Origin of the sequence: Paenibacillus sp. 79R4 (assembly GCF_013393165.1) — a bacterium.
Classification (GTDB): domain Bacteria; phylum Bacillota; class Bacilli; order Paenibacillales; family Paenibacillaceae; genus Fontibacillus.
Map to the genome: position 1 here is coordinate 1 of NZ_QJOT01000013.1, position 57,671 is coordinate 57,671.

Here is a 57,671-nt window from a genome sequence, read left to right on the forward strand (position 1 = left end):
CAGTTTCGTTACAATTTTCAGGAGCTCTTTTTAGCTCGAATAGCGATACTACGTTTCGTTAGAGAACGGCGGGGTACGAAGGGGAGCAGGAAAATAGCTAAGCGAGTTGAATTCCCGGAAATTACTGGGGAAAGCCCAATGTCAGAAATACTAGCAGGAACAGAAGGACCGGGGATATCAGCAAGGTCGGCAGTAACGGCAACAACGGCACATCAGCAGAACAGTAATATCGTCAAATCGGCAGTATCGGCAAGATCAGCAAACCCCCAATATCAGCGATCGGAATTTCGGCAACATCAGTAATATCAGGTAGACCCGGAATATCAGCAGAACGGCTCATCAGCAGAACAGTAATATCGTCAAATCGGCAGTATCGGCAAGATCAGCAAACCCCCAATATCAGCGACCGGAACTTCGGCAACATCAGTAATATCAGCTAGTCTCGGAATATCGACAATACAGCAGTAACGGCAAAGTCCAGCAATACCAGCAACATAAGCAACATGGGCCAGCCCAACTGAACTGCACAAAACAATTGTTAAACCGATACAGAATAATGTACCGGATAATGTTTTTATATACATACAGTATCTTTTAAAATTGGCGACAAGCTGTTGTCACCAATGGTTTGATATATTTGGATGGAACGGGGGACAGGATCAGCGATGAAACGGATGGATCGAATGATGGCTATTGTGCTGGCGCTGCAGCATCAGACGGAAACGGCGCAATCGCTTGCCGATAAGCTGGAGGTGTCAAAGCGGACGATTCTGCGCGATGTACAGGCCTTGTCTGAGATCGGGGTCCCGATCTGCGCGGTCAGCGGTCCTGGCGGTGGATACCGCTTGATGGAAGGGTACAGACTGCCCCCGCTGCAGCTGGATACGGAGGAAGCGCTGGTCCTGCTGCTTGCTTTGAACGGGGTGACGAAGTACAGCGACAGCCCGTTTCAACAAGCCAGATGGACAGTGAGGGACAAGATCCGTTCCGTATTGCCGGAGCATACTTTAGGACAAATTACTCCTTTGCTGGGGCATGTAGAAATGGAGGTGCCGGATCGGCGTTATAAAACGCCATATTTAAGCGAGCTGATGAAGTATGCGGCGGAAGGGCGATGGTTATTAACGCTGTATCGTTCGCAGAATCACAGTCGGCAACTGAATATTCGTCCGCTGCGAGTGTATGCAGCTCACGGGTTCTGGTACTGTGAAGCGTACTCTTCCCAGCATGGGGAAGTGCGTACCTTTCGGGTGGACCGCTTCGTAGAAGTGGAGGCCTCCAACATGCCGGAGTCTGAAGTGGAACAAGAGCTTGATTCGCTGAGTTCGTCTAAGGGGGCGGCAGTGCTTGAGCAGTCTGTACATATGTATGCGAAGCTCACCTATCGCGGGGCGTTGTTGGCAGAGCAAGATCCTCATATGGGGCATCTGGTCAAGCAGACTGGGGATGAGGAATGGGAGGTTGCCTTTGATTGCCCGGCATCGGAATGGAACTGGGCGGTGGATTTTTTCTATTATATCGGGCTTGATGCCGAAGTGTTGGAGCCTATACGGCTTCAGGAAGAGCTCCGTGTGAGAGCGGAGCAGCTGGTACGAAAATATTCAGGCAATGACTGACTGCCCGGAAATCTCAAAGGAATAAAAGAAATAGAGGAGGCTGGTAATTTGAAAAATGAAAGCAGATCTGTATTGGAGCGCAGCAAGGATTTTATCTATAAAAATGCAAGATTGCTGGATCGGGTGCGGTTCGCGTATCATTTCGAAAATGGCTCCAAGGCGGATATATTGTGTGCTTTACAGGCTTATCAGAACGAGGATGGCGGCTTTGGGAACGCCCTGGAGCCGGATATGCGCTGTCCGCATAGTCAGCCTGTGACCACGGAGACAGCTCTGCTAATCATCCAGGAGGTCGACGGGTTTGACAGCAATGTAATGCTGGACGGTATCCTGTCCTATTTGCAGGAAATAAGCCTATCTGGAGGCGGTCTGCCGCGGGCTACAATGGCTGTGAACGATTATCCGCATGCTCCTTGGTGGACAACAGAACAAGACGATATTCCGTCGCTAAATCCTACAGGAAGCATTATGGGCCTCCTGCTCGGACAATCCGCGCGCACTGCATTTCAAACAGAACGATGGTTCCAGGAGCATGTGAGCTTTATATGGCGCTGTCTGGAGGAATCTTCGGCAGGCCCCGGTGATTATCATGATGCAATGCAATGGATTTCCTTCCTGGAGACGGTACAAGGAGAGCCGGAGCGGACGGCAAAATACAAAGGAATCCTTGATGAGTGGTTAACCGGATCGAAAGGTATAGAGAAGAACGTCGATGCCGAAGGATACGTCCATAAGATTCTCGATTACGCGAAAACGCCGGACAGTTATGCTTACCGGCTTCTCCAGCCCGCTGATATCGAGCGGCATCTGGATTGGTTAATGGCCGATCAGCAAGCTGACGGGGGCTGGAATATCAACTTTCCGGCAGTCAGTCCGGCCGGCGAGCAGGAATGGCGCGGTTCGATAACCGTAGACCGATTAATCACGTTAAAGTCGTATGGGCGATTGGTGTAAAGCAATAAGATAAGGCAAGCTATCTAATAATTGTGCTGGACCGAGCATCGGTATCGAGTATCGAGCTAAGCTGTGCTGAGGAGTAAGTAGGGAATCGACAGTTTTACATTCAGTTTTAAGCGGAAACGCTCGGTGCTTTCGTAGCCCGATGTCTGCGGTTACGGATTTTTGGGTGTCATCGGAACCGAACACCGGAGAGTGTAATCTCGGTAAACCGTGGATTATTTACGAATCACATCGATATTAGCCCGGGTGAACCAAGCGTATTTTCCCCCTATGCCCGGCTCATCTCCCTCAGGAAGATCTATAAAGTACGGATGATCTATCCCTTCAACAATCATGAATTCTAAAAAGCAGTCTGTTCCCCCACAGGGAGCGCAGGCTGCTTTTTTCAATGTAAAAGAGTTAACCCTTCTTTGAAGAGCCGATAGACTGATTTGCACGAATGGCGGCCGGATCGCGGTGAAGATAGCGGGTTGCAAATCCGACGCAAGCGATGAGAGCAAATGTCATGGCAATCAGGTAGAAGCGCTGGCGGCCGAACTGCTCAAATACGATTCCGCCCAAGGTGCCGCTGAGCAGACCGGAAGCGCTGGACCATGCAATTGTGAACAAGGCCATCCCGGTCGCCCGGTATTCATCGGGAATCAGGCGGGTAAGCATCCGAATCGCTGTAACATAGAAAATGCCAAAGGAGAAGCTATGCATGAATTGGATCGCGATAATCGCATAGGCCGATCCCGTTAGGCTGACGAGCAGGAATCGGGTTGCAAATACTAGACTGGCAAAAATAAGCAGCGGCAGCTCCTTAAATCGGTCACCATAAATGCTTAGAAACAGAAAGATCGGTATTTCCGAGCAGGATGAAGCGAGCTGAGCCCAGCCGATTAAATTTTCTCCGGCTCCCAGATCTTTCAGCGTAATAGTTAGGAAGGCATCGTTCATACGTGCCGAGATAGCCAGGCAGAAGACGCAGCCAAAGAACCATAGCAGCTCCTTCTGGCGCAGGATAGACCAGATTCCGGACATGTTCATTTTTGCCACCGGGCTGCTCTGATCCTGAATGAACAACGTAATAAGTAGTGCAATGCCAGCTATAGCCATAGTAACCCACATCGTCCTGGAGGCGCCGATTACCGATAGCACATACCCGATGACGAGAGCAAAGCAGGCGTAGCCGATAGAGCCGAAGATGCGAACGGTAATAAAGCTCTTGCCATGCTGCTTGGCAGCATTAATCGCAATCGTATCGGACAGTGGGAAGACAGGATAGAAGAAGAAATAGAACATCGTAATCATCAGCATAATCATAGAAAAAGAGGTTGAAATCGAAAGGATGTAAGACATGATGATTTGACCTATTAACAGAATGCACATGATTTTTTTGACGGTTCTATATTTATCGCTGGCGATACTCCATAGGAGATTGGCTATGAGAGAAATCATGGGTCCCAGTGCGTACAAGACCCCGATTTGGCTGTTCGAAAATCCGAGCTTGGCATAGAAGAGCGGAAAATAGGTGCTGACCAGCACCATCGTTCCATATATGGTAAAGGAGAAAGCGCGCATCGATGACAGATTGGGCCGAGATAATGAAGACGGTTCCATATAGTGATGACGACCTCGTTTCGGTGGTGTTGTACAGCAGCCTGATGATGCCAGCCAAGTCTGCAATATAGTCAACGCTAGTATATCATAACCCGTCGGAAAAAGAGGGGAGATTATTATCTCCGTTCATTTTTAAAATAAATCGTTAACATGTAATATTAAGCAGGATATTCGGTTGGTCGGTTGGGTGCTGTCGGCTCTAAGACTGACTGAACAGAACATCGGCATATTAAGCAGAGACTGTGAAGGAGGATTGCTGCCGCTCAGGAAAGCCACGCACGTGGAAACAGCGGTCATACTCTACAGACTTATACAGCAGCCGCAACCTCATCCCGAACGAAATCACTGAATAGATAATAGGGTTCAACAGGAATAGACGGCTTGGAGCGATCCAGCTGTCTTTTTTATGATATGTATTTTTTGAGCTTAGCTAAGAGAATGCTCAGGGGGAGCAGCTTGTACCCGCAACCGAAGTACAGGATTGACAAACCCAAATCATTGGTTAAATTTGATATTTGGATGTAAACGCTGTCTTTTGGCGCAAAAAAAACACATTCAGGTGTTGTCACCAGTCAGTGTCAAAAAGCACCGAGGCTTATGCGGCGCGGAATGAGAAGGCTCATAAACCACATATTTACGTCTGCCCCCCTCCTCGTTATCGTTAAATACGTAAGCGCTAGCAATCCTGCAGGATTCGCAAACGACATCATGATGAGCAGCACTCGAAACGCATCTAAGAAATCATACTGAAAGGGGTGATCCTATGCAAAACACCAAAGCTGCTGTTTCAGGAGAGATTATGTTAAAGCCCGGGAAGAACGGCGCCGGCAAGAGCCTTTGGAAGAGAATCATCCAGAACTGGGAGCTGTACATCTTTATTGCGCCCGCATTTTTATATTTTCTTATTTTTTCATACGGGCCGATGTATGGCATTCAGATTGCGTTTAAAAACTTCATTCCTACCAAAGGCATTACGGGAAGTCCGTGGGTTGGATTCGATCATTTTGAACGATTCTTCCATTCATACTATTTTTGGGATTTGCTGTGGAACACACTGAGTATCAGCTTGTATGAACTGGCCGTCGGATTTCCAATCCCGATCATTTTGGCTTTAGCCTTTAATGAGATCAGAAACGGCTTTTTCAAAAAGCTGGCCCAGACGGTGACTTATGCGCCGCACTTCATTTCTGTCGTGGTAATGGCCGGGATGATTATTGCATTTCTGTCTCCGTCCACGGGGATTATCATCCATCTGATCGAAGGGCTCGGGCTGCAAGCGCCAGCTTTTCTGACGGATCCACGATGGTTCAAGACGATATATGTCCTGTCGGGCGTATGGCAGAGTACGGGCTGGGGAACAATCATTTACTTGGCAGCGCTGTCCGGCGTGGACCCCGGGCTCCATGAAGCAGCGATTATCGACGGAGCTTCGCGGTTTCAACGCATCCGTCACATTAATATACCAACATTGCTCCCAACGATGACCATTTTGCTTATTTTGAACATGGGAAGCTTGCTGGGGGTAGGCTTCGAGAAGATCCTGCTGCTGCAAAATCCGTTGAATATGACATCTTCGGATGTAATTTCCACCTTCGTGTACCGCTCCGGGCTCGTGGATGCGCAGTACAGCTTCTCAACAGCGATCGGCTTATTCAACTCGGTGATCAACTGCATACTGCTGATTACTGTGAATCAGATTGTACGCCGTACCAGCGAGAACAGTTTGTGGTAGGAGGAGGGGCATGAATGCTATCAGGTGTAAGAGAGACGAAAAGAGACAAAATATTTGTGGTCTGCAACTACTTATTTGTAATCTTTGCTTTTTTAATTGTGCTGTATCCTTTGGTCTATATGCTCAGCGCCTCAATCAGCGATCCGAAATTTGTTGCTTCCGGGGAGATGTGGCTGTGGCCTAGAGGAATTACTTTTGACGGTTATAAACGCGTATTCCAGAATTCGAGCATCTGGATCGGCTATAAAAATACCATCTTATATACTCTAGTGGGCACGACGATTAATCTGATTGTTACGCTGCCCGCCGCATACGCCTTAAGCCGCAAGGATTTTATCGGACGCAACTTCTTTATGGGGATGTTCATGGTCACCATGTTCTTCAGTGGAGGTTTGGTGCCTTCATACCTGCTGGTTAAACAGCTTGGCATGATCAATTCGATGTGGGCCATCCTTATCCCGGCATCCGCATCGATCTGGAATATTATTGTCTCACGGACCTTCTTCCAGAGCTCTATTCCCAAAGAGCTGCAGGATGCGGCTCAAGTTGACGGGTGTACGAATATGCGGCTGTTTCTGAAAATTATCCTGCCGTTATCGATGCCGATCGTAGCTGTTATGGCTCTGTTCTACGGTGTTGGTCACTGGAACAGCTATTTCTCGGCGATGATCTATCTGAATGATTCAGCGAAATATCCGCTTCAGCTTGTCTTGCGGCAGATCCTGGTGCTCCAGGAGATGTCTGCACAGGGCGGCGGAGTGATCGACTCTTCCACAGCTACAGCGATGAATACCAAGGCGGAGATTGCCGCTCTGGTTAAATATGCAGTCATCATTGTAGCTACGCTGCCCGTAATTGTTGTCTATCCATTCTTACAGCGTTATTTCGTTCAGGGGGTTATGATTGGCTCCGTCAAGGGCTGATCTTGGTAAATGAAATAATATTATAGAAGGAGCAATGACATAATGAAAAAAAATGCAAGGTTATCATCCATCATTCTTTGCCTCGCTTTATTTGCTGGTTTACTGGCGGCCTGTGGCGGTTCATCCAAAGATCCATCCAATGGCGCGTCCAATAATAAAACGGATTCGGCTAATCAAAATGCAACTGCTGCTAATGGAGTCAAAAAAGAGGGGTTCCCGATCGTGGATGAACCGCTCACGCTCTCATTGATGTCGCAGGATGCAGGGGTGGCCGATTGGAATAACATGCCTGTCCTGCAAGAGATGGAAAAGCTGACCGGAATCAAACTAACCTATCAGCTTGCGCCGATCGATAGCTTTGCGACCAAGAAGAATCTTGTGTTTGCCAGCGCAGACCTGCCGGATGTATTCTACGCTGCGGACCTTAAGCCAGCGGAGCAAGTCACCTATGGATCGCAAGGGGTACTTATTCCTCTGGAAAAATATATCGATGAAGGGTACGCGCCTAACATCAAGGCGATATTTGATGAGCATCCCGAGATTCGCAGATCGTTCACCACACCGGACGGGCATATCTACGCACTCCCTTATGTTGATTTGGCCGCAGTGTGGTACCGCAGCCCGATGTGGTATAACGGTAAATTTCTGGAAGCTCTCAATGTAACCGAGTTGCCGAAGACTACGGAAGAACTATATAACTACTTGAAGCGCGTTAAGGAAGAAGATCCTAACGGCAATGGGAAGAAGGATGAAATTCCGCTGACCTCTGTTAAACTGGATGATTTGCGCATGTATTTCCTCGGTTTCTGGGGGATGTATGATGAGAAAATCTATAACGATGATAACGGCAAGGTTCACTATTCACCGCAGGAAGAAGGCTACAAGGGCTATTTAACGTTCCTGAACCGTCTCTGGAATGAAGAACTGCTGGATCATGAGACATTCTCCCAAACGCCGGATCAGAAGAAAGCCAAGGGAGTGAACAATCAGATAGCGGTGTTCAATGATTATTTCCCTTACTTTACGCTCGGCGGAGAGCCTAGCGGCGATAACCCGTTGATGACTCCGGTGAAGAGCGAGATCGAAGGTTCGCCGGTATACGGCAAGCACCCGGGGATTTCTACCAACGGTACGTTTGCAATTACGAGCAAGAACCCGAATCCGGAAGCCACGATGCGCTGGATCGATTACCAATACAGCTATGAAGGTGCTACCTTGTTCTCTCAAGGCCCTGAGGATCTGCTGTGGAAATATACAAACAAGGATACACATGAGAAAGAATGGCTGCCTGTTCCAGGAGGCAAGGATCGCGAGGAATACCGCGGCACGCTGACTCCAAACTTTGGCATTCTGACGCCGGGGATGAACTCAAGTGAGTTGACAAAAGGATTAAAGAGCGATTTTGATACCTGGATTGATAATGAAAATGCCGAGAAGCTGGTTCCGATCGGCAGAGCCCCGTTCCCTAACGTATATTTGACGAATGAGGAGCAGAGCGAAGCGACCGCCTTGTTCTCTGATCTGGATACGTACGTACAGCAGATGGAGGCGAAGTTCGTAACGGGGCAGGAGCCGCTGTCCAACTGGGATAAGTATGTGCAACAAATCAAGAAGATGGGCGCAGACCGCATCGTTGAATTGTATCAGGCTGCCTATGACCGTTAATCGGTGCGAAAAACCGCTTAATCAATAACAAAGAGTATATGGAGCAGGACGGAATTGGCAGCTAAAAAACATGAAAGCCAACATATCCCGGTGTAATAACCGGATGTTGGCTTTCACCATTATTTGGCGTCTAATTCGGGCTCCGGCGGAAGATCCTCAAGATCTGAAAACAGTTTGCGGTATTGGCCCGGTGTGTAGCCTGTCTCTTTTTTAAACTTGCGGATGAAGTTCGGCGAATCAAGGTAACCGACCCTTTGAATTATACTTTTGATCGGATCATTGGTCATCTTGAGCTGATATTTTACTTCTTCAATCCTTTTTTGCCACACATATTGGATAAAGTTGAGTCCGACCTTCTCTTTGAAGGTGCGGCTGGCATGCGAAGGTGAAATGCCGAATTCAAAGGCGACCGTCTCCAGGCTCAGGGTATTGTCCATATAATGCTGATCAATATAGGCAACGATGCGGTCCATGATCGACTGCTCTTCCTTATGATGCTTCTGCTCGACCTGTTGGCAGATCTCTGAAGCGAGTTCCAGCAGACCGTCCTCGAGCTCGCCCAAGGAGTTGCTGTACAGCAGATTAGGTGCAAGCTCCTGCATCAGGTTGTAGTGATAACCCGGTTCAGTAGCTGTTCTAAGGATTGTATTCAGCAGATCAAAGCAGATGCAGCGGATATACAATGCCGAGAGCCCGGATGATTGCAGGCTGGCGAAGGAAGAGCGGATGATTTGCGACGCAACATCATAGCTGCCTTGCTTGAGGCTCTGCGATAGCTTGAGCAGATTGTTGCTCGGAATCCAGAACGTATGATCTGGCGTATCGGATAGTTTATCGAAATAGTTAACCGAGCCGCGATCGGTGGACACCCGCATTTCAAAGGCCGAGCAAGCTTCAATATAGGACTGATTCAGCTGGTCCGGACCGGAATAAGAGGTGCCGACCCCGATTGTTGGAACGATATCGAAGCTGTCCAGCAGGTTGCTGCGTACCGCCTCGCTGATCAGTCGTATATGGGCGAACTCGGCGGACTCATCGTCAAGATCGAAATTGATGATCAGACCGATCTGATCCATCCGTGACAGTTCAACGCCATATCCGTGGGCAGCCAGTTCCGGGAATTCAATTTGTGTCAGCAGTCCGATCATTTCCTGATGCTCCTGTATGCCGTTTTGCTCGTCTTCATCCCAGCCGATCACCATTACGAAGAAATGGGAGCGGTTGAATTCAAGATCAAAAGCCTCGCGCAGCTCTGGGGTAAGGCTTTGAGCGCTTCCATATTTGAGCAGCATCGACAGAAAATGATGGCGGGCGAAAGGTTCCTGCAGATCAACTCTAGAACTGTATTCCTGCAAGGCCGTGCGGATTCGATCCAGCTCGTTGCCAAAGCTGCTGTTGCCCAAGGTGGAACTGGAATTGGCGGCGGCAAAATGGGCCAGCACTGAGATGGGCTGATACTGCATTCTGGCCAGGACGAGTGCGATCGCTATGCCAACGATAACAACGATGGAGAAGAGCATGCCCATGAAGCTGCGCACATGCAGGACACTGCTGAAGAATTGGGAGCTTGGCATGATCGTTACATAGGTCCATCCGTTGGCTTCGGATTTGACGGATACAATCGAATGGGCTTGGCCGTTGACGATGCGGTCCTCAATCCCAGGTGTCAGATCGCTAAGCAGCGCCCTTGTATCAGAGTTGGTCAGGTCTTCTCCTTGACGGTTATTGACGAGAATATTTCCTTCATTATCAAGAATGTATGTTTGGCCTTTGTAGCTTCCCAGGATCGAGTCTACCAGGCTGGTCAGTTCGGATTCATTGATTAAATACATGACTGTGGCATGCGGAGTAGGACTGTTAGGCGTAATTGGGATTAAATAAGCCAGCATCGATTTCTCCATCCCGTTGGGATTGCTGACGATGTCGGCCGGCCGGATCGTTGGATATTTAGTCATATTCAGGTCATAAAAGAGGGTCGTCTCATCCCAGCTTGTGAAACGGAGGTTGTCGGTGAACACATTCAGGTCATTCAAGCCTTTGCTGGAGTATATTTTATCATCCTTGTGAAAATACAAATATATTTCTCCGATGATAGAGCTCGTTGCTTTGTATTGATCAAGGGCCTGAATGGATTCACGGCTGGTGACCGGATCATGAACCTGATAGTTGGTAAGTCTTCTGTCATAAGAGATGCGGGTAGCAATTTCGCCCAGTTCTTTCATCCGGCCATCGATAACTACATTGGCTTGAGTTAATTGGGCAAGGCGGGATTGTTCGATTTCCATGCGCAGACTGGTGACCGCATTTCTATAAATCAGTACGGTCATAAATATTAAGGGAATCAGCAGTATGAACAAATAAGACCAGATGTACTTCAGAAATAGCTTGGATTTAAAATAGTTGACTCTCAAGGATTCCGCCCCCTAATAGCTGATCACTCACTATGTCTCTGTATTGATAACAATGATACCAACAAATTCTTTATTTGGACATAGAGGAGGTTACAAAAACAACAGCCTTAGCGGCGGCGGACCTGGATGGCATAGCACTAAAAGTAGAAGGACGGAGGAATAACATGAGTGATAACAAAGGGTCAGCAGATGAATTCGAATCCGTTGTAGAACAAGGAGTTCATAACTACAGCAGCGAAGCAAGCTGGGTGAAGCCTGAGGACCCGCTGCTGCTTGAACGTCTGGAGTGGTTCAAGGATCAGAAGCTTGGCCTGATGATGCATTGGGGTCCTTATTCCCAGCTTGGTCTGGTAGAATCCTGGGCGCTGAGCGATGAGGATCAGGAATGGTCGCGCAATGAGATTGACTGGGATATTGATGCAGAAGAGCTTAAGCGGGAGTATTTCGCCTTGAACAAGACGTTTAATCCGCTGCGATTTCAGCCTGAACAGTGGGCGAGCCTCGCTGCTGATAACGGATTCAAATATTTGAATTTTACGACGAAGCATCATGACGGGTTCTGTATGTGGGATACGCGTACGACCGGATACCGTATTACAGGTCCGGATTGTCCGTTCCATACTCATAAGTATGCCGATATTACGAAGCAACTGTTTAATGCCTTCCGCGCTAGAGGGCTAGGCATCTCCGCTTATTTCTCCAAAGCGGATTGGCATACGCCGTATTACTGGGCGCCGGGTATGCGCCCGGGAACGACCACATCGCGCGGTCCAACCTACGATCCGAAGGAATATCCGTGGTTGTGGGAACAGTTTGTCCGGTTCACGCATGAGCAAATTATGGAGCTGGTGACGAATTACGGTCGAATAGACGTGTTATGGCTTGATGCCGGATGGGTGAATGATTACCGCGATCAGAATATCCGTTTGGGCGAGGTCGTGGAGAAGGCGCGGCAGATTCAACCGTGGCTGCTATCCGCGGATCGCACGGTGGGAGGTCCTTATGAGAATCTGATTACACCGGAGCAGACCCTGCCGGAACAAGCGCTTCATGTACCTTGGGAGAGCTGCATCACGATGGGGTCGGCCTTCTCATTCCGCTATGAAGATCAGTATAAATCGATGCGAGAGTTGATCCATCTGCTGGTAGAGATCGTGGCCAAAGGCGGCAATTTGGCTCTAAATGTCGGCCCTCAGCCGGATGGAAGGATATCGAAAACGGCGATTTCCCGTATTCGGGGAATGGGGGACTGGCTGAAGGTATACGGTGAAGCGATTTATGGAACGCGCATTTGTGAGCCTTATTCGATCGGGAACCTTCAGTTTACGCAAAAGGCAGATCAAGTGTATGCCTTCCACCTGTACAAGGATGAAGCGGCGGCGGTACCGCAGGAGATTGTGCTTCCGCTGCGTAAAGAGGTCAACCGGATCGACTTGCTGGGCAGCTGTGACAAGCTGGAGTTCCGCCATACTGAGCAGGGTGTCGCGGTCCGTCTGCCGGATGCGGAGGCAGGCGGCAAGGCCCCGATCGCCCATGTTTTTCGGATTCAATAATAGAAACCGGATGGATGTTCATAAATTTGATAATGGAATGAATCGGAAGGGTGATGACCTAATGCAGCAATGGTTTGAGGATGCTAAGCTGGGCATTTTTATCCACTATGGCATTTACGCGGTAGAGGGTGTAGCGGAATCATGGTCTTTTTATAACGGGAGAATATCGTATGAGCAATATATGAAGCAGTTGGAGGGCTTCACCGCCTCGCGTTTTAATGCTGAGGAGTGGGTGGATCTGATTGAGAAGTCCGGCGCTAAATATGCCGTATTAACGACCAAGCATCATGACGGGGTAGCGCTGTTCAATACGCAGTATAGCGATCTGAATGTGGTGAAGCGCACACCGGCGGGGCGCGACTTGATCAAGGAGTATGCGGAGGCGATGCATAAGAAGGGGCTGCGGGTCGGAATGTACTATTCGCTGATCGACTGGTCGCATCCGGATTATCCAAGCGTATATGAAGGCGGCAAGATGCCGGAGGATTTGAGCAAGGTCAATCGCTTCTCCAGCCCGCTGGACGGTGTGCAGGATGCAGAGAAATGGCAGAAGTTCCTCGAATTTAATAAAAATCAGCTCAAAGAAATATTAACGAATTATGGAAAGGTGGATTTGCTCTGGTTCGATGGGGACTGGGAACGTAGCGCCGCGCAGTGGAACCTGCCGGAATTCAAGCATTATCTGAAGTCCTTTAACCCGGATTTGATCATCAATTCACGGCTTCAAGGCCACGGCGATTATAAGACACCGGAGCAGGGACTGCCGATCACGAGACCCGAAGGGCCATGGGAGTTTTGCACGACGATCAACAGCTCCTGGGGGTATGTGCCGACAGACAATAACTATAAGACATTGAGCCAGATTATTCGCATGTTCTGCGATTGCATCTCCATGGGCGGAAATATGCTGCTGGATATTGGTCCTCGAGAGGATGGGACGATCGACCAGAGACAGGTGGATGTATTGCTTGGCCTTGGCGAATGGATACGCACGCATGAAGAGGCGGTCTATGGTACCGTAGAAGGCATTATGACGCGATATTACCTGGGAGGAAGCACGTTGTCCAAGGACAGGAAGACGTTGTACCTGTTTGTGTACGATGAGCCGAGGGAAAATGTATGCTTGAAGGGGCTGTGCAACAAGATCAGGAAAATTACGGTGCTCCATTCGGGAAAAGAGCTGACGCATGACATTCATGGCGGTGTGCCTTGGTTCAACATCCCGGGAACGACCTGGATTCATCTGACGCCGGAGGATACCCATGAGCAGGTAACTGTGCTGAAGCTGGAATTTGATGAGGCAATTGAAATGTACGGGGGCTCCGGAGCTGTCGTTACACATAACTGAGGAGGGAACAGGTATGAATCTTAGTGGAGTACCGGAGCCGAGGATCGAATATGCGCCGAAGCATTATATTTGTCAGCGGGCTGAGGGGGCGCTCAGTCTGGATGGAAGGCTCGACAAGCCGTTCTGGCAGAAAGCGGAGTGGACCGAGGATTTTGTAGATATTGAAGGCGACCTCCGTCCGAGACCGGCCAAGCAGACCCGCGTAAAAATGCTGTGGGACGATGACTATTTCTATTTTGGGGCGGAGCTGATCGAGGACCAGATTTGGGCCACGCTGACGGAACGTGATTCGGTCATCTTCTATGATAATGACTTCGAAATTTTCATTGATCCCGATGGGGATACACATCAGTATTATGAATTCGAGATCAATGCTTTAAATACGGTATGGGATTTGCTGCTGGTCAAGCCTTATCGGGATGGAGGGCCGCCAGTGAATGGCTGGGATATCGCTGGGCTGAAAACAGCGGTTTATATCGATGGGGGGCTTAATCGTCCGGATGCCGAGAACCGGAAGTGGAGTGTGGAGGTAGCGATTCCGTGGAAAATCCTGAAGGAATGCGCACCGGAGACTCGTGCGCCGATCGCAGGCGAATTCTGGCGCGTCAACTTCTCCCGCGTAGAATGGCAGACGGAAGTGAAGAACGGGGAGTACAGCAAGGTGCTCCAGCCGGAGACAGGCAAGCCGTTTCCTGAGGATAACTGGGTGTGGTCCCCGATGGGAATTATCAATATGCATTATCCTGAGCTTTGGGGATATGTTGTATTTGCCGATATCAATGGACCAAGTGCATTTGTTCTGCCGCAGGATGAGCGGATCAAATGGGAACTGCGCAGGTTGTATTATCGCCAGCGAAATTATTACGAACAGCATGGTGAATTTACGAAGGAGCTTGGCTTGCTGCTTGGTGAGGATGCATGGAGCATCTCTCCAATGATAGAAACGACGCGGAGCCTGTTCCAGCTAACGGCCCCATCAACGGATGGCAAGGCGATGTACTGTATTCGCGAAGATGGAAAAGCGTGGAAGGAGTGAACGGGAGAAATGACGAACCAGACTTCTGTATTTTCATTGGATTCTAAGACGATGGAGCTAATAGAACGCAAGCTGCGCGTGAAGCGGGAAATGGCCCGTGCCAAGGAGCATGAGCTGTTCGATGTTTTTGAACAGGACTTGACTGAGGAAGAAGCGTGGGCACTTAAGTATTTATACGCTTATATGCCTGTGAATGATATGGCGGATTATAATAGCGATTTATTCCTGAGCTATGTTCGGCAGTCGCTGGAAATCCGCAAGACAATGCCTTGGGGGAGCCGGGTGCCGGACCATCTATTCTTGCATTTTGTATTGCCTTATCGGGTGAATACGGAGAATATCGAGGATTCCCGGGGCATCTTGCATCAAGAATTGAAGGAGCGCACGAGCTCGCTGTCCATGACCGATGCGATCCTGGAGACGAACTATTGGTGCCATGAGAAGGCGACCTATATCGGCAGCGATTTGCGCACAATCGCGCCGCTGTCGCTGATTCGAAATGCGCGCGGACGCTGCGGCGAGGAGTCGACGCTTGCGGTAGCTGCTCTCCGCAGCATCGGTATCCCGGCTCGCCAGGTATATACGCCGCGCTGGGCGCATTGCGACAGCAACCATGCTTGGGTGGAAGCGTGGGCCGATGGGACCTGGTACTATATCGGAGCTTGCGAGCCCGAGGCCCGCTTGAACCAGGGCTGGTTCAGCCCGCCTGCCCGGAGGGCGATGCTGATCAATACGCGGATTTATGCCGATTATCCCGGACCCGAAGACATTACGCTGGCCAACGAATGGTTCACGGAAATCAATTTGCTTGAAAATTATGCTCCAACGCGTACGATTACTGTCTCTGTTAAAGACGAGGAAGGTCGGCCTGTGAACGAAGCGCAGGTGCGCTTTGAGCTATATAATACCGCTGAATTTTACCCGATTGCTACGATCCCGACCAATGAACTAGGAGAAACCGTCTTTAAGACGGGCCTTGGCGATCTGTTCATTCGGGCAGTTAAGAACGGGATATGGGGCGAGCAAAAGATAACGGTTGCCGATAGCGACTGTATCGAGATGGTTCTGGATCAGACGGAACAGCCATCCGGAACGCATGACCTGGATATGGTGCCCCCGCCAGAGCGGGAAGGTGAGGCCGTCCAGGCATTAAGCGAGGAACGCATTCAGCAGCATAACCGCCGTCTGGAAGCAGGAACGAAGATTCGCACATCGTTTGAGGATACGTTTATGACCGAAGCGGCCGCATCAGAACTGGCTGCAGAGGCAGGACTGCCTGCGGATCGGGTATGGGATGTTTTGTGTAAAGCGCGCGGCAACAGCCATGAGATCGCTGCTTTTCTGCGTGAGCAATCGAGAGAGTTTGGGGAGTGGCCGCTGCGTCTGCTTGAGAGCCTGAATGAGAAGGATCTGGTGGATACCTTCCGAAATACGCTGACGGATCATTTACAGGCATCTTTGGCGGTACGCGGGGGGCTTGCGGAGGATATGTTTACGCAGTATGTATTATGTCCGCGAGTGCTGCATGAAATGATCGTTCCATATAAGCGTTTCTTCCGGGAAACATTCACGCGCGAAGAAGCAGCAGCGTTCAAGGCTGATCCAGCCGTGCTGGCCCGCCGTCTTGACGGGCCATACAGTCGGCGCGAGGATCTGCCGAACCTGAAGGGCAAAGGTAATCCCGTGGGTACCTTCAAGCTCATGGCTGGCGACCCAATCTCACTGGATATATTATTCGTCGCCATTTGCCGCAGCTTGGGGATTCCGGCGCGGCTGCATCCAAGCGAGCTGAAGCCACAATATTGGGTCGACGGGGTTTGGGTAGATGCTGTTCTGGATGCAGCGGCTCCACGAGCTGAAACGGCTAAATCCTGGGGTTGGATCAGATTGCTTAAGGATGCTTTAGCTTCTGCGGATACTCCGGAGGCTGCGTATTTTGGGAATTTCTCATTTGCACGGCTGGAGCAGGGGGTATATAAGACGCTTCTCTTCGCCGAGGGGAAGAAGGATGTATACGATCAGCCTTTTGAGGTGGAACCGGGCGCATACCGAATGACAACGGGGGTACGCTTGAAGGATGGAGCGGTGCAGGTACGCTTCACTTATTTCCAGGTGCGTGCCGAAGAGGAGACGGATGTGGTGTTAACATTCCGACACGCGGAGCATGAAATTCCGGTACTGGGGACGATGGATCGCCAAGCGGTGCTGACGAAGCTGGATGGTGCCAGCTGTCAGCTCGCCGAGCTGATCGGTGATCGCGGGGCGCTGGTTGCCTGGATCGAACCGGAACGCGAACCAACCAAGCACCTGTTCCGTGAAATCGGAGAATTGACTGCCGCCTTCACAGAGCTTGATGCTCCTATCGTATTGATCATCGGCGATGCCGAGTGGAGCGCCTCCTTTGATCCGGCAGATTATCCACAGCTGCCGAAATCGACTCTGTATATCCGCGATGCTTCTTATGCTGCTTTGTCGGACATCATCTCGCAGTCCCCGGCACATGAAGCGGGCTTCCCGCATTTGTTCGTGCTGGATGGAGCAGATCAGATCCGTTACACGGCCTCGGGATACAAGATTGGTACCGGGAAGGAAGCCTTGCAAGTGCTATCAGCGATTCGGCAATAAATTTTGTGAATGGAGTGAAGAAAAGATGACCAAGCGCAGCTACATCGTCGCCGGTTATGCCGTCGATGCTCATCTCCCCGATATTACTCAAGAAGATCTGGCAAAGCTGACTCACCTTAACATCGCTTTTGGTCAGGTAGTGGATCAGCGGATTTCGACCGCTCATCTACGCAATCTGGGAATGCTGCCGAAGATCAAAAGCCAATATCCTCATTTAAGCATTTTGTTATCGGTCGGTGGCTGGAGTGCTGGCGGGTTTTCGGAAGCCGCTGCGACTGAGGCTGGGAGATTACAGATGGCCGATTCGGCGGTACGTATCTTGACGGAGTACCCGTTGGACGGGATAGATCTGGATTGGGAATATCCTTGTTATAGTGAAGCCGGAATTGCTTCCAGCCCGGCGGATAAGACGAATTTTACATTGCTGCTTAAGACAATGCGGGAAGCGCTTGACGCCAAAGGGGCAGAGGATGGTCGCCATTATATGCTAACTATCGCTGCCGGGGCTGACCAATATTATGTGGACGGCACCGAGATGGATCAGGTACAGCAATACCTTGATTTTGTACAGTTAATGACCTATGATATGCGCGGCGGTTTTCAGGTATTGACCGGACATCATACGAATTTGTATACGTCGACAGGGGATTTATTCCGTATTAGTACGGATGCCTCGGTAAACCTGTTCCTGCGCGCTGGCGTGCCGAGGGAGAAGATTGTAATCGGGGCTGCTTTTTATTCTCGTTTGTGGAATCAGGTGCCAGGCCGCAACCAGGGTCTTCATCAAATGGCCGGCACGACGGGCGGGTACGGTCCGGATTATACAGCCTTGATCAAGGACTACATCAACAAGAACGGTTACACTCGTTATTGGGATGAAGAAGCATTGGCGCCCTATCTATTCAATGGATCGAGCTTCATATCCTATGAGGATGAACAGTCGATCGGGCATAAATGCACCTATGTGAAGGAAAACGGACTTGCAGGCGTCATGTTCTGGGAATATAGCTGCGACAACACGCATCGTTTGCTGGATGCGATGTATCGCGGGCTCTAATACTTATCTTACAGTAGGAGAAGGGGCCGCAGTGGCGGCCCTTTATTGGCAATGCTCGCTCTTTCAAGTTCAGCTTACGGTATAAGAGGGGTCGCTGTAGTGGCTTTCTATCGGGAATTGCTCGCTCTTTCATGTCGAGCTTACGGTATAAGAGGGGCCGCTGTAGTGGCTCTCTATTGGCAATGCTCGCTCTTTCAAGTTCAGATACAGTAAGAGAAATGGCCGCAGTGGCGGCCATTTAACGGTATTACTCGTTACTCATGCTCATCTGATAACTGAGAAGGCTGGGGGTTAACGGCATGATCTGCATGTTGGGGATATATCCTGATTACAGGTATGCCTGCTGCCCGCCGCCTTCTTTTTTGTGCGGGGGTTTTATTCATAACACATCAATTTGTTCATCTCAGGCATCCCGTCTTGGGACCTCGACGCTTGATCAGCAGCTCTAACGAAACTTGGTATCGCTATTTAGGGGAAAAAGCCTTCTTTTGAAATTTAACGAAACAGTGTATCGCTATTAGAGTAAACTAGCAGCCAGAAGCCAAGATTTCTCTTAAATAACGATATGGTGTTTCGTTAGATTTAATTGACTACTGGTTTTGAGAAAATAACGATCGGTAGTTTCATTAGAAATTTTTTGGAAGGGAGCTTGCCTATGTGATTGTAATGAAAACTATCGATAAACCCTCCGGAGTTGTGTTACCCTATAGCTATAGCAAATCACGTGGCAGAATTTAGGTGAATGGGACGCTGAGTTGATTGTGGATAGCATTTGGTATTTTTCAATGAAAGTGTGGTAACCGGAGGCAATGAAGGATATTAAAATTATCGATGTGGCCAAGCGGGCGAATGTATCGCCGGCCACAGTGTCACGCGTATTGAACGGGAGCAAGCTGGTGAATGCCAAGACAGAACAGCGGGTCATGCAGGTCATCCGCGAGATGGAGTATATCCCTAACAATATGGGCAAGCAGCTGCGCAGCCGCAAGACGATGACACTAGCGGTTGTAGTCTCGGATGTACTCGTCTCTTACTATGCGGAGATTATTAAAGGGATCGAGAACATGGCGAATTCTCTCCATTATCGAGTGCTGATTTGCGATGCTCAGAACCAGAGGGCGAAGGAGCTGGAGTTCCTTTCTTTTCTGGTCAATCATACGGTAGACGCTCTAATTATGGTCACTCCCAGTCTCTCCGATGAGGAGCTAAGCTCTTATGCAGAGGAGGGCTACCGCCTTGCTGTAATCGGGCGGGAGGTAGGACATCCGTTGATTCCTTGCTCTTTTACAGACAACATTACGTTGGCCAGGGATGTTATACTCCATTTGACCGAACAAGGACATCGTAAGATTGCCTTTTTGAGTGGTTACTCTGAAGCTACCGACAGCATTAAACGGTTGGAAGGATTCATCCAGGCTCTTGGAGAGGCAGGTATTCCATTTGAACAGGGTTTGGTCGAGAACGGCGATTTCTCGGAGGATGGCGGATATGAGGCGTTCAAAAGACTAAGGAGTCAGCGTGAGGATTTCACCGCTGTATTTGCCGCTAATGATGAGATGGCGCTTGGCGTGTATAAAGCCTGTGCCGAGCTGAGGCTATCAATCCCTGAGCAATTGGCCGTTGTAGGTGTAGACAATATTCGTCTGACGAACTATGTTGTGCCCAGAATCAGCTCGATGGAGCAGCCTCTATATATGATGGGTTCGGTGCTGGCTGAGAAACTAATTGATCAGATTAATGACAACAGGTTAGCCGATCAGAGGCTTTTTGTCTTGAATGCAGAGCTGATTGTTAAGGAATCATCGCTTTGGAAGATATCGGATTCATATTAAGACGTCATATTTCAAAATAAGTACATAAAGATGGAGCTATCTCAATTTAGGGATAGCTTTATTTTTTGCGCGATAAAGTCTATAAGTAAAACATGCCTATATTTTTATATATGACATACTATTTATTGATTATTCGATTAATGTTGTGTATTATATATTTATCTCTTAGGGATACATATCCAAATAGCTGTTATTTAGGATATATATACTTCGATAAGAGTGTCATATTTAGTAAAGTTAGCATTCGGAAATGGAGGGAACCTGTGATTGAACTGACATCTCGTCAATTGGAAATAATCGATATCGTGAAGAAGAGGGCTCCGATCACCGGTGAACAAATAGCGGAGAGCCTGAATCTGAGCAGGCCGACGATTCGAAGCGACCTCTCCATTCTGGTCATGCTTGAATATATCGATGCGAAACCGAAGGTAGGTTATTTCCCCGGTAAGAAGGCTGCGGCCCGGTTATCAGGAGGATATTTACTGAAGGAGACCAAGGTCAAGGATATCCAGAGCAATCCGATTATTATCCGTGAGGCTACGACAATTCAAGATGCTGTTGTGACCCTTTTCCTGCAGGATGTGGGCACTCTTATGATCTGTGATGCTGACGGCAAGCTAGCCGGAGTTGCGTCACGCAAGGATTTTCTTAAGGTAACGTTAGGGAATCCTGCTGCAGTATCGATGCCAGTAAGTATGGTCATGACCAGGCAGTCCAAGGTAGTCACTGTGTCTCCTGAAGACTCGGTGCTCGATGCAGCACATAAGATGATTTTCTATGAAGTAGATAGCTTACCTGTTGTCGTTCAGAGTGAGATGGGGCAGGAAGGTACGGGACCTGACTTGGTGGGTAGATTGACCAAAGCCTCAATCATTAAATTTATATTAGAAGTAGAAGCCAATGGATAATGGGTGAAACCGGGGGGAAGAAGGAGAATGGAGCAAGCTTCGCATTATGTTACGATTGTCTCTGATTCGATCGGGGATACGGCGGATGCCGTCGTGCAGGCTGTCATACATCAGTTTCAGAATCAGCGCGTTACAATTCGCCGTTACGGCAATGTAAGAAGCGAGGATGAACTGCGAAAGCTGATGGAGGAGACGGCCCCGCTCAACGGATTCGTCGCCTATACTCTTGTTCAACCCGAGCTGCGGGAGATGATTCGGGAAGAAGCTGTCCGCCTGGATCTGAGGATTGTCGATATTATGGGGCCGATGATGCAGGCATTTATCGATACCTTCGATGATTCGCCGCAGGAGCGGCCGGGTCTGTTGCATCAGCTTGACGATAAGTATTTTCGCAGAATGGAGGCGATTGAATTTACGGTCGCCTGCGATGATGGACGCGATCTTGGAGCGATGCTGAAGGCGGATATCGTGCTGCTCGGGATGTCGCGGACCTCGAAGACACCGCTTAGTATTTTTCTGGCGCACCGGGGCAAGAAGGTGGTTAATTATGCGGTTGTTCCGGAGGTTGGACCGCCGCAGGAACTGCTTAGTCTTCCTTCTAACCGGGTGATTGGATTGACGATGAAGCCGGAGTATATGTTGAAGATTCGCTCCGAGCGGCTCAAGATGCTAGGGTTGCCTGAGGGCTCCCAATACGCCAGTCTGGAGCGGATTCGCGAAGAGACGGAATATGCGATGGCACTGTATGCCAAGCTGGGCTGCCCGGTCATTGACATTACGAACAAAGCAATTGAGGAGACCGCCGGGATTATTATGGGGCATATTTCAGATTCACCGGAAGATGAATTAGGGAATTAATCAAAGGGTTTATATTGAGCTAATCGTTATTAACTGGGGGGAAATCAAATGGAACGGGAATTAGCTTTGGAGATCGTACGTGTAACTGAAATGGGGGCTTTATCCTCCGCGTGCTTCATTGGCAGAGGTGATAAGAATGCTGCTGACCAAGCTGCTACCACAGCTATTCGTTCCATGTTCGATTCCGTATCGATTGACGGGACGGTGGTCATCGGTGAAGGGGAGATGGATGATGCACCGATGCTCTATATCGGCGAGAAGGTCGGGAACAAGCAAGGACCTTCCGTAGATGTAGCGGTAGATCCGTTGGAGGGGACCGAGGTAGTTGCCCGCGGTCTGGAGAATGCGCAATCTGTTATCGCAATTGCGGATAGAGGGAGCCTTTTGCACGCGCCTGACATTTATATGGAGAAGCTGGCTTGTGGTCCGCAGTTGGCCGGCAAGCTTAGCCTTGAAGATCCGGTAGATGTTACTTTACAGAAAGCCAGTCAGATTACGGGCAAGGCGATATCCGAGCTTAAGATTATGGTGCTTGACCGGGAACGTCATCAAGGCTTGATCAACAGTCTGCGTCAGGCTGGCGTGCGTGTGAAGCTGCTCGATCATGGCGATATAGCGGGAGCGATAGCTACTGCATTGCCTGACAATGAAGTGGATCTATACATGGGCTCCGGTGGAGCGCCCGAAGGGGTGCTGGCCGCAGCCGCTCTCAAATGTCTTGGCGGGGGGATGCAGGGCCGACTCCTGCCTCAGGGGCCGTTCGAGCTGCAGCGTTGTCATATGATGGGGCTGGACGATCCGCTGCGGGTCCTGCACATGGAGGATATGGTCGGTACCGGCGATGTGATCTTCGCAGCAACCGGCGTAAGTACCGGTGAATTTCTGACCGGGGTACGATTTATCGGCAATGACCGGGCCGAGACCCATTCGGTCATTATGCGGGCACAAAGCCGCACGATCCGGTATATCCGCAGCATTCATTATCTGCCAAGCAAGGGGATTGATTTGGATGCGGGCTTCAGACATGCCGAGGCCATGTAGCAACAAGCGGCCGATTCCGGTCGGAGTATCTTTTCCAACTTTTCCAATGTAGTTGTTATTTTGTTATAACTCCGTTTATTTGCGGAGGAGCTTGACTATCCTAGTCAGGTTCCTCCGATTTTTTTTGCTCTAACGAAACAGGGTATCGTTATTCGTGGTCAAAAGGGTCGTTCCTAAATCTAACGAAACAGGGTAACGCTATTGGAGGCAATTGAAGGCTGAAAGTCAGAATATTGTTGAAATAACGCTATGGTGTTTCGTTAAAATATTTTTGTTGGTGTTTTTGTGGAAATAACGATCTGTAGTTTCGTTAGAATAAAAGCAAAAGTCCGAACCGCGGCAAGATTCCGGTGAGCAGTGTAAGATCGCAGGTAGTCCAAGGCCCACGGTGAATTGCTGTAACGCCGCAGGTAGTCCAGGCTCCTTGGTGAACTGTGCAACATCGCAGGTAGTCCAAGGCCCACGGTGAATTGCTGTAACGCCGCAGGTAGTTTAGGCTTCGGGTGAACTGTGCAACATCGCAAGTAGTCTAGGCTCCTGGTGAACTACGCAACGTCGAGGTAGCCCAAATTCCCTGTTAAGCTGCTGTAATCGTAGGGTAGTGGCTTTTTGGGCCGACATTGGGCCGACATAAGTAGGCAAATCGAGTCTGTGAATGCTGGTTTCTTCGTATAGCACGAAATTTATCTAAAAGTTAAAGCATGTGATTTAGTTTATTTGTACATTAAGATGGAACATATTATAATTAGAATGGTTTTTAGTATGCAGATGGACCGTGTTAGATCTATCAACGTTGTGGAGGCAGGCCATTGATTGAACTTGAGCAGGACCGTAACCAGTTCCCGCGCGAGCCGCTAAGGCTAATGAGCCGGGTGTATAAGTTTATACTTCCCGATGTGCGCAAGGAATTGGAAGGTTGGAGGAAGGTCGCAGGGGAGATTCCTGATCCAGAGCTGAGAAAGCAGGCGCTGGCCAGCATTCAGACAAAGGAATTTCATTGTCAGGGTGGGGCAGTATATGCAGCGGCGAATTTGCCGAAACGACATATTTTAATTCCATTGATTGTTGCTTTTCAAACGATCAGCGATTATTTAGATAATTTATGTGATCGAAGTACTTCAATGAATGCTGATGATTTTCGTTTATTGCATCAAAGCATGCTGGACGCAGTGAATCCGGGGACTGAGCTTGAAGATTATTATGCTTTGCGTGAAGAAAAGGATGATGGAGGGTATTTGCACCAGCTTGTCCAGACTTGCCGGGACAATATTGCTTTACTGCCGGGATATCTTGCGGCAAAGCCCTATATTCAGGATCTCGTCGGGTTGTACACTGATCTTCAGGTTTACAAGCATATTAAGCCGAGTCTTCGTGAAGATGCCCTCATCCAGTGGTGGGATCAACACAAGGAACGTACCCCTCATTTACAGTGGAATGAATTTGCTGCCGCCACTGGCTCGACATTAGGGGTATTTATGCTTTTTCTGGCAGCGAGTAACAAGGAGTTGGATCAAGGCAGCGCCGAGACGATTCGCGATGCTTACTTCCCGCATGTTTGTGGTCTACATATTATGCTTGATTATTTGATTGATCAGGAGGAAGATGAGATTGGCGGGGATCTGAATTTCTGCAGTTACTATGACAGCAAGGAAATAATGCTGCAGCGGATAGCCTACATTGTGGAAGGTGCTCGCCATGACATTAAGAAGCTTCCTGCATCGTCATTTCACCGAATGATTATCGAAGGATTGCTGGCCCTTTATTTATCAGATCCTAAGGTGAGCCAGCAGCAGGAAATCTATGATGTTTCTAAGCGTTTGATGAAAAGGAGCCCGCTGATGAGGCTGTTCTTCTTCGCCAATAGCAAGTGGATCCGCAAACGCCTGTAATTTACGCATTTAAAAGTTGTTTAAAGTTTTATTAATTATTAGGAGGAAATCATCATGTCAGCAGTTAAAAAAATCGCAGTCCTTACCAGTGGTGGAGATTCCCAGGGCATGAACGCGGCTGTACGCGCCGTTGTACGCAGTGGATTGTATTATGGCTTGGAAGTATTCGGAGTTCAAAGAGGGTATCAAGGTCTCTTGAATAATGATATTTTCTCCATGGATATTCGCAGCGTCGGTGATATTATTCAACGCGGTGGCACGATTCTTCAATCGGCTCGCTGTCTGGAATTCAGAACGCCTGAGGGTCAGCAGAAGGGTGCGCAAATTTTACGCGATCGCGGCATCGACGGCCTGGTCGTTATCGGCGGCGACGGCTCCTATCAAGGCGCAGAGAAACTAAGCAAGCTGGGCATTAAGACGATGGGCTTGCCAGGTACGATCGATAATGATATTTCTTTCACCGACTATACCATCGGCTTTGATACTGCGGTAGGGATTGTCGTTGATGCTGTCAACAAACTGCGTGACACGATGTCTTCCCATGAACGGGCTTCTGTCGTTGAAGTGATGGGTCGTCATTCTGGCGACATTGCTCTTTATTCCGGCCTGGCTTCTGGGGCTGAGACGATCCTTGTTCCTGAAGTACCATTCGACCTGAACGAAGTAGCAGACCGGATGCGACAGAACTTTGACAACGGCAAGAGACATAGTATCGTCATCGTTGCTGAAGGTGTGGGCAAAGGCGAAGAAGTGGTTGAAGCAATCAAGAAGCGCCAGCCATCCTTGGAGCCGCGTGCAACGGTGCTTGGACATATCCAACGTGGCGGATGCCCGACTCCATTCGACCGCAACCTGGCGAGCAGACTTGGTGATTTCGCTGTACGCAGCCTGATTGCTGGTGAATCGAACAAAGCCTGCGGTATGATCGGCGGAGAGATGGTACTGACTGACATCGAGAAAGTGGTAGCGACCAAAAAGCCGTTCGATATGAAAATGTACGAACTGGCTTCCCGTTTGTCTCAATAAGGGAGCATAGAGCTACTACTTAATTAAAAAACACGAGGTTCCTTATACGGAATCTCGTGTTTTTTTGCTTATCCCACTTCTAACGAAACAGACAATCGTTATTCGGAGCAAAATGGACCATAAAAAAAACTAACGAAACAGGATATCGTAATTTAGCTAAATTTGCAGAGTTAGACCCTTGTTTCGCCTAAATAACGATATGGAGTTTCGTTAGAGTAAAAAGGGCCTCATATTCGATCTAATAGCGTATCACAGTTTCGTTAGAGCAAGCGGCCCCGTTTTCGATCTATAGCGTGTCACAGTTTCGTTAGAGCAAGCGGCCCCGTTTTCGATCTATAGCGTGTCACAGTTTCGTTAGAGCAAAGAGCCTCATATTCGGTCTAATAGCGTGTCACAGTTTCGTTAGAGCAAACGGCCCCGTTTTCGATCTAATAGCGTGTCACAGTTTCGTTAGAGCAAAGAGCCTCATTTTCGTTCTATAGCGCATCACAGTTTCGTTAGAGCAAGCGGCCCCGTTTTCGATCTATAGCATGTCACAGTTTCGTTAGAGCAAGCGGCCCCGTTTTCGAGCCCATAGCGCATCACAGTTTCGTTAGAGCAAAGGGCCAAATTTTTGGGCCAATAGCTCATTACAGTTTCATTTGCCCCTTGCCGAAGAGGGTGATGCCGGTTAGAGCGGGCAAAGGGAAATCGACCTGCCGCAATCGCATCGTTTCAACTGGTTTACCACAAGTGTCAAAAAAATCGGCTGCTACTTGCGCAATAGAAGTACCGCACCTATTTACTCAGGTTTCTTTTGGAGAAGTGAATCGATGGCGGCGAGGATGGCCTCGGTGGAGGGAAGCCCCTTCTCCGCAAAGGCGATCCGGCCTTCCAGATCGATAACGAATACGGTTCGCTGCTGGGTCAGGAAGCCGAGCGATTTGCCCACTCCATAGAGACGGCGGATGGATCCGCCTTCATCTACAACGAGCGGGAAGCGGTAGCCTTGCTTGGCCGCAAATTTCTCATGGCTGTCCTTGGAGGCGGAATTTACCCCTAGTACTGCGGCCCCTCTCTCGGCATATTCCGACTCGGCATCGCGTACGGCACAGAGCTGCTTCGTACATCCCGGTGTCTCGTCCATCGGATAAAAAATAAGTACAATCGGTTTCTGTCCAAGCAGATTTGTAAGATCGATGGTGCCTTGTGTGCTGTCCGCCCGGAAGAGGGGGGCTTGTTCACCCGGTTTCAGCATAGAGAACACTCCTTCATGATCAATGTGATTGTTCAACTTGCATTACTTGTTGGGCAATTCTTCGCTGTACGACATAGAGACGATGAAGCAAAAGCACAGCTGCGGCAGCCAGTCCGGAGATCAGACCGATCCAGTAGCCGTAAGGACCGAGAGTTGTATACTGGGCCAGAACGATTCCAAGCGGCAAACCGATGACCCAATAGGCTAGCAGACTGATCCAGAAGGCCGGATTCACATCCTTATATCCGCGCAATGCCCCTTGAGTAGGCGTGGCGATAGCGTCGGAGATCTGGAAGAATACAGCGTAGACCAAAAAATGAGTAATCAGGGCAATAACAGCCTTATCACTGGAGTACAGCCCTGCGACACCGTTGCGGAACAGCATCAGCAGCATAGCGGTAATAAGCGATAATCCGATCGCCGTGCCGATCCCGATGACAGCGTATTGCTTCGCATCCTTGAGCCGGGCTGCTCCCGTCTCGAAGCCGACCAGAATGGTAAGCGCCAGACAGATGCTCAACGGAAGCATATACAGGGTAGAAGCAAAGTTGTTGGCCGCTTGATGGGCGGCGATTGTCAGCGTGTCGAAGCGGCTCATTAATAATGTAACCGCCGCAAAAACCGCTGTCTCGAAGAACATCGAGAAACCAATCGGCACGCCGAGCTTCATCAGTTCCTTCCACTTCTCCAGCGAAATATGATGCAGCTTGCCGAATACCCGGTATGAAGCGAAGGGCTGTGCCTTATGTGCGATCCAAAGAGCGATCAGAAAGATGCACCAATACGTAAAGGCCGAGGCTATTCCCGAACCGATCCCGCCCAACCGCGGAAAACCGAGCCGTCCAAAGATAAGCAAATATCCAGCACCGATATTCAAGGGCAGGGAGATCAGGGATATAACCATGGACACACGGGTTTGTCCCAAAGCATCGATAAATGAACGGATGACTATGTAGCCAAATAAGGGCAGAATACCCGTTGATATCGATACGAGATAATAAAATGCGACATGATGCACCTTGGGCTCTAATCCCATTTTATTCAATATAGGAGAAATTAGAAATCCCCCAATAATAAGCACCACGATGCCGACCGCGGCTGCAAGCCACAGAGCTTGCATGACATTGTAGCCAACCTTGTCCGGTTTGCCTCCTCCGATAAGCTGGGATACGATCGGAGTGATCCCCATCAGCACGCCGCTTAAGCCAGTCTGGACTGGAATCCAGAGGCTTGCGCCGATGGCGGTTCCCGCCAGGTCGGCTGGACTGGCGTGACCGGACATGATCGTATCGAAGAAAGTCATCAATGACATCGTAATTTGCGTAACCAGAATCGGGACCAGAATATGCAGGAACTGCATATATTTTTGCTTTAATGTAAAAGTTTCCTTCATGCTCAAGACTCCATTTCATGACAGCAAGCGCTAAGTAAGGTAGTGATGATAGCTCTTATGGATTGTTGAAAGCGCAAAAAACCGTTTCCTCTGCTATCAAGCAAAAGAAACGGCTTGGTGGTGCAGTTACATTCATTTTAATGAAGAAATGCCGAATTTTGATGCTCACAGATGCTGTACTGGATAATTTCCATCGCATCTTCCGGTTCCAAAATGGTCAGACCATCGCGGAGGATGATCATGGAGTTAAGCTCCTTTTGATCCAAGAAAGGCAGCATATCCGGAAACCATTTTCTAACAATTTGTGCCAGTTTTACCGTTTCCATTTCCACTTCAATCACCCTTTCCTCCTAGAATCATTCTGGTTACGAATCATTCGAAATCGGAAAAGCACGAGCTTGTGAAATCAGGTAAAGCGAAGGCAAAAAGATTTATAAAATTATCTAAGGAACCGTTTGACATTATTATAGCACATTGCTGAAAAATTGGAACGGCGTGAGCCGTAGACCTGTGTCTGTTCAGCGTCTGCGGAAGGAGCCCATAACGCCTGTCGTTTCCACAATATTGACGAAGGCGGAAGGATCGGTCTGTTTAATAATTTCTTTTAATTCGGTAAGCTCGTACATGGTCGTAACGGTCATCAGCATATCTTTCTCTTTATGGGAGAAGGCCCCTTCGGTCTTAATTTTCGTAACTCCCCGCGGACGAGCCAGAAGCTGCTTCAATAACTCTTCAGTCTTATCGGTTACAATGAACAGCGTAACTTTATTATGGCTAACATGAATCATATCTAGTACTTTGCCGGTTAAATAAATGGACACCATCGAAGCGAGGGCCAAATTCCAGTTGCCGTTGAGGTAACCCATCGCCAAGATGACGAGGCCGTTCAAGAAGACAAGGATCGCCCCGATGGGGAAATCTCGGTAGCGCGTAATGGCCGAGCCGATAATGTCGAAGCCTCCGGAGGACCCGCCAACCCGGAAGGATATCCCGCTGCCGAACCCGACGAGCACACCGCCGAAAACGGCCGAAAGCAGCGTATCAGAAGCCAGCGGTTTCTCCGGAATAAGCGCCATCATCAGCGTAACTCCGGCAACGGACAGGATGCTAAGTCCAATAAACCGTCTACCCAGCAGAAATAGCCCGAGGATCAACAGCGGGACATTGTAGGCCAGGTACATTGTGCTTATGCTAAATGGCGTGAAGTACCCTGTCAGCATAGCCAGACCGGATACCCCTCCGCTCAGAAGATGTTGGGGAACGAGGAACAAATTGAAGCCTGAGGCAATGAATGCCGCCCCGATCAAGATGATGACACAGTTCCTGATTTCCTTTAACACAAAAAATCCTCCTTAAATTGTAAGTTCAAAAAAGTCCGGTTTTCAGCACCAAGAAAAATGAAGCTTGGGACCGAGGGGCGGAGCATTGGGTAGCCGGGTGCTTGGAGTACCTGGGATATTCCCGTAGGAAGCCTGATTTCGTTGGCCTCTGCTTAGGTCCGGCCGAATTCAAGATTCAATATCGAATAGCTTTCCGATTTGCTTCGTAATCCCAATTGGGCTTTTTGAACAACCTCCTAAAATAATAAGCAGTATACCCACCTGCATTCTACTGGTATTTTTGAAATGATTTATGCTATAATATTTGAGATATTCTTGAGTAGGGATCTCTTTCCACTTTGATGGTCCATATATTTTGGTGAAATGGCCAGTAGAATTCAGGTTGATTTGTCGTCAGATGCTTATTTAGATCCAGAGCTTATGTAAATTTTTCGGGCTGACTGGACAGTCTATAAACAGATTAAACGCTACTTAAGAATACAGTTAAGAAGGTGGAATGTCCACTATATAGAAGGAGTTTGAGGACAATTTGAACACATTTTCAGAATTTGGCCTAGAGCCTAAAGTATTACAAGCTATAACGGAGCTTGGATTTGAGGAAGCGACCCCGATTCAAGTTAAATCGATCCCGATTGCGATGACCGGCAGAGACATGATTGGACAAGCGCAAACAGGGACAGGAAAGACTGCAGCTTTTGGTTTGCCGCTGATCAATAAAATCTCGAAAGATGAAGAGCATATCGTAGCTCTCATTATGACGCCTACCCGTGAATTAGCTATCCAGGTTGCAGAGGAAATTGGCAAGCTGGCCCGCTTCAAGGGAACTCGTTCCTTGGCGATTTATGGCGGACAGGATATCGTTCGTCAGATCCGCGCGTTGAAGAAGAAGCCGCAGATCATTATCGGTACTCCAGGACGTTTGCTGGACCATATCAATCGCAAGACGATTAAGCTTGACGATGTACAGACGGTTGTACTGGATGAGGCCGATGAAATGCTGGATATGGGCTTCATGGAGGATATCCAATCGATCCTGAAGCTTGTCCCCGAAGAACGTCAGACGATGTTATTTTCCGCGACTATGCCTTCAAATATCCAAAAACTGGCGCAGCAATTTTTGAAAAATCCTGAGCATGTATCTGTTATTCCTAAACAGGTAAGCGCCCCGCTTATTGATCAAGCCTATATTGAGGTTAATGAACGTCAGAAGTTTGATGCCCTTTCCCGTTTACTTGATATGGAATCCCCTGAGCTTGCGATCGTATTCGGACGTACGAAACGTCGTGTTGACGAGTTGTCTGAAGCGTTGCAAAAACGGGGTTACTCTGCAGACGGCCTGCATGGCGACTTGTCGCAGAATCAACGTGACAATGTTATGCGTAAATTCCGCGACGGAAGCATCGACGTGCTCGTGGCTACCGACGTGGCGGCTCGTGGTCTGGACGTATCCGGCGTAACGCATGTTGTTAACTTTGACTTGCCGCAGGATCCGGAAAGCTATGTGCACCGTATTGGCCGGACTGGCCGTGCGGGTAAAGAAGGGACTGCTTGGTCCTTCGTAACTCCACGGGAAATCGATCATCTGCATTTCATCGAGCGGATTACCCGCCATAAGATTACCCGCAAACCATTGCCTACGCTGGCTGAAGCGATTGAAGGCAAGCAACGGATTGCCGCTGAGCGAATCCTTGAAATCGTTGAAGAAGGCGAGCTTAGAGAATACAAAGGCATTGCCATCCAATTGCTGGAGCAATTTGATTCTGTCAATTTGCTTGCTGCGGCATTCAAGTTGATTACCGGCGAGAAGAACGATAAGACGTCCATCGAGTTGACTCCGGAAGAGCCAATCCGTGTGAAGCGTCGTAACCCGGACATCCGTTCCAGCGGACGTAAGCCGTCCGGATATGGTAATCGTGGCGGTGGCTATCGCCGCGACAATCGTGAGGGCGGTAACCGCAGTGGCAGCGGCAGCGGCTACAAAGGGGGTTACAACAAGGAAGGCGGACGCGATTCGTATCGCGGCGGTTCATCCGATCGCAAGCCGCGTTCCGGTTACAATAACGGCGAACGCAGACCTAAAAATGGCGGCAGCTTCTCCGACAAGTAATTTGCGTTTTAGTTAACGAAAATCGTTTGGAATAGCAAAGAAGACGAAGGCAAGCTTCGTCTTCTTTTGCTGTTATGATTAATACAAAAAGGTCCGGCTTACAATCACGAGCAGAATGAACAATACCAAGATTGTGCCTGTAGATGTCCATCCACCACCGCAACTACCACAACTTCCACAACTTCCGAATCCACCAACAACACCAGACATTTGATAACCTCCTTTTTTATTAGAAGATGTTCTCGCCTAAGTTTTGAAGTTACGGTATATCTTATGCTGGGTGGATGAACTAGTCTAGACTCTTACCCAGGTGCACGCAAAATAGGCGCTGGATAGTCGGCCATGAATCATGTATAGTTATAAATATAGACAGATTCTGTTACTGATGGAGGGAGATTTTTTGGAAACCAAAGGCTTAATGGGTGGATTATACAAAATAACAGAATGGATTATGCGAATTGCAGGCAGCAATTTATATTGGGTATTATGCTCTTCGCCGATTCTATTGCTCCTAGTTCTAGGGCTTAACTATGTTGCTTCGACCAACATGCCTATCCCCTTTGAAATTTACATGCCTATGGCGGTTTTGGCACCGTTTACACTCTTTCCCGCGACCGCGGCTTTATTCTCGGTGACACGGAAATGGGTGATGGGTGAGACCGATCTTGGCATTACCAAGCTGTTTTTCAGAAGTTACAAGGATAATTACAAGCAAAGTATGCTGGGAGGCATCTTCTACACGCTTCTGATCGTTATCATGTATGTCGATTACGAAGTGTACATGAAGCAATTTAAGAACATGCAGATCCTCGGCATCGTGATGCTTGTATTACTATTTTTCATCTTGTTGTCCTTATTTAATTTCTTCTCCTTAGTAGCTCATTTTCATATGAAAGTTAAAATGTTAATTAAGAATGCTATTTTGCTCACGGTTCTCAGACCTTTCCGCACCCTGTCCACGTTCCTCACTGCAGTGGTGATTGGGCTCATTACCCTGAAGTTCACCTGGTTGATTCCTTTTGGCTTTGCCACGCTGATCGCTTGGATGGCCTACTTCAACTTTAATATCGCCTATACAAAAGTGCAGGAGAAGGTGGAGAGACTCCGTCAGGTGGAGGAGGAAGGCACGCAAGCCGATGGCGAAACGGGTGAAGATGCGGAATCGATGGCTGCTGAATTGACTGAAGGAGAGGACAAAGAGAAGAACTGATTTTTTACCTCGGACAAGCGGGTCAATCGATTTGCTAACAACACCAAGTTTACAATTGAATTAAGAAGTTTTATAATAGGAATACGTCCTGCGATGTACGTTTCGGTTAATTGTTGTTTTGAACCAATGACAAAGTCTCGGGAGACTCACATTACGCCGCAGCTGAAAGGCCCTATCCAGCGGATTAGGGGACTTCAAAAGCGTCGTTGCGGTCACCCACCTGCTAAGAGCAGGTTCGAGGCACGATAATCGGACGGCATAGGCGGGTCTTGCATATTTGCATGCGGCACTTTGAAGGATTTTTTGTGAAAAAGAGTCCTCGAGGTGCCTTTTTTATTTGTCTTCTTCCCGGATTTGACTTTGTTTGTTCTTCAATCAATGTTACACTATAATATAAATTATACTTACTATTTCTTGCCGTTATGATGAAGGAGGAAGAGCAGGTTGTCGCTAAAAAGAACATTAGTTGGGATTTTTCGCAGCTACGAAGGTACAAGTGATCGTGCGAAGACACCTGAATTAAAGACGAGATATTATCAATTATCCAGGGAAAAAGCCTGGGAGGAAATAAGCTCAACTCTGAAGAAAATTCCCGGATATAAAGTCCTGCATGAGGTCCCTAACGTAGGGGAAATTACGTTGGAGAAGCGTACCAAATTCGGACGGGTTATGGATATCACCGTATCGATTGTTTCCACGGGTCCTGTCCGTACAGCTGTCGACGTCTATTCTGCTACCCGAGGTTCGATGGGGGATCTGGGGGCGAACTACCGCAACGTCCTTCATTTGTTCGCCGTACTGGATAAGAAGCTGTCTACCTATAAAGTAACAGCGTAATTAGCGGAACGAGGACAAAAAAGCGAGCAGGGAGGTTTTCCTCCTTACTCGCTTTTCTTGTCATAACATGTATGGGCTGAAAGTTAAGCAAGCAGCTTCTTCACGGCTGCGATCGGCTCTTCATAGTTCGGATGCTCGCCCATTTCGTTAAGGACTTCAATATAACGAATCGTGTTGTCCTTGTCGAGAACGAAGACAGCGCGGTGGTCGAGTGCGAATTCCTTAATCAGGACGCCGTATGCTTTCCCGAAGGAATTCTCTTTGTAGTCAGACAGGGTTACGACGCGATCCACCCCGGCAGCTCCGCACCAGCGGGCCTGTGCAAACGGGAGATCAGCGCTGACGGTAAGAATGATTACATCTTCGCCAAGCTCAGCAGCTTCTTGATTGAACCGCCTTGTTTGGGCGTCACATACGCCTGTATCCAGGGAGGGTACGACACTGATCAGCTTGATTTTGCCGTCATAGTCGGCAAGGGTGGCTTCTTCAAGCAGGTTTTTATTTAACCGGAAATCGGGAGCCTTATCCCCGACCTTCAATTCAGGTCCAATCAAAGTAATGGGATTGCCTTTAAATGTAGCAGCGTTAGTACGTTCTTGAGTCATTTGTCTTCTCCTCCTATTAATTAGATAAAGTTTCTAATTTTAATTATAATCGTTTTAAAAAGAGATTGTCCAACTTATAAAAATAAAGGATGGAGTACAAGGAGGAAACGATATGATCTTTATACGATATGAAGATTGGAGAAGTTACCTGCGTTATTATCCGGTTACGAGTTTGCTTCTGGCCGCTAATATCGTGATGTTTATCATCGAAGTGTTTACCGGAGGTTCAACGGATAACATGAACTTGTTGCGACTAGGGGCTGTTACGGAGCACCCCCAATTATCCAGCGAGTGGTGGAGGCTGTTCGCGGCGATGTTTCTGCACGCCGGGGTGATGCATTTGGTGTCGAACTGCTTCGCTCTTCTTGTCTTTGCGCCGCCTCTAGAGCGATTGATGGGGCATATTAAATACTTCGTGCTGTATATATTCAGTGGAGTGATCGGTAATATCATTACCTTGGCTGTATACCAGTCTCAACATTCTCTGCAATATCATGTTGCAGTAGGAGCTTCCGGGGCTATCTATGGAATTTATGGGGCATTCCTGTTCATTGCCCTGCTGCAGCGCAACCTGATGGATGAGAACTCCCGCAAGACGCTGTACAGCTTGCTTATGATCGGGGTTGTCTATTCCTTTGTCGTGACGCAGATTAACTGGATAGCTCACTTCGGCGGCTTGCTTGGCGGCTTTGTATTATACGCTATTCTCAGCAGATTCATAAAGAATCATTGAACCAATAGAAAGTACATGGTAAATTAAAGAAGTACTGATCTATAGGTGACTTAGTTAACAGATTAAGCGTTAACATTTTGCTCTCACATCCCATAGAACTATAGTCCGGTACGCCAAGGGTCCTGATTTCAAAGGATATCGAACAGATGTGAAATGGAGCGATCAGATTCTGTGGAATTAAGACAACTGCAGTATTTTGTAAAAGTGGCGAAAAAAGAGCATGTCACGCAAGCGGCTGAGGAGCTACATGTGGCGCAGTCGGCGGTAAGCAGACAGATTCACCAGCTGGAGCAAGAGCTGGGCGTCAACTTGTTCATGCAGAAGGGCAGGAACCTGCATCTCACGGCGGTAGGACAATTGTTCTGCAGCAGGGTAGAGACGATTCTGAAGGATTTAGAGCGGGCGGTCATGGAAGTCCATGAGCTGCTTGATCCGGAGCTGGGCGAGATCCGCCTTGGATTTCCGAACAGTCTCGGAATTCATTTCATACCTAGCATCGTCTCGGAATTTCGTAAATTGTATCCTAATGTTAAATTCCGCTTCAGACAAGGAACTTATCCTACATTAATCCGCGATGTGGTCTCCGGAGAGGTTGACCTGGCCTTCATCTCTCCATTTCCGGAGAATCATGATCAGGTGGTTGGAAATATTGTATTGACCGAGGAATTGGTGGCGATTCTCCCGCCCGGACATCTTTTGGCCGGGGAACAGAGCATCACGTTGAATCAGCTGAAGGATGATAACTTTATTCTTTTTGGGAGCGGTTACTCTCTACGTCCTATTGTATGGCATGCTTGTCTGGAAGCGGGCTTCACGCCGAAGGTAGCGTTCGAGGGAGAAGAGACAGATACGATCCGCGGTCTCGTTGCGGCAGGGATGGGAGTAAGCTTGCTGCCGGAAATGGCATTGTATCAGAGCTTCTTGTTGCAGCCAAGCCGCGTACGCATCTCTCATCCGAAAGTGACGAGGACGATTGGCTTGATTCATCGGACAGATGAGAAGCTGCCGCTGGTCGCGCAATCATTCAGAGCGTTCCTGCTGGAATACTTTGGGCTTCAAATTGATACTCCACCGAGTCAATGACCCGGAAGGTACTAACTTAACGATCAATGAAAAATGCACCTCCTTTATCAGGGGGTGCATTTTGGCTTATATGGAGCTATTGCCGCTGGGTCCAACTCGGACAGCGTTAGTCACGATTGCTTGTGAAGATCAAAATATAGCGGAGCAATTCAAGCACAGAGATTAGGGCGGCTGCGACATAAGTCAGTGCAGCGGCGTTCAGGACGTTAGCGACTCCGCGCTCTTCTTCGTTAGTAACGAAGCCCTGTGTCAGCATGATCTTGCGTGCCCGACTGCTGGCATTGAATTCGACTGGCAAGGTAACCAGCTGGAACAATACCGCTGCCGAGAAGAAGATGATACCTAGGCCGATCAGATTAAAGGCTCCGAATAGGAATCCGGCCAAGAGCAGGAACGGCGCTACCCCGGATGCGAAGTTCACAAACGGGAACATGCGATGGCGCAACACGAGCATAGGGTAAGCTTCTTTATGCTGAATGGCATGACCGACTTCGTGGCAGGCAACCGATACCGCTGAGATTGAACTCTCGTAGTAAACCGGCTCCGACAGACGTACGACCTTATGAATCGGGTCATAGTGGTCAGTCAACGCTCCGCGTACTGGCTCAATCGGAATATCATACAGCCCGTTAGCATCCAGCATGCGTCTTGCCGCATCGTGACCGGTTAATCCGTACATATTCGGCACCTGTGAGTATTTATTGAACGTACCCTTTACCCGGAATTGGGCCCATAAGGAGAGACCGAAGGCGAGTAAAATAGGAATTAGCATGACGTTAGAATACATTAATCATTCCTCCAAAGTTTGTAGATATTAGATTGTGTCCGATTAAAGGAAAGGATTCTGTTAGTTCTAAATTAAAAAGGGTTGTGATTCATCAGAATCTGGATCGCTTCAATGCAAGCAAGACTTTGCGGCATCAGGTTCGTGAAGGCTCGTCGGGCTTGGTTCGGTTTGAGATTGGAAATCAACGGCTCAAGCTCTTTAACTTCCCGTTCAAGCTGCTGCATGCGTATTTCCAGGGAGCTCAGCTTTTCGTTAACCTGTTCCTCACCGCTAACCGTGCTCCATTGATTGAGCTTTTCGCGAATTTCCTCTAACGTATATTTTTCTTGCTTCATCTGATTAATACGTTCGAGTCTGTTTAAGGTTTCAGAACTGTACAAGCGGTAATTTTTTTGCGTGCGCGTCTCCGGCCAGATCAGACCAAGTTTGGTGTAATAATCTATTGTTCTTTCGCTAATATTTGCAGCTTTGGCCAGTTCTCCAATACGATACAACTTCATATCCCCAATAGATTCACCCTCTCTCCAATTAATATCAGTATGTGATCTCTATATATAGATTTATGATACTCGATATGCAACTATACAGTCAAACGTTACGCTTTATAAATGATAGTAGCCAAAGAGGGTTGTGTAGATGTAAATTAACACTTGATGTTAAGTATTCTTGCAAGTATTCGAAAGCTTGCCGATTTGGCATTGTTTTATGCATAATTCAGATCATATAATCAGCTTAATCATTATACTTGTGTTAGGAAATATGACATTTAGGGAGCTGGTTGTTTATGAGAAGAAAATGGATCTATGGTCTGTCGGGAATCATCGCCGTCTTGGCGTTCCCGGTTTCTGCATATGCTGCAGAGGGGGAGATTAGTGGTGAGGTTTTACAGGTTGGATTAAATTCGGTTTTCGTATTTTTGGCGGCGATGCTCGTCTTTTTCATGCAAGCAGGATTTGCACTGTTGGAGGCTGGATCGTTAAGAATGAAAAATGCCGGGCATGTAGCGGGCAAGACGGTGCTGACATTAGGAATCGCTGTCCTCACCTGGTGGTTTCTTGGCTTTGGCTTTGCCTTTGGAGACGGTAACGGCTTTCTTGGAACGACCGGCTTTCTGTTCGGCGGCGAGGGAGATATCGGTTCATTTAGCGTCTTCTCCGACATTGGGGTCCCGCTGAACTTGATGTTTCTGTTCCAAATGGCATTCGCAGCGGTATCGTTGGCGATTGCCTGCGGAGGTATGGCGGAGAGAGCAAAACTGAGCGTATATATGGTCTTCGGAACGATATTCATGGTTGTCATCTACCCGATTGTGGCCCATTGGGTATGGGGCGGCGGCTGGCTGGGACAATTGGGAATGCAGGATTATGCCGGTTCAACAGTGGTTCATCTTACCGGTGCGACAGCGGCCCTGGCGGCGATCATACTGCTGAAGCCGCGCCTTGGTAAGTACAATCAGGATGGCAAGCCCAACAGCATTTCAGGGCATAACCAAGTGTTGACGGTGCTCGGCGTGATTATACTCTGGATCGGCTGGTTTGGCTTCAACCCGGGCAGTGCGTTAACGCCCCTGGGGGACGGATTCTTTGGCTTCGTATTAATGACTACGAATCTGGCCGCGGCAGCAGGTGCTATAGCTGCACTGCTTGCTTCCTGGGCTGTGCTCGGCAAGGCGGATATTCCAAGCATGCTAAATGGTGTATTAGCTGCGTTGGTGGCAATTACCGGCTCTTGTGCTTTTGTGGAAGCTTGGGCAGCGATCGTCATTGGTGCGGTTGCCGGGACAGTCACCTTCTTCACCTCCAGATGGTTCGAACGCGCCGGCTTTGACGATCCGATCTGCGCTTTCTCTGTTCACGGGATCGCCGGCATTTGGGGCGCCGTTTCAACCGGATTGTTTGCTACGCCCGAGCTTGCGGAGAGGACCGGGGTAGGATCGCCTGGCCTGTTCTATGGCGGCGGTTTAGGGCAGTTGGGTGTGCAGTTGCTTGGTGTGATCGGCACATTTGTATTTGTGCTCGTGCTTTCTTTTCTCGTGCTCGGTGGAATGAAGCTGCTGATGGGGCTTCGAGTAACGGAAGAAGAAGAGATGATGGGACTGGATATTAGCGAGCATGGCACATACGGATATCCGGAGCAAATGAGCCTGCTGAACCAAACGGTCGATAGCGGAGTTCAAACAGGCAATAATGCTTCTACTTCTCCGGCAGGGTCATAAATACAGATTAGGATATATCGCATGGGATGCGCTTTATGGCGAACTTTAGGGTCCGGGCAAATCGGTATTAAGGCTGGGTGGAAAGGAGGTGGGCGATGCCGAAGGAATTAAAGGATCAGGATTTCGCCGATTGGCTAGGCGAGATTCGAGGAGCAACTTCCTCCCGGGAACTTCTGGCAGCGAGAAACAAACGGCAGAAAATTGTGAACAAAAGCCTGGTGAGTATGGCTGTTGAAGAAGGGAATCGCCAAATCGCACAGATTCATAGGGAAGTGATGTGCAGGGCGCTCACATTGTGTGAGGCAACATGTATTCAGGAGGGCCTGGGCCCTCCTCCTGTTCCATATGCGTTTATTGCCCTCGGCAGTGCCGGGCGGGAGGAACAAACGCTGTGGAGCGACCAGGATCATGCGCTAGTCATCGGAGCAGGAGATGGACAGCAGGTTGATTTCTATTACGAAAGATTTGCTGCCATACTGGTCCGGATTCTTGAGGAGGCCGGCTATCCGCCTTGCCCGGGCAAAGTGATGATATCGAACCCGCTATGGCGCAGGACATTGGCAAGCTGGCAGCAGATGCTTAGTGATTGGAGAGAGGAGCTTGGCTGGGAGCAGGTCCGTTATTTGATGATCGCTGCCGATATGCGCCTGATTACCGGGGATGCCGGACTATTTGCCCAGCTTCGTGCTAATATCGATGAAGTGCTGGGATCTTCCGCAGAGCATGAGCAGGATCTTGTCCTTGCTGTTCTGCGCGGAACAGTTCGCCATAAAGCAGCGTTAAATGTGCTTGGGCAGGTGATTACAGAAAGAAACGGTGAGCATGCCGGTGATTTTGATGTAAAATACGGCCTCTATTTGCCAATTGTTAATGCGGTGAGGTTTTTGGCAGTAGAACACGGCGTTGTCTCCAGTAATTCAACATTGGATAGGCTAAGGCGGTTATATGAATTGGAGGCCCTGCCTTTCCGTTGGATTGAAATGTGCCGCGAGGCATTTATAATCGCCCTTAAATTCAGGTCCCTGGCGGCAGGTTATGAGGGCGAGAACGGTCTGTTGACCGGCAGCAATTATTTGCCGCAAGCGATGCTCAAGCAGCGGGAGATCAGGAGGGAGCTGCAGGAGGCCCTCGGAACTGTCAAGCTGATATATCGATCGCTGGAGCGCCAGCGCCGCTATGCGGAGAGGATCTGGTCATGAAGGACTCAATGAAGAGAAATGGAATTTTCTGGGATATTATGAAGGAGGGAGTGCTGCCGTCCAGGATCGCTTCTATGCTCAGCGCACCCAGCGCCCAGCAAATCGCTTTTGTCCGGTCATTAACGCGGGGGCAGCGGAGAACGGAGACACTGCACGTGCCTTTGACCGAATTAGGGACGGCGGTACTCGATCTGGAGACGACGGGATTCCATTATAACCATGGGGACGAAATTCTGTCCTTTGGCGCGGTTAGGGTGGATGGGATGGAGGTCGACAGGGAAGCATTCTATTCTCTAGCCCGACCGGGAACGGCCATTCCAGAGCGAATTATAGAACTGACCGGCATTACCCTGCAGGCTGCGGAAGAGGCACCTGCTTTGCTGCAGGTGCTTCAGGATTTTATGAGCTTCGTGGATGATCGGGTACTGATTGCCCACGGCAGTGCGCATGACAAGGCTTTTTTGGATGCGGCCCTCTGGAAGACAACGAGGGTGCATTTAGGCCATCGGGTATTGGACACGATGATGATTGCGCGGAAGCTGGTGCCAAATCGTCCAATATCTGCTCTGGATGACTGGCTGCGTATATACGATATCCCGATTGGACGGCGACATCACGCGTTAGAGGATGCTAAAATGACCGCGCAATTATGGGTGAAGCTGATCGACCACTTAGCGCATACGGGGGTTGTTACTCTGGGGGATCTGTATCATTTTCTTGGAAAATCGTGAATGGGCTTAGAGCTGCGAATAATTGCATTTATTTACTTTCAAGCTGTAACAAATCCCTGAATCAGGGTACAATATACTAATAAGACATTAAATTTTAAAGGAACGGATTTCTCATGAGACGACATAAATGGATCCTGGCAGGATTGATTATCTTATTAGCAGCAGTATTGTACGTTAATTTGGGTCAAGGCTCATTCGGCTTATGGGGGAAGGGCGAAAAGGAAGCCGCGGCCTCCAGCCAGTCGTTAACCGAGCTGATTGCGGCGGGAGCGCCTAAGCCTGGGACGCCGGCCCCCTCATTCACTCTGGAAGGCCTGAACGGTCAGACATATACAGTAGGTGGAGAACGTGACAAAGCCCTGCTATTGAACTTCTGGGCATCCTGGTGTGATCCTTGCAAAGAAGAGGCGCCGGATTTGGTTGCCCTGGCGAAGAAATACGGGGATTCACTGGATGTGTACGCCGTGAACGTCACCTTATATGATCAACTCGATAAAGTTAAGAAGTTTGTCGAGGACTATGATTATACCTTCCCAGTATTGCTCGATAAGAAGGAAGAGGTTTACCGCAAATTTAACGGGATGGCCTTTCCGACAAATGTACTGATCGGGAAAGATGGCGTCATCCAAGAGGTGATCATAGGCTCACTTTCCGCCAAGGATTTGGAAGCCAAATTGAAGAAGCTGACGAATTCGTAGTAATCCGTATTTGCTGCGAATACCTGTATATAGGCTTCTTTTTTGCCCCAACGCGATCCTGAACCGCCCAGCAATGCGTTAATTCTAACGATACCCGGTTTCGTTAGAATTAACGTTATTTGATTTTGGGGAGGAAAAGAGCTTTGGACTTGACCCGGTGTTATTTCAAACGAAGGGCAGGCGAAGGGGCAAGATCAATATGTTATATCAAATTTTTAATTAACCACGGCTTTATCAATGACAGAACCACTTCTGGCTGCATCGCTTTGGTATGATCCATGCCGCTTCCTTTTAGAACCTCTACATCCCATCCAAGGTGTTCTAATTCTTGTTTGTTTTTCTGGAGTATCCCGGCAATATCAACGGTTACACTGCCGAAGTTTTCTCCATAAATAATAGTGTCTTGCTCCCCGGCAAAGGTTAATCTCGGAATTGTGAATGGTTGCTGGATTTTTCGATCATCAAAGGTTATCAAGTTTTGGTACATAGTAACAAACTGTTTGGTTTGATCCGCGTCGATCTTTACCTTAATATTGTCCCAATCTATTTCTTCTGGGCTAATCGGGACGGGTTCATCATCAGCGGCTGAATTTTGGTGATTTAGAGCCTGCTCATAAGTTTTATTGGTCACTACCATCATTTCTTTATACGGGCCGTCTATTGGAGGAAAGCCGCCCATCATTAAACTTTCCAGTCGGTCTGTCCGAATGGCTAATTGCAACCCGGCCAGAGCTAACCAGGAATAACCGTAATAGCTGAATTTCTTAACGTTCATTTCGTCGGCGATGGTTAAAAAATCGTTTGTAATATTTTCAGGTGTGAGATTGTCAGGGCTGGGATGCTGAAACCGGTGTCCCTCGTAATCGAAAGATAGGATCTGAAACTTGTCCATGAGTCCCTCGATAAAATGTTTTCCTGATTCGGGGTCTACTCCCCACAACTTTAAGTTTTCCGCCTCTTGCCCATATACGGATTCTTTAGCACCCGGAAGCATAATCGTTACAGAGCCGGGATTGCCAGTTAGACCAACCTTTAATTCTGATCCATCCGCAAGCGTTATGTTTTTCTCCATATTTAATCCCTCCTAACTGATTTACATCTATCGTATAACATTCATGCAATCTTTCGGATTCGCTCTGTTTTCTACTTAATACATGGGGGTCTTCTTCAAAATATGTTATCGTAGCACTTGAAGGTTTTACTTTAAGTTTGTGGTTTAAAGCTGACTTTTGAACCACTTCTTTAAAAAGGAGTTATAAATGGAGACATATAGCCCTAAACAAATTGCGGATGCCTTAAAGGTCAGCACCACCACCTTGAGAAGATATGAAGAACAAGAGCTTATTCCTGCTGTACCAAGAACCAAAGGCAGCCATCGTATGTATACTTCGATACACTTACAAGCTTTTACTGCTATCAGAGCGATGCTAAAAGGGTATGACATCCCTGTTGTTTACGATGTTATGAGAAGGTGTAAGCAGGCAAGATTTGAGGAAGCCCTGTGGTTCGTTAATGAACAGCAATATCATATTCAGGTGGAAAGGCGGCGAGTCGAAGAAATCCTCACGATGATTCAAAATACTGATTTTACTAGATATCAAAATGTAAAACTAACAGAATATATGAGCATTGGAGAGGCTGCAAAAATAGCGGGGGTAAATCCTTCAGCGATTCGTCATTGGGAATACGAAGGTTTGGTTCACTCGGAAAGAAATGAGGAAAACGGCTATAGAATGTTCTCAGTAGCGGAACTGCGTAAAATACTGGTCATCAGCAGCTTGCGAAAGACCGTTTATTATATAGAAAATATGAAGGAGTTATTAAATGATTTGGATGTCCAAAGCTATGACAAAATCGAACGTTCTTTTCAGCTGGCTTTGGAAAATTTGAATCGTCAGCTATTGGATCAAATGAAGGGAATTGCAGAACTGATTAAATATATAGGCTTATATCAAGAAGTAAATATCTAACACGGGCATAAGCGCCTTGTTTTGCGGTGATCTCTTTAATCTCCTCCTTGCCGCAGGTTTAGGAACAGGGCTTGCGCTTGCATAGAAAAAACCTGCATTTTTCAGCAGGTTTTTGTTAACGTTCATTGTCTATGGCAAGTCTTAGTGATTTACAAGGCCTCTCTCGACCGATTGGATCTCCTCGTAGCCTTCACGCTTGTCTTGTCCAAGCAGGGCGTACAGGAAGCTGTCAACAAGCGCCTCCCAGCTTGCTTCGATAACGTTGCTGGAGACGCCGACTGTACTCCAGGAGTTCTCCACGTTGGAGGATTCAATCAAGACGCGAACCTTCGAGGCGGTGGCCTCTTTATCGTCGAGGACACGAACCTTATAGTCTGACAAATGCACCTCATTGAGGCCCGGATAGTAGCTGATCAGCGCCTTGCGCAGCGCGTTGTCCAGCGCATTGACCGGACCGTTGCCCTCAGCGGCCGTATAGATAGAGTTGCCATCGATGTTCAGCTTGACGAACGCCTCGGATACAACCGGTTTTCCGGCTGATTTCTCAACAAGCATTTTAAAGGACTCGAACGTGAACAGTTTCTTCACTTCTCCGTTCGCCTCTCGCAGCATTAGCTCAAGCGATGCGTCGGCTCCTTCGAATTGATAGCCTTGATGCTCCAGTTCCTTAATTCGGTCAATCACTTCCCGGGTGCTTTCTTTTTCCGGATCAAATTCGATTCCCATCTTCTGTGCCTTGGACAGGATGTTGCTCTGTCCGGCCAGTTCAGAGACAAGCACGCGCTGGTGGTTGCCCACTGTCTCAGGCACGATATGCTCGTAGGTACGGGCATCGCGCAGGATCGCCGATACATGGATGCCGCCTTTATGAGCAAAAGCGGCTGCGCCTACATAAGGCTGGTTAACTGGCATATGAACATTGGCAATCTCGCTTACGTAGCGGGCTGTGTTCGTCAGTTGCTCCAGTTGCTTCTCTTCAAGAACCTGATATCCAAGCTTCAGCTGCAGGTTCGGGATAATGGAGCAGAGGTTGGCGTTGCCACAGCGTTCGCCATAGCCGTTCATAGTCCCTTGGATCATTTCGGCACCGGAGCGAACTGCGCTGAGCGTATTAGCCACTGCCAGTTCACAGTCGTTATGGGTATGAATGCCAAGCCTTGCAGTTCCGGCAATCTGCCCGCCAAGCGCAGCAACGATGTCGGACACCTCGTGAGGCATGGTTCCACCATTGGTATCGCACATGACCAGCCAGTCTGCACCTGCTTCTTCAGCTTTGCGCATTACGGCTAAGGCATATTCGGGGTTGTTCTTATAGCCATCGAAGAAGTGCTCGGCATCGAACATCACCTCAAGCCCGCGTTGCTTCAAGTAGGCAATAGAATCATAGATCATCGCCAGATTCTCTTCCAGAGTAGTCTGCAGTGCCGTATGCACGTGGAAGTCCCATGACTTGCCGACAAGCGATGTTGCCTGTGCACCGGAGTCGATAAGACGCTGCAGATTGGCATCATGCTCGGCCAGACTGTTCTTGCGGCGAGTGCTGCCAAATGCTGTAATCTTCGCGTTCAGACGCAATTCTTTAACTCGGTCAAAAAATTCGATATCCTTACTATTGCTGCCGGGGATGCCGCCTTCAATGTAATGGACACCTAACTGATCCAGCTTCTTGGCAATCTTCAATTTGTCCTCTGCGGATAAGCTGATGCCTTCTCCTTGAGTACCGTCGCGCAAAGTAGTGTCGAAGATAGTTAAAGCTTTTGACATAATGGAAGTATCCCCCTTTGGAAGTCCTCAAAAATAAAGCACCGGTTTAGGTATATTTTCTAATTATATCATCCTGATATTTTAAATGTAATATAATTTTCGTTAAAAGTTTATCGTGATATTGACCGTTTTTTGCTGAAAAGGGTATGCTGAAATTACTAGTATATAAATGAGGGGAAACGCTTGGATAATGTCGATAAATACTATCCCGCCAAAGGGCGGGTTGTGCTGCATGTCGATATGAATGCTTTCTACTGTTCGGTGCATGAAGCGGAGGAACCGGAGAAATACCGGAATCGTCCGACCGCTGTAGCCGGTAGCGTGGAACTGCGCAAGGGAGTCATCGTTACTTGCTCCTATGCGGCGCGTCGGAGAGGCATATCTACGGGGATGACAGTCAGCCAGGGGCTGAAGAAGTGCCCGGAGCTCATCGTAATTCAGCCGGACTTTCATTTGTATCGGAAATACTCCAAAGCTTTTATGAATATCGCTTATAGCTATACTCCGCTATTGCAGGCCGTATCTATTGATGAATGCTACCTGGATATTACCGGCTCGAAGCAGTTTGGCACACCGATGGAAATTGCACAGGCGATTCAATCGCGTATTGCCAGCGAGCTTGGTCTTCCATGCTCCATTGGGATAGCACCCAACAAGCTGCTGGCCAAAATGGCCTCGGATATGAAGAAGCCGAATGGCATAACGGTGCTGCGGATACGTGATGTGCCAGCCTTGCTATGGGATAAGCCGTGCCATGAAATGTTCGGAATCGGCAGGCGGACGGCAGAGAAGCTGAAGAAGATCCGCATATATACGATCGGACAACTGGCGGTAGCGGATGAGCGGTTGTTGTTAGAACGTTTCGGCGTGGTTGGACACTGGATGAAACAGGCGGCGAATGGCCATGACGACACACCGGTCATCGACGAGCGGGAGAAGAATAAATCGATCGGACATACGACGACCCTGCCGCGGGATATTCGTGAAATGGAGGATGTCCAGCGGGTGCTGCTGAATTTGGCGGATCAAGTGACACGGCGCTTACGCAGGCAGCAACTGATGGCTCAGACGGTGCAGATTACGATACGCACCCCGGACATGAAGACGATAACGAGATCCCATAGCCTGGATAATGTGACGGAGAGAGCGGAGGATGTATATACGGAAGCCTGTAAGCTGTACAAGCAGCACTGGAGCACTGAGAAGCCGATTAGACTGCTCGGTATAACTTTGCAGAATCTGTTGCCCAAGGAGCAGGCAGCGCTGCAGCTGGATCTGTTCGATTATGAACAGCAGCCGAAGAAGGAATCGCTGACGAAGACGATGGATATGCTGCGCGATAAGTTTGGGGAGAGCGCTGTGCTAACGGCGGGAATGCTGTCGGATGATCCTTCGGCACTGATCCGCAATCACAAAGTCCGCGGTACTTCGCTACAAACCGATTTTCTTCTGGATAAAGATCAAGCAAATGATGATAAATGATCCAGGTATTCGAATGGAATAATGCGGAAAATGAATTGAAATTGATTGGTATTTATATTATATTGGTCATGGTGATAACAAAGCACCGGACTTGTACCGTTTATTCAGGAGGCAGAAAAAATGGCTAAATTTACTTGGGTTGAGAAGGATACTTGTATCGCTTGCGGCGCTTGTGGCGCAACGGCACCAGATATTTATGATTATGATGACGAAGGTTTGGCCGAAGTGATCTATGAAGGCGACGCCAACCGTGGTGTGACCGAAATTCCTGAAGACCTATTTGATGACCTTCAAGACGCTTGTGACGGATGTCCTACAGACTCCATCAAAGTAGCGGATGAACCATTTAACAAAGAAGGTTAAGTTATTTAACGGTAAGCACCGACTGTTAATAGCATCATAAGACAGGGACTATCTGCTCGCTAGATGGCTAGAGCGATTCCTCCCTATTCATAGTGGGAACCTCTCCTTCCGGATGGAAGGGGAGGTTCTTGTTTGCATTTTGGTCATCTTTTAATAGTAGATAATGTGGCTGCAAGTATGTCTGTAGATCTAGTTCCGGATTCTGTAAAAATAGGACGATAGACTGTTTTCTTCTGTTATATAGAGAAAAATCCAAGCTTATGCCGATATATATAATAGATGAACCTAATATTATAGTGAGAGTTCAAACAACCTCTAAATATATCGGAGGATAGCCATGAAGAATACGGCTTACCTGAAGAGCTATGTGAAGAATCACCCGGATAATAAAATGGCCTGGTATTTGCTGGGCAAGGAATATGAGAGCGCTGGGCAAGAAGGGAAAGCCCAATATTGCTATAATCAGGCAGGAAGCGTCTATGAAGCCTTCGAGGCAACCAAGATCCCGGCGGATCTATGGCAGGAATATCAGGACAAGCTGCATCAGGAATCTAGACGGAAAGAGGAGCGCAAAGGGCTTGTGCGTAAGATTGGCATTGTACTTGTGTTCCTGCTGCTGCTTAATTTGTCATCCGCCTATGCGCCGGGACAATTTGCAACGGATCTCCCTGTCGAGGATGATTCAGCCACTGTCGCAGAGGATCTGGGGCTTGTCGTTAAGAATCCGAGTCAGGACCGCGAAGCAATGTGGCCGGAGGGCGAGAGAAATTGGGGCATCGGCAGCCCCTTTGAAGGCCAGGGGACGGAGTTTACGGCTAGCGCTTATCAGAGCAATATTGATAATCCTTACAAGTCGCTGGAAGATTTGTATGGCGATAAGCTAAAGACGTCGGCTTCAAAGGTAGTTGTACTTGGAATGAAACAGAAGGCCGAATGGCTGATTTGGTCCAAGGAGATGCCGGTCGTATACGAGTTGGACAAAAGTCCGCAGGATGGCGTAATGAAGGTACAATCCTATGATCCGAAGGCATGTCAGTGCACCCCGCCGGATGCGACCAAGCTGCAGAAGGAAGGCAAGGCATGGATCGAGAGACAGGAGACGCTGGCGGTTCTCTCCACGGCGATACACACATACAAGGAGCAGAAGGGCAGCTGGCCGGAGAGTCTGGATCAATTGGTACAACCATTTCCGGATAATTGGTTGGCCGGCAGCAACCCGCTCATGAGGCATGAATTCAAGCGTGTGCTTGCATTGCAACAGCACGCCGGCAGCACACCTCAACAGGAGGAGGGGCAGCATCCGTCTGCAAGCGAAGAGCGTCTGAGCAGCAATCCAGGCGGCGAACCGCTTTATTTCAAGGAGCCTTTGCGCATTGTCATCGACAAGGAGGCTCATCTGCTGGCAGTTGCAAGCGGGAACATAATGTTAAGAAGTTATAAGGTAGGGCTTGGCGGTGATAAAACTCCGGACGGAACCTTCAAGGTTTCCGATAAGGTGATTAACCCGAACGGGAAGGACGATGGCGACTTCGGCAGCCGCGGGATGCAGCTGTCGGATACGAATTATGCGATCCATGGGACGAATGAGCCGGATAGCATCGGCAAGGACGAATCGCTGGGCTGCATTCGAATGTTGAAGAAGGATGTCGAGGAGCTGTTTGATTTGATTCCGCGTGGGGCCAAGGTTGAGATCGGCAAGGGGATTCTTCCGCAGCTGGAGAGCGTACCGAAGGAACGGTTCGTTCTCAAACGGAGTCAGGATCAGACGAATCCCCACCGTACCTACCATTGGCTGTTATAAAATCTTGAAACTCATATCTTAAAGCTTGGTCAGGACTAGGACGATGATTACGAACAAGATGAGCACGCCGGTTACCGAACCGGCCCAGATAAGCGCCTTCTTGTTTACTTCGTCCTTTTTCTGCTGCAGTGTAGGCGGCTTGCGTTTGTTGGACATGGACAAATCCCCTCTCTTCTACATTTGCTTTAAGGAGTATACACTCTATATTTTATAGAGGTTGTTCAAAAAGTCCACATTTGTTCACGCCATGAACGGGATTTTCTCGGAAATTTTATAGGCTTGTTTTCCTACTCCACAGGAACTCTTAACTTTTCTTTTGCCGCAGAAACGGCTAAACTGGATAAGGAGATAAAGTTAGCGCTAGGGCGAATGATCGGAGTGAAGCGGAAACGTGTTGTACCGTAATTTTGGAAAACCCATTTTTTTTAAGCTGGACCCAGAGGCAGCACATCATCTGGTGATCGGTGGTTTACATAAAGCAGCGAAAGTACCAGGAATGATTCCTGTGGTTCGCGGAATGTATGGTGTATCGGAAGTGCCGGAGCTTGCTACAGATTTATTCGGTATTCATTTCCCTTCACCTATTGGATTGGCCGCCGGACTTGATAAGAATGCCGAAGCGGTAGAAGGGTTTTCTTCGATTGGATTTGGCTTCATGGAAGTGGGGACGGTAACCCCCAAAGGACAGCCTGGCAATGAACAGCCAAGACTGTTCAGGCTTCCTCCGGACGAAGCACTGATCAATCGTATGGGATTTAACAACCGGGGTGCTGAAGCAATGGCGGATAGACTGGCCGCATTGACCTCAAGGCGTATCCCGGTCGCGGTCAATATCGGCAAGAATAAACTGACACCGAATGAAGAAGCGCATACGGATTATGAGAAATGCATCTCGATTCTGTATCCGCAGGCGGACTTTTTTGTTGTCAATATCAGTTCACCGAATACGCCGAACCTGCGTAATCTGCAGCATGGGAGCGAACTGGCTTCCTTATTGAAGGCTGTGACGGATGAGATGGACGTGCAGGCGAAGCGTTGCGGAACTAGAAAATCGGTTCTGGTCAAGATCGCTCCTGATGTCAGCGACGGGGAATTGGAATTTATGATCGATACGATCCAGAATAGCGGAGTATCCGGACTGATTGCAACCAATACGACGATATCGCGGGATGGCCTGGCGCATGACAATGCGAAGGAGACCGGGGGCTTAAGCGGTAAGCCGCTGAAGGCCAGATCGACGGAAGTGGTGTCCCGTGCTTACCTCCAGACGGGGGGCAAATTGCCGATCATTGGATCGGGCGGGATATTTACTGCAGAAGATGCTTATGAGAAAATTCGCGCAGGCGCGAGCCTGGTAGAAATTTATACGGCGCTGATTTATGAAGGCCCCGAGATCAACCGCAAGCTGCAGCGTGGCCTAAGGGAGCTGCTGCGGCGGGATGGGTTCTCCCATATATCCGAAGCGGTAGGTGCTGATCACCGTTAAGGGGCTACTGAAGATAGGAGGCACAACAATGGATAGTAGAGATTGGGGAACGTTTTTGCTTCCATATGAACAAGCTGTTGAAGAATTAAAGGTTAAGTTCAAGACGATGCGTTCCGAATTGAAGAAAATCGAAGAGTATGCTCCGATTGAATTCGTGACGGGCCGGGTCAAGAAGATTTCCAGTATTCTCGATAAAGCGAAGCGATTGAACGTGCCGATGGAAAATCTGGAGACGGGGATCGAGGATATCGCCGGCATTCGGATTATGTGCCAGTTCGTAGAGGACATCCGCCGGGTGGCGGAATATATCAGGAAGCGGAAAGACCTGACGGTGCTGTACGAGAAGGACTATATCACAAATTACAAGGAGAGCGGCTACCGCAGCTTCCATATGATCGTGGAATATCCAGTGCAGACTTCGCTAGGACAGAAGAATGTGTTGGCTGAGATTCAGATCAGGACCTTGGCCATGAATTTTTGGGCTACGATCGAGCATTCCTTGAATTACAAGTATCGTCAGATGCTGCCTGAAGAAATGCGCGTTCGATTGAAAAAGACGGCCGAGGCAGCGTTTATCCTTGATAATGAGATGTCCAGCATTCGCCAGGAAATTCTCGACGCCCAGAAGAGCTTTGAGGATGATTCCAGTATCGTCTCCTCCGTGCTTGGGGCAATCCATCGCTTGTACTTCTTCCATATGGTATCGGAAGCAATTGCGGCTCAGGAACGCTTTAATGAGCTGTGGGAAGCGCGGGATATGGAAGGAATGAAGGCCTTGCTGACTGAAGTTAAGGCGATGATTCATCGTTCCAAGACCGATGCCGAGGAATCTGCAAATGAAGAATGAGCCGTTGTACTTGGCGTTCCTGGTCTATTTTAATCGTGATAGGGATTACTTCGAGTGTCATGAAGTGATGGAGGAGCTGTGGCTGGCTCAGCAGAGTGATCCGCTCTATAAAGGGCTTCTACAGATTGCGGTGGGTCTATTCCATTTCCGCTACGGGAACGTAATAGGGGCAAGAAAAATGCTGCTTTCCGCGGTGGAACGCCTTAAGCCTTATCCTGTAGATAGCCTGGGTATTGATCTGGAAAAGCTGCGCAATGAGGCTGCCCTGTATGCGGCCAAGCTGGAGGCTTACGAGCAAAGCCCGTTCAGCCACTACGATCTGACGATCGATATCATAGATCCTGAACTGGGGGAGGCTGTAGAGCAGGCTTCTGCTCAGATCTCCCCCAATATTCCGCAGAGGCGGCGTCCGATGCGGGGAGCGAAGCACGTACAACGGCGGCAGGGCTGATCAGGCCTAGATTGGGATGAAGGGATTCGGTTTATGGTTTATAATGAAGAGATTAGCCGCTTTTGCGATAGCGAGAGCGGCTTTTTACATAAATGATAGCATTTCCTGCTTATAACTTCCTTTCGCGAAAAACCAGGGGCTTGTGGTACAATAGTTTTGCTTTTTGATTTCACAAGTCTATATAGATGGAAGGTATAGCATGGGGTTACAATTACCGATCGCTTTTACGACAAAAATGCAGCAACTGCTTGGGGATGAATATGAAGAGTTTTTCGCTTCTTATGAGAAGCCGCGTTATGCCGGTATTCGCATAAACACGCTAAAAATCGATGTAGAATCTTTCCGCGCAATATCTCCGTTCGAGCTTAAGCCCATTCCGTGGTGTAAAACAGGCTTCTATGTGGAAGAGGGCCTGAAGCCAGGCAAGCATCCGTATTATCATGCAGGATTATATTATATTCAAGAACCAAGCGCGATGGCCCCGGTTGAGGTGCTAGATGTTCATCCGGGGGATCGAGTACTTGATCTGTGTGCAGCTCCTGGAGGCAAATCAACGCAAATCGCTGCCAAGCTGAGCGGCCAAGGCCTTCTGGTGACGAATGATATTAGTGCAGAACGCACCAAGGCGTTGGCTAAAAATATTGAGTTAAACGGTGTCCGCAACGCGATCGTCTTGAATGAGACGCCCGAGCGGATTGCGGATCGATTTCCCCAGTTTTTCAACCGCATTCTGATTGACGCGCCTTGCTCTGGCGAAGGAATGTTCCGTAAGGATGAAGAAATGGCCAGACAGTGGGAGAAGCGGTCGCTTGAGCAATATACAAATATGCAGCATGATATTCTGCATACAGCTGCCAAAATGCTGTCTCCTGGCGGGAGGATTGTATATTCCACTTGCACCTTCTCGCCGGAGGAGAATGAAGCGATTATTGCAGGGTTCCTCCAGGAGTATGAAGATTATGAAGTTATACCGTTGCCCGGAGATGGGGGCTTTGCGCCTGGACGAGCCGATTGGCTCGTCCAGGCGGAAGGTTTGACAGACTTGACTACGAGTCAAGGGCTCACAGCGGAGACGGCTGCCAAGACAGGCTGTTGCGGACGGTTATGGCCGCATCAGGTCGATGGGGAAGGCCATTTTCTGGCTATACTCCAGCATCAGGGATCAGTGGATTCATCGCTGGATTTGATTCAGTATGTGCCTGGTAATCATGCTGCACATTCCACGGATCATGCCGCGCCTGTGAAAAAAGGGAAAATACGGCCACACGGTCGTACCAAAGAAGCGCGTACACCGGGGAAGCCAGCGACGGAGGATAGCGAGCTGCTGGCGGGTTGGGAGCAATTCAGAGATGAGCAGCTTCGGCTGCAGCCTGCCTGCGAGGTGATGGTATACGGGGCAAATCTATATATTTCTCCGCTGTCCAAAGACAGGCTGAACGGTCTAAGGACGGTTCGTTCGGGCTGGTATGTCGGCTCGGTCAAGAATGGGCGCTTTACGCCCGCGCATCCGCTGGCTACCGCACTCAAACCTGACGAAGCGTCCCGGATACTGGAGCTGTCCGTCCGCGAGGGGGAAGTTGTTAGATATTTGAAGGGCGAGACGCTGGAAATTCAGCAGTCCCGCATTCGTTATATAGAAAATTTGGGCCCGAAGGGGTTCGTATTAGTTACGGCGGAGGGCTACCCATTAGGTTGGGGCAAGTGGATCGACGGAATCCTTAAGAATGAGTATCCTGCCGGTTGGAGGTGGACTTAAGCGATATGGGAACAGGCAAGAAGACACAGAGAATCGATAAGATTCTTGGTAATCTGGGATATGGATCACGCTCGGACCTGAAGAGAATGGTGAAGCAAGGGCGGATTTTATTGAACGGATCTGTTGTGAAGGATAGCGGCGCACAAGCTGATCCTGAACTGGATGCGATTGAGATTGACGGAGAACGTATCGTTTATCGGGAATTCATCTATATTATGATGCACAAGCCGCCGGGCGTCATTTCCGCGACCGAGGATTTAAGGGATCGGACCGTCATCGATCTGCTGCCGGATGAGTTCAAGGTATTTGCCCCCTTTCCTGTTGGAAGACTGGATAAAGATACAGAAGGACTGTTGCTGCTGACCAATGACGGCGGACTGACTCATGATCTGCTATCCCCGCGCAAGCATGTGCCGAAGACTTACTTGGCGGATTGTATCGGACGTATCGGGGAGTCGGAAATTGCCTGGTTCCAGGCGGGGGTGCAGCTTGATGACGGTTATGTGACAATGCCTGCGCAGCTGGAGATCCTGGAATATGGAGAATATGACGATGGGACGGTTAAATCACGAATATCCCTGACGATCTCGGAGGGGAAGTTCCATCAGGTGAAGCGGATGTTGGAGGCTGTCGGCTCCAAGGTAACTTATCTAAAAAGGGTAACAATGGGGCCGTTGGAGTTGGATGCTTCGCTGCCGATAGGCTCTTTTCGTGAATTGACTGCAGCCGAGCTGGAGGCGTTGAAGAATATTAAGAAATAGAAAATAAATAGGTTCAAAAGTTCCAAGGCCGCACCGAGAAGGATGGATGAAGCCCGGGGACTTATTGGACTATAAATAAAGAGGAGTGGTGAGAGATGAAGTATAAATTGATTGCTCTGGACGTAGATGGGACGCTGCTGACGGATGATCATGTCCTGACACCGGGGACGATTGAAGTGATCAAGCAGATTGCAGGGCAAGGGGCAGAGTTTGTGCTCTGTACAGGACGTGCTCCGCTCAGCTGTATTCCTTATATGGAGCAGATGGGACTGGAAGGATATGCGATCACGCATAATGGCGCGGCTACCGTTAGCGTAAACGGACAGGTCATTCACCACTTTGAGATGCGCAGCGAGGGGCTGAAGCCTTACATTCAGTATTGCGAGCAAAACCATGTGCATTATGATCTAAATACGACGTTTGGGTTATATGTGGAGGGAGCATCCCGGCTTAGCCAGGAAGCGCTCGATATGTACCATAAGTTTCTGATCGAGCCGAAGGATCTCACAGAGCGTCCTGAAGACGATCCTTTTGTGAAGATGACCTTATCCGGCGATATTCCGGTGATGGATAAGATTATGGAGGAATGGAGCACCTGGACGCATGAATTCAACGTACTTCGCAGCGGCGATTATTTCATTGATCTGATGCACAAGGATTCCTCCAAAGGCTCAGCGCTGAAGCATCTGGCAGCAATGCGCGGAATACCTGTAGAGAATGTGCTGGCCATCGGTAATTATTATAATGACTTAACGATGCTGGAATACGCCGGCCTGGGCATTGCTATGGATAACTCGCCGCAGGAAGTCAAGGATGTGGCCGATGTTATGACCGCTTCCAATAATGAGGAAGGCGTCAAGATCGCCTTGCAGAAGTATTGCCTATAGAATCGTAAATCGTACAGAATAAGCAAGAGCGGAGGAACATAGGGTTCCTCCGCTCTTTGTCTTAGTCGTTCGCATTAGATGAAAAATGCACGGGTGATGATAACGAGCAGGATGAACAGTACAAGAATGACACCTGTCGAAGTCCACAAACCACCGCCATATACTTCGCCCATCGTGATTCCTCCCTTGGTCTTAACTTGTTCCCGTTCACCACGGGATACGGTATTTTATGTTACTCAGCGAATATGGTATGGACTTCTACCATGGTTTACAGAAAACAGGGGCTTAGCCTCTGGGCGAATTCCCCGTCGGATCTAACGCTCTTGGGGCCTGGCGACTCGACTAATGCATGAGACGAAGTCCTTTGGGAAGATGATTCTTCAGCTGCCCTCCGCTGGCTTTGCCCCATCCCAGCGGATAGCTGCTGCTGCCGCATTTGACGGTCACGATCACCCAGCCGCGAAGCTCTGCGGATACGTTTAAAGTCTCGCCGTGCAGGTAAGCTGCAACCTCGGAGGAATCGGCTTGGAGAGCTGCTACGCGGGCTTTGTCTTTGGCCTCGGCAGCCATTGCCAGGGCGTGGGCCGGCACGAAGCGATTTTTGCGGTAATCGCCGAGATGCAGACCGGCACGGGGAACCTTGATGCCGGATAGCAGTTCCCTATCAACGGTCAGTTCCTTACTGCGGGGCAATAAATACAGGGCTTCTCCAAACAGAACGGGAACGCCTTCATCCGCCTGAAAGCCTGGCAAATCAAGCTTGGCCCAGGTGGTGAAGGCTTCCCAAGCATTCAGCAGTTCTTTGCCGGATTCACGTCCTGCACGGGACGATTTGCCTCGCTTCTTATTGGCTTTTGCCTCATTTGTTCTGCCGCCTAATGCAGCTTGTTCTTCTGCTTGCTGTTCACGCTCCAGCACGGCTACATAATGGCCTTCGCCTTGCTGCAGATGAGGCCACACTCTTTTTTCGGCTTTAAGGCGCATTTCCGGATATTCATTCAGCACCCGTGCGATCATTTCTTCATTTTCTGTTCGATTGAAGGTACAAGTGGAATAGGCGAGAGTACCGCCTGGCTTCAGCATGGCGATCGCATCCTGGAGGATGTCCCATTGACGGTTTGCGCAGAGCGCAACTGAAGCTGGAGACCATTCCTCGATGGCAGAAGGGTCTTTGCGGAACATGCCCTCGCCGGAGCATGGGGCATCCAGCATGATTCGGTCGAAGGTTCGCGGGAAGCGTGCCGACAATTCGGGTGGAGCGGCCTGGGTAACGATCGTTCCCCGGATGCCCATCCGTTCCACGTTTTCGGCTAATATTTTGGCACGCTGAGGGTGGATTTCATTACTGATCAGCAGGCCTTGTCCATTCATTTTCGCTGCAATTTGGGTCGTCTTGCCTCCTGGAGCAGCCGCGAGATCAAGAATGGTCTCTCCTGGCTGCGGGTCCAGCAGTTCTACGGCTGACATAGCGGATGGCTCCTGGATATAGTAGAGCCCTGCCATATGATAAGGGTGTTTGCCGGGGCGGGTATCTTTCTCATAGTAGTAGCCTGTGCTGCACCATGGTACGGGTGTTAGCCTGAAGGTCTGGATCAGTTCATCTATAGTGGCATTTGTTGTTAATTTAAGTGAATTGATACGAAGTCCATAGGTACGCGGTTGCTCATAACTGTTCAGAAAGGCGTTGCCTTCTTCTTGTCCCAGCATCTGAATGATCTGTTCCTTGAAATTTGCAGGCAGGGATCGGTCTGACATATTTGCTGCTCCTTTTCGATCAAATAATATTCCTTTCGCAGTTTACCACACCGGATGCTTCTGTTCAAAAGCTTGTTTGTGGGGAGTATTG

General features: G+C 48.9%; 52 protein-coding genes and 1 other RNA gene. 37 read left to right on the forward strand and 16 right to left on the reverse strand.

Going from position 1 to position 57,671, the window contains the following annotated elements:
* The first annotated feature begins 138 nt into the window (after positions 1 to 138).
* On the forward strand, positions 139 to 303 hold the full coding sequence (locus DMN77_RS17550; RefSeq protein ID WP_179015837.1) for a hypothetical protein: 165 nt from the start codon (positions 139 to 141) through the stop codon (positions 301 to 303).
* 56 nt (positions 304 to 359) lie between these two features.
* On the opposite strand, the gene DMN77_RS17555 is transcribed toward DMN77_RS17550, so the two are convergent.
* Positions 360 to 584 carry a hypothetical protein gene (locus tag DMN77_RS17555; RefSeq protein WP_179015838.1) on the reverse strand — a complete coding sequence of 75 codons (225 nt, stop codon included), beginning with the start codon at positions 582 to 584 and terminating at the stop codon, positions 360 to 362.
* Between the two features lie 81 nt (positions 585 to 665).
* Between DMN77_RS17555 and DMN77_RS17560 the strand changes: the two genes are divergently transcribed.
* Together DMN77_RS17560 and DMN77_RS17565 are read left to right on the forward strand one after the other, a co-directional pair.
* On the forward strand, positions 666 to 1,616 hold the full coding sequence (locus DMN77_RS17560) for a helix-turn-helix transcriptional regulator (RefSeq protein ID WP_179015839.1): 951 nt from the start codon (positions 666 to 668) through the stop codon (positions 1,614 to 1,616).
* Positions 1,617 to 1,664: 48 nt separating this feature from the next.
* Positions 1,665 to 2,570 carry a hypothetical protein gene (locus DMN77_RS17565; protein WP_218653022.1) on the forward strand — a complete coding sequence of 302 codons (906 nt, stop codon included), beginning with the start codon at positions 1,665 to 1,667 and terminating at the stop codon, positions 2,568 to 2,570.
* Positions 2,571 to 2,975: 405 nt separating this feature from the next.
* On the opposite strand, the gene DMN77_RS17570 is transcribed toward DMN77_RS17565, so the two are convergent.
* The gene (locus tag DMN77_RS17570; RefSeq protein ID WP_179015840.1) at positions 2,976 to 4,178 is read right to left on the reverse strand and encodes an MFS transporter; all 1,203 of its coding nucleotides are present in this window, start codon (positions 4,176 to 4,178) and stop codon (positions 2,976 to 2,978) included.
* A gap of 763 nt (positions 4,179 to 4,941) precedes the next feature.
* On the opposite strand from DMN77_RS17570, the gene DMN77_RS17575 reads away from it, so the two are divergent.
* The 3 genes from DMN77_RS17575 to DMN77_RS17585 are packed head-to-tail and all read left to right on the forward strand — an operon-like array spanning position 4,942 to position 8,498.
* Complete coding sequence (locus DMN77_RS17575; protein WP_068780389.1) at positions 4,942 to 5,910, forward strand: ABC transporter permease; 969 nt, start codon at positions 4,942 to 4,944, stop codon at positions 5,908 to 5,910.
* Between the two features lie 14 nt (positions 5,911 to 5,924).
* Positions 5,925 to 6,833: a carbohydrate ABC transporter permease gene (locus DMN77_RS17580; protein ID WP_068780390.1), complete on the forward strand. Its 909-nt coding sequence runs from the start codon at positions 5,925 to 5,927 to the stop codon at positions 6,831 to 6,833.
* A gap of 42 nt (positions 6,834 to 6,875) precedes the next feature.
* Positions 6,876 to 8,498 carry an extracellular solute-binding protein gene (locus DMN77_RS17585; RefSeq protein ID WP_068780391.1) on the forward strand — a complete coding sequence of 541 codons (1,623 nt, stop codon included), beginning with the start codon at positions 6,876 to 6,878 and terminating at the stop codon, positions 8,496 to 8,498.
* A 119-nt stretch (positions 8,499 to 8,617) separates the two neighbouring features.
* On the opposite strand, the gene DMN77_RS17590 is transcribed toward DMN77_RS17585, so the two are convergent.
* On the reverse strand, positions 8,618 to 10,909 hold the full coding sequence (locus tag DMN77_RS17590; RefSeq protein WP_068780392.1) for a helix-turn-helix domain-containing protein: 2,292 nt from the start codon (positions 10,907 to 10,909) through the stop codon (positions 8,618 to 8,620).
* A gap of 164 nt (positions 10,910 to 11,073) precedes the next feature.
* Between DMN77_RS17590 and DMN77_RS17595 the strand changes: the two genes are divergently transcribed.
* From DMN77_RS17595 to pfkA, 11 genes are all read left to right on the forward strand, one after another.
* The gene (locus DMN77_RS17595) at positions 11,074 to 12,462 is read left to right on the forward strand and encodes an alpha-L-fucosidase (RefSeq protein ID WP_179015841.1); all 1,389 of its coding nucleotides are present in this window, start codon (positions 11,074 to 11,076) and stop codon (positions 12,460 to 12,462) included.
* Positions 12,463 to 12,523: 61 nt separating this feature from the next.
* On the forward strand, positions 12,524 to 13,810 hold the full coding sequence (locus tag DMN77_RS17600) for an alpha-L-fucosidase (protein ID WP_179015842.1): 1,287 nt from the start codon (positions 12,524 to 12,526) through the stop codon (positions 13,808 to 13,810).
* 13 nt (positions 13,811 to 13,823) lie between these two features.
* Positions 13,824 to 14,846 carry a carbohydrate-binding family 9-like protein gene (locus DMN77_RS17605; protein ID WP_179015843.1) on the forward strand — a complete coding sequence of 341 codons (1,023 nt, stop codon included), beginning with the start codon at positions 13,824 to 13,826 and terminating at the stop codon, positions 14,844 to 14,846.
* A 9-nt stretch (positions 14,847 to 14,855) separates the two neighbouring features.
* Positions 14,856 to 17,471, forward strand: a complete 2,616-nt coding sequence (locus DMN77_RS17610) for a transglutaminase domain-containing protein (RefSeq protein ID WP_179015844.1) — start codon at positions 14,856 to 14,858, stop codon at positions 17,469 to 17,471.
* Between the two features lie 25 nt (positions 17,472 to 17,496).
* Positions 17,497 to 18,528, forward strand: a complete 1,032-nt coding sequence (locus DMN77_RS17615; RefSeq protein WP_179015845.1) for a glycoside hydrolase family 18 protein — start codon at positions 17,497 to 17,499, stop codon at positions 18,526 to 18,528.
* Between the two features lie 809 nt (positions 18,529 to 19,337).
* Positions 19,338 to 20,360, forward strand: a complete 1,023-nt coding sequence (locus DMN77_RS17620) for a LacI family DNA-binding transcriptional regulator (RefSeq protein ID WP_179015846.1) — start codon at positions 19,338 to 19,340, stop codon at positions 20,358 to 20,360.
* Positions 20,361 to 20,623: 263 nt separating this feature from the next.
* Positions 20,624 to 21,268, forward strand: coding sequence for a helix-turn-helix transcriptional regulator (locus tag DMN77_RS17625; protein WP_068780398.1), 645 nt, complete (start codon positions 20,624 to 20,626; stop codon positions 21,266 to 21,268).
* A 27-nt stretch (positions 21,269 to 21,295) separates the two neighbouring features.
* On the forward strand, positions 21,296 to 22,126 hold the full coding sequence (locus tag DMN77_RS17630; protein WP_179015848.1) for a pyruvate, water dikinase regulatory protein: 831 nt from the start codon (positions 21,296 to 21,298) through the stop codon (positions 22,124 to 22,126).
* A 48-nt stretch (positions 22,127 to 22,174) separates the two neighbouring features.
* Complete coding sequence (glpX, locus tag DMN77_RS17635; protein WP_179015849.1) at positions 22,175 to 23,167, forward strand: class II fructose-bisphosphatase; 993 nt, start codon at positions 22,175 to 22,177, stop codon at positions 23,165 to 23,167.
* Between the two features lie 809 nt (positions 23,168 to 23,976).
* Positions 23,977 to 25,056, forward strand: a complete 1,080-nt coding sequence (locus DMN77_RS17640; RefSeq protein WP_179015850.1) for a tetraprenyl-beta-curcumene synthase family protein — start codon at positions 23,977 to 23,979, stop codon at positions 25,054 to 25,056.
* A gap of 54 nt (positions 25,057 to 25,110) precedes the next feature.
* Positions 25,111 to 26,082, forward strand: a complete 972-nt coding sequence (gene pfkA / locus DMN77_RS17645; RefSeq protein WP_068780401.1) for a 6-phosphofructokinase — start codon at positions 25,111 to 25,113, stop codon at positions 26,080 to 26,082.
* Positions 26,083 to 26,863: 781 nt separating this feature from the next.
* On the opposite strand, the gene DMN77_RS17650 is transcribed toward pfkA, so the two are convergent.
* The 4 genes from DMN77_RS17650 to DMN77_RS17665 all read right to left on the reverse strand — a co-directional run bounded on the left by DMN77_RS17650 (position 26,864) and on the right by DMN77_RS17665 (position 30,052).
* Complete coding sequence (locus tag DMN77_RS17650) at positions 26,864 to 27,319, reverse strand: peroxiredoxin (RefSeq protein WP_179015851.1); 456 nt, start codon at positions 27,317 to 27,319, stop codon at positions 26,864 to 26,866.
* A gap of 19 nt (positions 27,320 to 27,338) precedes the next feature.
* Positions 27,339 to 28,712, reverse strand: coding sequence for an MATE family efflux transporter (locus tag DMN77_RS17655; RefSeq protein WP_068780403.1), 1,374 nt, complete (start codon positions 28,710 to 28,712; stop codon positions 27,339 to 27,341).
* Positions 28,713 to 28,849: 137 nt separating this feature from the next.
* Complete coding sequence (locus DMN77_RS17660; protein ID WP_068780509.1) at positions 28,850 to 29,044, reverse strand: hypothetical protein; 195 nt, start codon at positions 29,042 to 29,044, stop codon at positions 28,850 to 28,852.
* A gap of 186 nt (positions 29,045 to 29,230) precedes the next feature.
* On the reverse strand, positions 29,231 to 30,052 hold the full coding sequence (locus DMN77_RS17665; protein WP_068780404.1) for a YitT family protein: 822 nt from the start codon (positions 30,050 to 30,052) through the stop codon (positions 29,231 to 29,233).
* Positions 30,053 to 30,581: 529 nt separating this feature from the next.
* On the opposite strand from DMN77_RS17665, the gene cshA reads away from it, so the two are divergent.
* Positions 30,582 to 32,159 carry a degradosome RNA helicase CshA gene (gene cshA / locus DMN77_RS17670; protein WP_068780405.1) on the forward strand — a complete coding sequence of 526 codons (1,578 nt, stop codon included), beginning with the start codon at positions 30,582 to 30,584 and terminating at the stop codon, positions 32,157 to 32,159.
* A 78-nt stretch (positions 32,160 to 32,237) separates the two neighbouring features.
* On the opposite strand, the gene DMN77_RS24010 is transcribed toward cshA, so the two are convergent.
* Positions 32,238 to 32,369 (reverse strand): YjcZ family sporulation protein, encoded by a 132-nt coding sequence (locus DMN77_RS24010; protein ID WP_229521000.1) that lies wholly within the window; start codon positions 32,367 to 32,369, stop codon positions 32,238 to 32,240.
* 190 nt (positions 32,370 to 32,559) lie between these two features.
* Here DMN77_RS24010 and DMN77_RS17675 point away from each other — a divergent pair, with 190 nt between their 5' ends.
* The 3 genes from DMN77_RS17675 to DMN77_RS17685 all read left to right on the forward strand — a co-directional run bounded on the left by DMN77_RS17675 (position 32,560) and on the right by DMN77_RS17685 (position 34,206).
* A complete protein-coding gene (locus DMN77_RS17675; protein ID WP_179015852.1) occupies positions 32,560 to 33,369 on the forward strand; it encodes a YesL family protein in 810 nt (269 codons plus the stop codon).
* Between the two features lie 82 nt (positions 33,370 to 33,451).
* Positions 33,452 to 33,642: non-coding RNA, 6S RNA (gene ssrS / locus DMN77_RS17680), on the forward strand.
* 171 nt (positions 33,643 to 33,813) lie between these two features.
* Complete coding sequence (locus DMN77_RS17685) at positions 33,814 to 34,206, forward strand: DUF1499 domain-containing protein (protein ID WP_068780407.1); 393 nt, start codon at positions 33,814 to 33,816, stop codon at positions 34,204 to 34,206.
* 83 nt (positions 34,207 to 34,289) lie between these two features.
* Here DMN77_RS17685 and tpx read toward each other — a convergent pair whose 3' ends face one another.
* Positions 34,290 to 34,811, reverse strand: coding sequence for a thiol peroxidase (tpx, locus tag DMN77_RS17690; RefSeq protein WP_179015853.1), 522 nt, complete (start codon positions 34,809 to 34,811; stop codon positions 34,290 to 34,292).
* A gap of 112 nt (positions 34,812 to 34,923) precedes the next feature.
* Between tpx and DMN77_RS17695 the strand changes: the two genes are divergently transcribed.
* Positions 34,924 to 35,544 carry a rhomboid family intramembrane serine protease gene (locus DMN77_RS17695; protein ID WP_068780409.1) on the forward strand — a complete coding sequence of 207 codons (621 nt, stop codon included), beginning with the start codon at positions 34,924 to 34,926 and terminating at the stop codon, positions 35,542 to 35,544.
* Between the two features lie 171 nt (positions 35,545 to 35,715).
* A complete protein-coding gene (gene gltC / locus DMN77_RS17700) occupies positions 35,716 to 36,627 on the forward strand; it encodes a glutamate biosynthesis transcriptional regulator GltC (protein ID WP_068780410.1) in 912 nt (303 codons plus the stop codon).
* Between the two features lie 106 nt (positions 36,628 to 36,733).
* On the opposite strand, the gene DMN77_RS17705 is transcribed toward gltC, so the two are convergent.
* On the reverse strand, positions 36,734 to 37,414 hold the full coding sequence (locus tag DMN77_RS17705; protein ID WP_068780411.1) for a zinc metallopeptidase: 681 nt from the start codon (positions 37,412 to 37,414) through the stop codon (positions 36,734 to 36,736).
* A 71-nt stretch (positions 37,415 to 37,485) separates the two neighbouring features.
* Complete coding sequence (locus DMN77_RS17710; RefSeq protein ID WP_068780412.1) at positions 37,486 to 37,914, reverse strand: MerR family transcriptional regulator; 429 nt, start codon at positions 37,912 to 37,914, stop codon at positions 37,486 to 37,488.
* A 284-nt stretch (positions 37,915 to 38,198) separates the two neighbouring features.
* On the opposite strand from DMN77_RS17710, the gene DMN77_RS17715 reads away from it, so the two are divergent.
* The 4 genes from DMN77_RS17715 (at position 38,199) to DMN77_RS17730 (ending at position 42,257) form a co-directional block, all read left to right on the forward strand.
* A complete protein-coding gene (locus DMN77_RS17715; RefSeq protein WP_068780413.1) occupies positions 38,199 to 39,629 on the forward strand; it encodes an ammonium transporter in 1,431 nt (476 codons plus the stop codon).
* A 95-nt stretch (positions 39,630 to 39,724) separates the two neighbouring features.
* Complete coding sequence (locus tag DMN77_RS17720; RefSeq protein WP_179015854.1) at positions 39,725 to 40,828, forward strand: DUF294 nucleotidyltransferase-like domain-containing protein; 1,104 nt, start codon at positions 39,725 to 39,727, stop codon at positions 40,826 to 40,828.
* Positions 40,825 to 41,559: an exonuclease domain-containing protein gene (locus DMN77_RS17725; protein WP_179015855.1), complete on the forward strand. Its 735-nt coding sequence runs from the start codon at positions 40,825 to 40,827 to the stop codon at positions 41,557 to 41,559. Before DMN77_RS17720 ends, DMN77_RS17725 begins: the two co-directional genes overlap by 4 nt.
* Positions 41,560 to 41,672: 113 nt before the next feature.
* A complete protein-coding gene (locus tag DMN77_RS17730) occupies positions 41,673 to 42,257 on the forward strand; it encodes a TlpA family protein disulfide reductase (RefSeq protein WP_068780416.1) in 585 nt (194 codons plus the stop codon).
* A 202-nt stretch (positions 42,258 to 42,459) separates the two neighbouring features.
* Here the strand turns inward: DMN77_RS17730 and DMN77_RS17735 are convergent, their stop codons facing one another.
* Complete coding sequence (locus tag DMN77_RS17735) at positions 42,460 to 43,329, reverse strand: alpha/beta fold hydrolase (RefSeq protein ID WP_068780417.1); 870 nt, start codon at positions 43,327 to 43,329, stop codon at positions 42,460 to 42,462.
* 187 nt (positions 43,330 to 43,516) lie between these two features.
* Here DMN77_RS17735 and DMN77_RS17740 point away from each other — a divergent pair, with 187 nt between their 5' ends.
* Positions 43,517 to 44,227: a MerR family transcriptional regulator gene (locus tag DMN77_RS17740; protein WP_068780418.1), complete on the forward strand. Its 711-nt coding sequence runs from the start codon at positions 43,517 to 43,519 to the stop codon at positions 44,225 to 44,227.
* 141 nt (positions 44,228 to 44,368) lie between these two features.
* On the opposite strand, the gene cimA is transcribed toward DMN77_RS17740, so the two are convergent.
* Positions 44,369 to 45,991, reverse strand: coding sequence for a citramalate synthase (cimA, locus tag DMN77_RS17745; protein WP_068780419.1), 1,623 nt, complete (start codon positions 45,989 to 45,991; stop codon positions 44,369 to 44,371).
* Between the two features lie 183 nt (positions 45,992 to 46,174).
* On the opposite strand from cimA, the gene DMN77_RS17750 reads away from it, so the two are divergent.
* From DMN77_RS17750 to DMN77_RS17760, 3 genes are all read left to right on the forward strand, one after another.
* Positions 46,175 to 47,473: a DNA polymerase IV gene (locus DMN77_RS17750; RefSeq protein WP_179015856.1), complete on the forward strand. Its 1,299-nt coding sequence runs from the start codon at positions 46,175 to 46,177 to the stop codon at positions 47,471 to 47,473.
* 120 nt (positions 47,474 to 47,593) lie between these two features.
* A complete protein-coding gene (locus DMN77_RS17755) occupies positions 47,594 to 47,836 on the forward strand; it encodes a ferredoxin (protein WP_068780421.1) in 243 nt (80 codons plus the stop codon).
* A 337-nt stretch (positions 47,837 to 48,173) separates the two neighbouring features.
* A complete protein-coding gene (locus tag DMN77_RS17760; protein ID WP_179015857.1) occupies positions 48,174 to 49,637 on the forward strand; it encodes a L,D-transpeptidase in 1,464 nt (487 codons plus the stop codon).
* Between the two features lie 18 nt (positions 49,638 to 49,655).
* On the opposite strand, the gene DMN77_RS17765 is transcribed toward DMN77_RS17760, so the two are convergent.
* Entirely contained in the window at positions 49,656 to 49,793 is a 138-nt protein-coding gene (locus DMN77_RS17765) for a hypothetical protein (protein ID WP_179015858.1), read from the reverse strand.
* Positions 49,794 to 50,028: 235 nt separating this feature from the next.
* Between DMN77_RS17765 and DMN77_RS17770 the strand changes: the two genes are divergently transcribed.
* The 6 genes from DMN77_RS17770 to DMN77_RS17795 all read left to right on the forward strand — a co-directional run bounded on the left by DMN77_RS17770 (position 50,029) and on the right by DMN77_RS17795 (position 55,825).
* Positions 50,029 to 51,123 (forward strand): quinone-dependent dihydroorotate dehydrogenase, encoded by a 1,095-nt coding sequence (locus DMN77_RS17770; RefSeq protein WP_179015859.1) that lies wholly within the window; start codon positions 50,029 to 50,031, stop codon positions 51,121 to 51,123.
* 28 nt (positions 51,124 to 51,151) lie between these two features.
* Positions 51,152 to 51,970: a GTP diphosphokinase gene (gene yjbM, locus DMN77_RS17775; protein WP_068780424.1), complete on the forward strand. Its 819-nt coding sequence runs from the start codon at positions 51,152 to 51,154 to the stop codon at positions 51,968 to 51,970.
* A complete protein-coding gene (locus DMN77_RS17780) occupies positions 51,960 to 52,421 on the forward strand; it encodes a DUF309 domain-containing protein (protein ID WP_179015860.1) in 462 nt (153 codons plus the stop codon). The genes yjbM and DMN77_RS17780 overlap by 11 nt, the downstream gene beginning before the upstream one ends.
* A 199-nt stretch (positions 52,422 to 52,620) precedes the next feature.
* A complete protein-coding gene (locus DMN77_RS17785) occupies positions 52,621 to 54,177 on the forward strand; it encodes an RsmF rRNA methyltransferase first C-terminal domain-containing protein (RefSeq protein ID WP_179015861.1) in 1,557 nt (518 codons plus the stop codon).
* A 5-nt stretch (positions 54,178 to 54,182) separates the two neighbouring features.
* The gene (locus DMN77_RS17790; protein ID WP_179015862.1) at positions 54,183 to 54,938 is read left to right on the forward strand and encodes a pseudouridine synthase; all 756 of its coding nucleotides are present in this window, start codon (positions 54,183 to 54,185) and stop codon (positions 54,936 to 54,938) included.
* A 95-nt stretch (positions 54,939 to 55,033) separates the two neighbouring features.
* Positions 55,034 to 55,825, forward strand: coding sequence for a Cof-type HAD-IIB family hydrolase (locus DMN77_RS17795; RefSeq protein ID WP_068780428.1), 792 nt, complete (start codon positions 55,034 to 55,036; stop codon positions 55,823 to 55,825).
* A gap of 74 nt (positions 55,826 to 55,899) precedes the next feature.
* Here the strand turns inward: DMN77_RS17795 and DMN77_RS23655 are convergent, their stop codons facing one another.
* Together DMN77_RS23655 and DMN77_RS17800 are read right to left on the reverse strand one after the other, a co-directional pair.
* Positions 55,900 to 55,998 (reverse strand): YjcZ family sporulation protein, encoded by a 99-nt coding sequence (locus DMN77_RS23655; protein ID WP_218653025.1) that lies wholly within the window; start codon positions 55,996 to 55,998, stop codon positions 55,900 to 55,902.
* Positions 55,999 to 56,167: 169 nt separating this feature from the next.
* Positions 56,168 to 57,580: an RsmB/NOP family class I SAM-dependent RNA methyltransferase gene (locus DMN77_RS17800; RefSeq protein WP_179015863.1), complete on the reverse strand. Its 1,413-nt coding sequence runs from the start codon at positions 57,578 to 57,580 to the stop codon at positions 56,168 to 56,170.
* Positions 57,581 to 57,671 lie beyond the last annotated feature (91 nt).

Coding starts and splice junctions, on each gene's coding strand:
- DMN77_RS17550 (WP_179015837.1), top strand. CDS start 139: ATGTCAGAAATACTAGCAGGAACAGAAGGACCGGGGATATCAGCAAGG.
- DMN77_RS17555 (WP_179015838.1), bottom strand. CDS start 584: ATGTATATAAAAACATTATCCGGTACATTATTCTGTATCGGTTTAACA.
- DMN77_RS17560 (WP_179015839.1), top strand. CDS start 666: ATGAAACGGATGGATCGAATGATGGCTATTGTGCTGGCGCTGCAGCAT.
- DMN77_RS17570 (WP_179015840.1), bottom strand. CDS start 4,178: ATGGAACCGTCTTCATTATCTCGGCCCAATCTGTCATCGATGCGCGCT.
- DMN77_RS17575 (WP_068780389.1), top strand. CDS start 4,942: ATGCAAAACACCAAAGCTGCTGTTTCAGGAGAGATTATGTTAAAGCCC.
- DMN77_RS17580 (WP_068780390.1), top strand. CDS start 5,925: ATGCTATCAGGTGTAAGAGAGACGAAAAGAGACAAAATATTTGTGGTC.
- DMN77_RS17585 (WP_068780391.1), top strand. CDS start 6,876: ATGAAAAAAAATGCAAGGTTATCATCCATCATTCTTTGCCTCGCTTTA.
- DMN77_RS17595 (WP_179015841.1), top strand. CDS start 11,074: ATGAGTGATAACAAAGGGTCAGCAGATGAATTCGAATCCGTTGTAGAA.
- DMN77_RS17600 (WP_179015842.1), top strand. CDS start 12,524: ATGCAGCAATGGTTTGAGGATGCTAAGCTGGGCATTTTTATCCACTAT.
- DMN77_RS17605 (WP_179015843.1), top strand. CDS start 13,824: ATGAATCTTAGTGGAGTACCGGAGCCGAGGATCGAATATGCGCCGAAG.
- DMN77_RS17610 (WP_179015844.1), top strand. CDS start 14,856: ATGACGAACCAGACTTCTGTATTTTCATTGGATTCTAAGACGATGGAG.
- DMN77_RS17615 (WP_179015845.1), top strand. CDS start 17,497: ATGACCAAGCGCAGCTACATCGTCGCCGGTTATGCCGTCGATGCTCAT.
- DMN77_RS17620 (WP_179015846.1), top strand. CDS start 19,338: ATGAAGGATATTAAAATTATCGATGTGGCCAAGCGGGCGAATGTATCG.
- DMN77_RS17630 (WP_179015848.1), top strand. CDS start 21,296: ATGGAGCAAGCTTCGCATTATGTTACGATTGTCTCTGATTCGATCGGG.
- glpX (WP_179015849.1), top strand. CDS start 22,175: ATGGAACGGGAATTAGCTTTGGAGATCGTACGTGTAACTGAAATGGGG.
- pfkA (WP_068780401.1), top strand. CDS start 25,111: ATGTCAGCAGTTAAAAAAATCGCAGTCCTTACCAGTGGTGGAGATTCC.
- DMN77_RS17650 (WP_179015851.1), bottom strand. CDS start 27,319: ATGCTGAAACCGGGTGAACAAGCCCCCCTCTTCCGGGCGGACAGCACA.
- DMN77_RS17655 (WP_068780403.1), bottom strand. CDS start 28,712: ATGAAGGAAACTTTTACATTAAAGCAAAAATATATGCAGTTCCTGCAT.
- DMN77_RS24010 (WP_229521000.1), bottom strand. CDS start 32,369: ATGTCTGGTGTTGTTGGTGGATTCGGAAGTTGTGGAAGTTGTGGTAGT.
- tpx (WP_179015853.1), bottom strand. CDS start 34,811: ATGACTCAAGAACGTACTAACGCTGCTACATTTAAAGGCAATCCCATT.
- DMN77_RS17695 (WP_068780409.1), top strand. CDS start 34,924: ATGATCTTTATACGATATGAAGATTGGAGAAGTTACCTGCGTTATTAT.
- DMN77_RS17705 (WP_068780411.1), bottom strand. CDS start 37,414: ATGTATTCTAACGTCATGCTAATTCCTATTTTACTCGCCTTCGGTCTC.
- DMN77_RS17710 (WP_068780412.1), bottom strand. CDS start 37,914: ATGAAGTTGTATCGTATTGGAGAACTGGCCAAAGCTGCAAATATTAGC.
- DMN77_RS17715 (WP_068780413.1), top strand. CDS start 38,199: ATGAGAAGAAAATGGATCTATGGTCTGTCGGGAATCATCGCCGTCTTG.
- DMN77_RS17720 (WP_179015854.1), top strand. CDS start 39,725: ATGCCGAAGGAATTAAAGGATCAGGATTTCGCCGATTGGCTAGGCGAG.
- DMN77_RS17725 (WP_179015855.1), top strand. CDS start 40,825: ATGAAGGACTCAATGAAGAGAAATGGAATTTTCTGGGATATTATGAAG.
- DMN77_RS17730 (WP_068780416.1), top strand. CDS start 41,673: ATGAGACGACATAAATGGATCCTGGCAGGATTGATTATCTTATTAGCA.
- DMN77_RS17735 (WP_068780417.1), bottom strand. CDS start 43,329: ATGGAGAAAAACATAACGCTTGCGGATGGATCAGAATTAAAGGTTGGT.
- DMN77_RS17740 (WP_068780418.1), top strand. CDS start 43,517: ATGGAGACATATAGCCCTAAACAAATTGCGGATGCCTTAAAGGTCAGC.
- cimA (WP_068780419.1), bottom strand. CDS start 45,991: ATGTCAAAAGCTTTAACTATCTTCGACACTACTTTGCGCGACGGTACT.
- DMN77_RS17755 (WP_068780421.1), top strand. CDS start 47,594: ATGGCTAAATTTACTTGGGTTGAGAAGGATACTTGTATCGCTTGCGGC.
- DMN77_RS17760 (WP_179015857.1), top strand. CDS start 48,174: ATGAAGAATACGGCTTACCTGAAGAGCTATGTGAAGAATCACCCGGAT.
- DMN77_RS17765 (WP_179015858.1), bottom strand. CDS start 49,793: ATGTCCAACAAACGCAAGCCGCCTACACTGCAGCAGAAAAAGGACGAA.
- yjbM (WP_068780424.1), top strand. CDS start 51,152: ATGGATAGTAGAGATTGGGGAACGTTTTTGCTTCCATATGAACAAGCT.
- DMN77_RS17780 (WP_179015860.1), top strand. CDS start 51,960: ATGAAGAATGAGCCGTTGTACTTGGCGTTCCTGGTCTATTTTAATCGT.
- DMN77_RS17785 (WP_179015861.1), top strand. CDS start 52,621: ATGGGGTTACAATTACCGATCGCTTTTACGACAAAAATGCAGCAACTG.
- DMN77_RS17790 (WP_179015862.1), top strand. CDS start 54,183: ATGGGAACAGGCAAGAAGACACAGAGAATCGATAAGATTCTTGGTAAT.
- DMN77_RS17795 (WP_068780428.1), top strand. CDS start 55,034: ATGAAGTATAAATTGATTGCTCTGGACGTAGATGGGACGCTGCTGACG.
- DMN77_RS23655 (WP_218653025.1), bottom strand. CDS start 55,998: ATGGGCGAAGTATATGGCGGTGGTTTGTGGACTTCGACAGGTGTCATT.
- DMN77_RS17800 (WP_179015863.1), bottom strand. CDS start 57,580: ATGTCAGACCGATCCCTGCCTGCAAATTTCAAGGAACAGATCATTCAG.